Origin of the sequence: Lacibacterium aquatile (assembly GCF_042683105.1) — a bacterium.
GTDB classification, from domain to species: Bacteria; Pseudomonadota; Alphaproteobacteria; order Elsterales; family Elsteraceae; genus Lacibacterium; species Lacibacterium aquatile.
This window is the reverse complement of sequence record NZ_JBHUIP010000001.1, coordinates 56,462-111,599: the sequence shown is the minus strand read 5'-3', so window position 1 is coordinate 111,599 and position 55,138 is coordinate 56,462. Positions and strand designations below refer to the sequence as shown.

The following is a 55,138-nucleotide window of genomic DNA, read 5'->3' as shown; positions in this document are numbered from 1 at the left end:
ACCGCTTGTCGGCAGCAAGCCCATGGGCGGCGATCATGTCGCGCAGGGGAGGAAGGGCGGCGATCGGATCACTCATGTCAGGCAGTCATTTCCCCGGCGAGGCGGATGGCGGCGATCAGGCTGGCGGGATCGGCAATTCCCTGGCCTGCAATATCAAAAGCGGTGCCGTGATCAGGCGACGTGCGGACAAACGGCAGACCGAGGGTTACATTGACGCCGCCAGCAAAGTCCAGTGTCTTCAAAGGGATAAGCGCCTGGTCATGATACATGCAGAGAGCGACGTCATAGCGTTTGCGCGCCTCTGCATGGAACATCGTATCTGCAGATAGCGGCCCGAAGGCAGCGATGCCCTCCGCCTGAAGCTGAGAGATGGCCGGGCCGACGACCTCGATATCCTCGCGGCCCATCCGGCCATTCTCCCCAGCGTGGGGATTGAGTCCTGCGACGGCGATGCGCGGAGTGGGTAAGCCGAAATGACGCCGGAAGTCGGCTGCCACGATCCGGGCCGTTTCGACGATCAGGTCCGCCGTCAGCAGATCCGGCACCTGACGCAGGGCGACGTGGATCGTGACAGGCACCACGCGCAGCAACGGGCTAGCCAGCATCATCACTGGCTGCGCGCCGCCCGCCAGCGCTCCCAAGAACTCCGTATGTCCGGGATAGGGGAAGCCAACGGACTGCAGGACGGATTTGGCGATGGGGTTGGTTACGACGCCCGCCGCCTTGCCGGACTTGGTCAAGGCCACAGCTTGCTCGATCGAGGCAATGACCGCGCGGGCGTTGGCGCCCGTCGGTTGTCCGGGCCGTGATGGTTCGGCGAGGGAGCAGGGAAGAACGGGCAACGCGTCGGGAAAGACCGCAGCGGCCTCGTCGAGATCGTTGATAAGCCGTATCGGCACAGGGAGCCGGAGCGTTTCAGCTAGGGCAGCCAGATGCGACGGATCGTCTACCGCAGTGAAGACCGGTAGTCCGGGCCTATTCAACCAGGCTTTGAGAGTCAACTCGCTGGCAATGCCTGCCGGCTCGCCCATGGTGAGGGCAAGCGGGCGGTCAAGGCTCAAAGCCGGACCTCGATATTCGCCGTTTGGCGCAGGTCGCGGATCGAGCGGCGGCTTTCAGCTTCAATGCGTTGGACAAAAAGATCGGCCCGAACATCGTTTCGGCTAGGGAGGCCCGCGCCGTCGTCCGATCTATCGCAGACATAGAAGAGGTTTACCCCTTCCGTTGTGCGAGTTGCCGGCGACGTCTTTCCTTTGCCGACGCTGGCAACAGCAGTGGCATATTGTTCAGGAAGCTGAGCCAGTGTGCCAACCCCGATCGGACCGCCACCCAGGGGTTTGACCAGATCGTTGAACGTCTGGCAGCTGTCGGATGCTGCTGCTATCTCGTTCGCGAGCGCGACCTGTCCCTCCCAGTCCCGTGCCGACGCATTGGCTGGAACAGGCAGCAGTACGCGACTTAGGGTCAGAGTCGACTTCGTGGGGTCCGCCGTCGCGCTCAGGCGCTTATCACGGAGATAGAGAATATGATAGCCGACGAGAGTCTTGATCGGCGCACTAACCTGTCCCTGGACAAGCGATGCTGCAGCCCGTTCAAGCTCCGGCTCAAGTTGCCCTTGGCGCACCCACCCCAGATCGCCCCCGGTCGACGCCGCAGCGGCGTTGGAGAACTGCCGAGCTACTTGGGTGAAGGTTGCTCCTTTGCCAAGTTCGGTCAGGATGGTGTCTGCAATCTGTTTGGCCTGAGGCTCGCCGCCTGCGCTATCGAAGCTCAGGAAAATATCGGACAGGCGATATTCTGGCTTACCTTGCGTAGCACGAAGTTCAGCCAACTGCTGATCGACCTCTTCTTCGGTCACGCTACGAGTTGCGCGCACCTTCTGAGCCATCAGCCTTTCCCAGCCAGCGCGGGCGCGTAGCTGGTCTGTAAAAGCTTGGGTGGCGATGCCTTGAGTCTCTAGAGACTTCAGTAGAGCTCCCTTGGGCATCCTAATGCTTTGCTCGATAGCGTCGATCTGGGGGGCAATGTCAGCGTCACTGACACTGACACCCCTGCGGCGCCACTCCTGCATCATCAGCTTCTCTTCGATGATCTGACGGAGAATCTGTGGCGCCAGTTGCCTGCGCACTGTGTCGTTAGCCTGCTGACCTGTCGAGAACAGTTGCAGGTCGATCCGCTCTAGCAGGTCGTACATCGAAATGATGTCTTCATTCACCACGGCAGCGATCCGCAGCATCTGTTGTGCACGCGCGGGCGCCACTGGGGCAAGCCCGGACAGGGGAGATGCGACGCTCAGAATAAGCCCAAGGGCTGCAGTGGTCAGAAGGCGCTTCATCGTCTCAATCGGTTTTGTCATACACGCTTTAGCGTGGGACAGTGCGGCATTTAGCGTAACGGAACAAGGAAAACCGTTCACCATCGACAGCAGCCTTGTCCCGATTTAAGGTCTAGCCCCTGGCCGCACCATTGGGCGGTTCTTAAATAATGCCGGGTCGCCTTCGCGACTGAACGGTCATCCTTTCGAGGGAACGCATAATTATGAAGATCTCTTTCGCCGAACTCGACCTCGCCAAAAAAGGCACGCTGGTCGTCGGCATCGCCGCTGATCGCGCCCTGACTGCCAGCGCGGCTGTTCTGGACGCCCGCATCGGCGGGGCAATCTCGCGTGCTGTCGGCGCCAGCCGTTTTGCTGGTAAGGCGGGTGAGACTCTGGAGATTCTGGCGCCTGTCGGTGTCGATGCCAGCCGCATCGTGCTGCTGGGTCTGGGCAAGCTTGCCGAGATTGACGAAGCTAAGGCCGAAACCCTGGGTGCAAGCCTGTTTGCGGCCGTCAAGGGCCATCCGGAGAAGGACCTGGCCATCGCGGTGGATCCGGTCGTTGGCGCCAGCCTCAGCGCCCAGGACATCGCCGCCGAGATCGCCTATGGCTTCCTGCTGCGCTCCTATCGTTTCGACAAGTATCACACCAAGCTGAAGGCCGAAGATAAGGCCGCGGTCGAAAAGCTGACCGTCATGGTTGCCGATGCCGCCGTCGCCAAGAAGCGCTATCAGAACCTGGAAAAGGTCGCCGATGGCGTTGTCTACGCCCGCGACCTCGTGACCGAACCGGGCAATATCCTCAATCCTGAAACCTACGCTGAAAAGCTGAAGGGCCTGGAGAAGGCGGTCGGCCTCGAAATCGAAGTCCTGACCGTCAAGGATATGAAGAAGCTGGGCATGGGCTCGCTTCTGGGTGTTGGCCAGGGCTCGGTCAGCGAGTCGCGCATCGTCATCATGCGCTGGCAGGGCGCCAAGGACACCTCGGCTCCGATCGCTTTTGTGGGCAAGGGCGTCACCTTCGACTCGGGCGGCCTGTCGCTGAAGCCTGCCAAGTCGATGGAAGACATGAAGTGGGACATGGGCGGTTCGGCTGCCGTTGTTGGCACCATGATCGCGCTGGCGGGCCGTAAGGCGAAGGTCAATGCGGTCGGCGTCGTCGGCCTGGTCGAAAACATGCCGTCGGCTGAAGCTCAGCGTCCGGGCGACGTTGTGACTTCCATGTCCGGTCAGACCATCGAAGTGCTGAATACCGATGCCGAAGGCCGCCTCGTGCTTGCCGATGCGCTCTGGTACACCCAGGATCGCTTCAAGCCGGTCGCGATGATCAATCTCGCCACCCTGACCGGCGCGATCATCATCGGTCTTGGCCACGAACATGCGGGTCTGTTCTCGAACAATGACGCGCTGTCCGATGCCATCCTGACCGCAGGCAAGGCAACCGGCGAAACCCTGTGGCGCATGCCGCTGGGCGAGGCCTATGCCAAGTCGCTGAAGTCCCCGATTGCCGACTTCCGCAATATCGGCGACGGCACCGCCGGCTCGGTCGTCGCCGCAGTGTTCCTGGAGAAGTTCGTGAATGAGGTTCCCTGGGCGCACCTCGACATCGCGGGCGTTGCCTGGGGTGGCTCGGATCGCGGCGTCAATCCCAAGGGCGCGACGGGCTGGGGCGTGCGTCTGCTCGACAAGCTCGTCCGCACCAAGTACGAAGCCTAAGAGTTTAGCAGGTTAGGGCAGGGGCCAGGGATCGACCATGGCGGAGGTTCGCTTCTACCACCTTCAGCGCTCGGCGCTGGAGGTGGCCCTGCCCAAGCTGCTGGAACGTATCCACGGCCTGCCTGCGCGCGCCGTTCTGCTGGCCGGATCCGATGCGCGGGTCGAGTTTCTGGCAAGCAAGCTCTGGGAATATTCCCCGGACAGTTTCCTGCCCCATGGCACCCCCCGTGACGGCCATGCGTCCCGCCAGCCGATTTATATGACGACCGAACCCGGCAACCCCAATGGGGCCAAGGCTCTGGTACTGGTGGATGGGGTGGATGCGCCGCTCGATGGGTTCGAGATGATCTTCGATATCTTCGATGGGCGCGACGATATGGCGGTCGAAGCCGCCCGGAATCGCTACCGAAACGCGAAGGCTGCCGGACATATGTTAAAGTATTTCCAGCAGACCGATAAGGGATGGGAGCAAAAGGCGTAGGGGTCTCCTGCATTTTACGCAGTTGCGAGAGCGCCCCGACATCGCTATAACCCCGCCACCCACCGAATTTCTGATTATTTTGGAGTAGAGCCGTCATGGCCCTTGAGCGCACCCTGTCGATCCTGAAGCCCGACGCGACCCGTCGCGACCTCACCGGCAAGATCAACGCCCGGTTCGAGGAAGCGGGCCTCCGCATCGTCGGCCAGAAGCGCGTCTGGCTGTCGAAGGCCCAGGCCGAGAAGTTCTACGAAGTCCATAAGGCTCGTCCGTTCTTCAACGACCTCGTTGGCTTCATGATCTCCGGCCCGGTCGTTCTGCAGGTTCTGGAAGGCGACAACGCCGTTGCCCGTAACCGCGAGATCATGGGCGCGACCGATCCGTCCAAGGCCGAACCGGGCACCATCCGCCGCGACTTCGCCGAATCGATCGAAGCCAATTCGGTCCATGGTTCGGACAGCCTGGAAAATGCCGCTATCGAAATCGGCTATTTCTTCGCCGGTACCGAAATCGTCGCCTAATACCGACGCTTTCGTTTCGAGCTTGGAAAACCCCGGATCGCAAGATCCGGGGTTTTCTTTTTGCTCAGACCTCGACCACCAGCCTCTCGTTGAACTCAGGATTGAGTTCGATCGGCCAATAGCCGCGCGGATTACAGATCACCCGCGTGTCGCCGATCCTGTAGTCCTGGCTGGTGTGAATATGCCCGTGGATCCAGAGCGCCGGGCTTCCCTCCAGGATCAACCACTCCAGATCCGATGCATAAGCAGCAGACGTGTGATCCTCGGCATAAATCTGCGGGATCGAGCGGCGCGAGGGCGCGTGATGGGTGACGACAACAGTCGGGCCATCGAAGGGCTCTTTGAATTTGTCTCGCAGCCAGGTCACCGACTTTGAATGTAGGATGGCAGCATCCTTGGGGCGGAAGCGGCGATAACCGTCACTCGCGATGCGGATCGTACGGAAATCCGTGATCCTTTCGGCGCAGCGCGTTGCGTCCCCGCGAAGGGCACCTTCATTATCGCCCGCGAACAGGCGAAAATCCGTCCAGAGCGTGCAGCCGAGTACCCTGACGCCAGAGATGATCACTTCCTGGTTCTCAAGAATTGTGATGTGTTTCTGGGCGGCGGGAGCAGCGATCTTATCCAGCGTCCGGTCGATCTTGCCGTCGTAATGCTCGTGATTGCCGAGGATCATCACGACCGGCCCCCCCAAAGGCCTGATGCGAATCGGCAATCGCCTCGGGTAGGCAGCGATTCTTGGTGTAGATGTCACCGGCAAGAATCGTGAAGTCGGCATCCGTCCCCGGTGGTTGCCAGGGGCCGAATTCAAGATGGAGATCGGAGTAGACGGCGATACGAGCCATAGCAGCCTTGAACACGAACTTCTGCGGTTCAGTTCACGCTATAGCAGCGGTCTCGCTGACGGCAAGCCGATCAGACGAGCGTCATGCCCATCAGGCCGATGACGACAAATGCCAGTACGGCGACTGTGAAGCCGAACTTGACGGACGAGGCGAAGAATTTCTGGTGATCGCGTTCCATATCCAGGTCGTGCATAGCAGCGCTCCCGCATGAGAAACCTGTCGCTATTCTACGCCTGTTTTCTGCAAAACAAAACCCCGACCGCTGGGGCCGGGGTTTGTTGCTTCTAGGATAGAAGCCGACGCTTAGATCAGGGTCAGTGCCATCAGGCCGATGATGACGATCGACAACGCGCCGACGACGGTCGAAGCCTTCATCACGTTGTTGAACATCTTCTGGTGGCGGATTTCCATTTCCTGATCGTACATCGGTGACTCCCGAAAAGAATGTGATTGGCGTCGTTTCTAACCTAAACCGTGTCGGCTGTTAAGAGGCCTTACGGCGCAGGGGTGCCAAGGCCTTATACGCTTTACGGCGCAGGCGCGCCGCGGGCTGCTTCCCAGAGGCGGTACCAGTTCTGGCGATCCATGACATGTCCCGCCGCCTTCGACAGGGCTTTGAGGCGATCCAGGTTGCCGGTGCCGACCACGGCAACTGGCTTCACCGGATGGCGCAGCACCCAGGCCAGCGCCGTGGAGGCCAGATCCGGTAGGCCTTCATCCTGGGCGACGAACTCCAGAGCCGCACGCATGCGCTTCGTGGCTTCGTCCGTGGCATCGCCCTTGAAGAGGTTACCGCCCGCCAGCGGCGACCAGATCATCGGCGCCACGCGCTCCTGCTGCAACTGATCGAAGGTGCCGTCGAACATCGGATCGTGGTGGGTTAGCGAGAACTCAAGCTGATTGGTGCAGAGCGGCACCGACAGGCGATCCTGCAACAGGGCGAACTGGCTGGTGGAGAAGTTCGACACGCCGATGTGGCGCACCCAGCCCTTGGCCATGACCTCTTCCAGCGCTTCGGCCGTCTCGTCCGCATCCATCAGCGGGTCGGGGCGATGGACCAGCAGCAGGTCGAGATAATCGGTCTTGAGGATACGCAGGGAGTTCGTGACGGAGCGGATGATATGCTCACGCGAACTGTCGTAGTGCTTCACCAGCGTCTCGGGCCGCGCCGGAGCGATCGGGCGGATGCCGCATTTCGTGACCAGCTGGACGGCTGAACGGTCAACGCCATTCTCTGCCAAACCGAGGCCAAAGGCTTCTTCAGAGCCGAACTTGCCGTAGATATCGGCCAGATCGAAGGAGGTGATGCCCAGGTGCAGGCAGTCGTCGATGAAACGCGCCAGATCCTTCGGCGCCTTGATCTCGTCCTGCTGCAAGAGGCGCCAGGTCCCCCAGGTCAGCGGCGACAATCCGGGGCCAGCGGCGGTAAGCGCAATCTTTTCCATCGGTCGAACCTTTTAGAACTGGGGAGAAATCAGAGGGGTGGCTAAGTTTTTGTCGCCCGTGACGGTGATCCGGTTGCCGGTGATGCTGAGGCGCTTTTCGGCAATCAGACGGACGGCGAGGGGGTAGAGCTTATGCTCCTCTGCCAATACACGGGCGCCGAGGCTGGCCGCGTCATCTTCGTCCAGCACCGGCACCACGGCCTGGGCGATGATCGGGCCTTCATCCATCTCGGGCCGGACATAATGCACGGTGCAGCCGGTGAAACGCGCGCCTGCTTCCAGGGCGCGCTCGTGGGTCTTGAGACCCTTGAGGGCGGGGAGGAGCGAGGGGTGGATGTTGATCATCCGGTCCCGCCAGCCCTCGACAAAACCGTCGGTCAGCAGCCGCATGAAGCCCGCAAGGCAGACGAGCTCTACGCCTGCGGCGCGCAGACGGCGGTCAAGCTCCGCATCGAAGCTGTCCCGGTCGGCGTACTCTTTGTGATTGACGACCGAAGTCGCGATCCCGGCGGCCTTGGCCCGCTCCAACCCTTCGGCATCAGCCTTATTGGAGAGAACGAGGGCTATTTCGGCGGGGAAATCGGGCGCGGCGCAGGCGTCGATCAACGCCTGCAGGTTGGAGCCGCGCCCGGAGATCAGGCACCCGAGTTTCAGGACCATGCAGCAGCGAGGTTGGAGTAGCTGACGCGATGTTCGCTGTCAGTGGCCACAACCCGGCCGATAACCGACGCGTTTTCACCGGCCGAAGTCAGGGCGGCGATGGCGCTGTCAGCGTACTTCTGGTCCATGATGACGACCATGCCGATCCCGCAATTGAAGACGCGGGCCATTTCGGCATCGAGCACACCCTGGCTGGCGAGCCAACCCATGACGGCCGGGGCCTTCCAGGTGGTGCCGTCCAGCTCCACGCCCAGGCCCTTCGGCAGGACACGCGGAATATTCTCGGTCAGGCCGCCGCCAGTGATATGGGCAAAGCCCTTCACGCGGGCTGCCTGCATGACGGCAAGGCAGGAGCGCACATAGATGCGGGTCGGGGTCAGCAGGGCTTCGCCCAGCGACTTTTCCGGCATGAAGGGCGCGGGCTTGGTGAGATCCATGCTCTCGACGATCTTGCGGACCAGCGAGAAGCCGTTGGAATGCACACCGGCCGAGCGCAGGCCGATGACGATATCGCCTGCTTCGATCTGGGTCCCGGTGATCACGCCGTTGCGTTCGACCGCACCGACCGAGAAGCCCGCGAGGTCATAATCGCCCTCGGGATACATGCCCGGCATTTCGGCGGTCTCGCCCCCGACGAGCGCGCAGCCCGCCTGACGGCAGCCTTCGGCGATGCCGGAGACGATGGACTTGCCGGTTTCGACGTCGAGCTTGCCGGTCGCGTAATAATCGAGGAACAGCAGCGGCGTCGCGCCCTGAACCACCAGATCATTGACGCACATGGCGACAAGGTCGATGCCGACGGTGTCATGAAGGCCGGTTTCGATGGCCAGCTTCAGCTTCGTGCCGACGCCGTCGGTGGTCGCAACCAGCAACGGATCGGTGAAACCGGCGGCTTTCAGATCGAAAAAAGCGCCAAATCCGCCCAAGGCAGCATCGGCCCCCGGACGTGCGGTGGAACGAGCGAGCGGCTTGATCGCTTCGACAAGGGCATTACCTGCATCGATGTCGACGCCGGCATCCTTATAGGTGCGATGGTTCTGAATGGTGACTTCCCCGTCTTCGATAGGCTAGAAGGAGGGGCCGCGATGGCCCGCTGCGGTAACGCGGGACAATAGCCGATCCGGGATCGAATGCAATGGTGCGACCCTACGCTTTTCGCCTTATGGCGCCAGTTTTGGCGTTGTTCCTCTCCGTAACCGCTGCAAAAGCGGCCGACGAGGCCTTTTCCATCAGTGGTGTGCCGGTCGATAAGACCGCCGCTTCGGCCGCCGTCGCCCGCGATGGCGCGATTGCCGAAGGCCAAACGGTGGCCTGGACCCGGCTGGTGGAGAAGCTTGCGCTCGACCCCAGCGCCGCCCCCCGCCTGACCGGGATGCCGAGCCGCGAGATCGCTGGTCTGGTCGAAGGCTTCCAGGTGGAGCGCGAACAGGCATCGACCGTGCGCTATATCGCCATCATGACCTATCGCTTCCGCCCGGCGGCGGTTCGTCAGGTCTTCCGGGGCGCGGGCATGGCCTTCACCGAAGGTCAGGCGCGCCCTGTGGTGGTTCTTCCCTTGCTGATCGAAGCGAACAGCACCCGCAAGCTCTGGGAAGCGGACAACGACTGGAAGCTGACCTGGAGCCAGCGCCCCCTGCGTGCCGGTCTGGTGCCGCTTGTCCTGCCGCGCGGCGGTGCTGAAGACGCTGCCGTGGTCGATGCCGCCGCCGCCGAACAGGCCAGTGCCAATTCGGCCCAGATGCTGCTGACGCGCTATAGCGCCATCGACGTCGTGGTCGCGATGGCGGCTTTCGAGCCGTCAGGCGTGGTCGGTACCCTGAAGCAGGGGGGTGCCACCATCGCCACTGCCCGCGTTCCCCTGGGCCCGATGGATACAAGGGAAGAGGGGCTCTATAAGCTCGCCGCCGAACTGACCGCTGGCCTCGAACATAAGTGGAAGTCCGAGCGCGGCACTCCGGCCACCTCCGGCATGGTGGGCGGTCCGACCGCCTTCGATGCCCGTGTCCCTCTGTCCGGTCTGGCCGAGTGGCAGGAGATCCGCCGTCGCCTCGCCACCATTCCGCAGATCCGCACCGTCAATGTCCGTGCGGTAGCCCCGCGTGAAGCGATCGTCGGACTTGAGCTTGCGAGCTCGCTGGAGCAGGCGAAGAGCGCCCTGGCCGCCCGTCAGCTTGCCATCGAGGAAGCCGAGGACGGCTGGCGCCTGCGCTTCACCGGCCAGGTGACGGCTCCGGCTCCTGTCCCGGCTGCACCCGCACCGACAACTGCGCCGGTTCCCGCAACCAATCCGCCGGTAACGACCCCCTGATCATGACCGACCGTACCTTTGAAACCAGCGCAGCCGGTGTCGCATCGGCTGCTTCTGCCGCGCGCCAGCATCCGCTGGCGATGCCTTTGGCCCTGGCAGGCGTCTTTGTTTTCGCCAGCCTGACCATGCGGGAGCTGATTCCCGACTGGCTGGCGATGATCGTTGCTCTGCATGCCGCCGCTGTCGGGGCTGCCCGTCGGCGCGAGGTTGCTACCGGGAATATGATCTGGGGGGTGTTCGTCCTTCAGGCTCTGGCTCTGCTTTGGCTCGCCCTGTCGCTGAGGCAGGGGTTGGAATGGCCGGAAGTCGAGCTTGCCATCTTCTCGACAACTGCCATTGCAACCTTGGCCTTCGCCGGATGGCTGATCGTCCGGGTCGTGCGGAAACTGGGGGTCTGATGCTTCACCAACGGCAGGTCATCTGGGCGGTTCTGATCGCGTGTTTTCTTGCGCTGATCTGGCTGCTGTCGCCCATCTTGCTGCCGTTTGTGGCCGGCATGGCCATCGCCTATGTCCTCGATCCCTCGGTCGATTGGCTGGAGCGGCAGCGTGTCCCGCGCACATTAGGCGCGGCGATTATGATCGTCGTGTTCTTCCTGACGATCCTGCTGGTGCTGCTGCTGTTCGTGCCGCTGCTCCAGGGGCAGGTGACGGAGCTTATCCAGCGGCTGCCGACGATGTTGACGGCCCTGCGCGACCGGGCCGACAGCCTGTTGATCGATATTCAGAACGAAATCGGTGTCGCGCCTGAAGAGATGCGGTCGCTGCGCGACCAGATTGGCGATCCAGGGCAGGCGCTCTCCTATGTCGCAGGCCTGCTGGGGAGTGTCGTGGCGCAGGGCGCTGCCTTCGTCAATATCGTCTCCCTCGTCCTGATCACGCCGGTTGTTGCGTTCTATTTCCTGCGGGACTGGGACCGGCTGGTCGACCGTATCGACATGCTGCTGCCGCGTCAGCATCTTGAGGTCGCCCGGGAGCAAGCCCGCGAAGTCGACGAGATCCTGGCAGGCTTTGTGCGCGGGCAGGCGCTTCTTTGCCTGAGCCTTGGGACCTTTTATGCCATCGGCCTGACGGCGGTGGGGCTGGATTTCGGCCTCATCATCGGCATGCTGGCGGGCATCCTGTCCTTCATTCCCTTCGTGGGCGCGATTGTCGGCGGCGTCGCTTCCGTCGGATTGGCGCTCCTGCAGTTCGACAGCTTCGTGAGTGTCGCCATCGTCGCGGGCGTCTTCGTGGTGGGGCAGGTGCTGGAAGGTTATGTCCTTCAGCCCTGGCTGGTGGGCGACCGGGTCAAGCTGCATCCGATGTGGGTGATCTTCGCCCTGCTTGCCGGTGGCGCACTGTTTGGCTTTCTCGGCGTGCTGCTGGCGGTGCCGGTCATGGCGATCATCGGTGTGGCTGCGCGTTTTGCCATCAGCGGTTATATGTCCAGTTCGCTCTACGATCATTCGGTTCAGGATAAGTTGAGCGGCCAGCCTCTGCCTGACGATCAGGCGCCGTAACGTCCCATGGCACAATTGCCGCTGGCCTTTGGGTTTTCTCCGTCATTTGGAGAAGATGACTTCCTGATCGGCGCACCCAATGCCGAGGCGGCTGCATGGGTCGACAATTGGCCGGAGTGGCCCGACCGCATCCTGGCCCTGTCGGGCCCCAGCGGGGCAGGCAAGAGCCATCTGGCCGCCATCTGGGCCGCGCGGGCGGGGGCGGTCACTCTCGACCGCCATATCCTCAGCCGCTCGCCTGCCCGTGACCTTGTGAAGCCGGGCGGGGCGCTGCTGCTGGATCCGGTGCCGACCCCCTATCAGGAAGAGGCGCTGTTCCACCTGATCAATCTGGTGCGTGAGCAGAAAGCGTTCCTGGTCATGACCAGTGTCGAGCCGCCCGCGCGCTGGCCGGTCAAGCTGCGCGACCTTGGATCACGTCTGGCAGCTTTGCCCCATGTTGCCATCGGCGAGCCGGACGATGCCCACCTCAAAGCCCTGCTGGTGAAACTGCTGGTGGATCGTCAGGTCATGGTCGATCCGGCGCTGCCCGACTATCTGGCAAAGCGGATTGAGCGTTCCTATGCCGCCGCCCGCGATGTGATCGCGCAGCTGGATGCAGCGTCGCTGGCTTTGCAGAGGCCCATCACCGCTGCTTTGGCGCGCCAGGTGCTTTAGGCGCCAACCGTAACCGACTTGTCATCCTGAAGCGGCTTCGACCATGGTATAGCGATAGGCAATCCCTGAATTAGCTTATCCAAGGACCGATCCATGCTGTCCGTCGTTCCGACACCCGAAGCTGCCGCCCCGATTGAGATCAACCGCGCGTCGCCGCAGCGGTTCATCAATCGCGAAGTCTCCTGGCTGGCTTTTAATCAGCGGGTGCTGGAAGAGGCGGGCAATGCCCATCATCCGCTGCTGGAACGGGTGCGGTTCCTGTCGATTTCCGAGGCCAACCTCGATGAATTCTTCATGGTGCGCGTGGCAGGCCTCAAGGGGCAGGTGGCCAATGGTGTCGCTGGCGTCTCGCAGGATGGCCTGACCCCGGCACAGCAATTGGACGAAGTGCATCGGGTCGTCGGCAATCTGACCGACCAGCAGGAGAATATCTGGGCGCGCCTGCGTGAATCCCTGGTCGAGGCCGGGATCTCTATCATCGATGATGATGCCGGGATCTCGATGAAGGACGATGGCCATCACACGGCCGAAGAGCTGGCCTGGATGAGCGACTTCTTCGACCAGGAAGTCTTCCCGATCCTGACCCCGCTCGCCATTGATCCGGCGCATCCTTTCCCCTTCATTCCCAATCGTGGCCTCGGGCTTGTGCTGCAACTGGTGCGGCCGAGCGATGGCAAGCAGATGAAGGCGCTGGTTCCCATTCCCGCCCAGACGCGCCGTTTCGTGCGCCTGCCGGGCGAACCGATCCGCTTCGTGACGGTCGAGGATCTGATCGGGCGCTTCCTGGATCGGCTGTTTCCCGGCTTCCAGGTGGCCGCAGGCGGTGTCTTCCGCATTAACCGCGATTCGGAAATGGACATCGACGAGGAGGCCGAAGACCTCGTCCGCCTGTTCGAAAGTGCCCTGAAGCGTCGCCGCCGGGGTCTGACCATCCGTCTGGTGGTCAATCAAGGCATGCCGCAGGAACTGCGCAGTTTCCTGATCGATCAACTGCATGTGAGCGAGGAAGATATCTATGATACCTCCACGCTGGTCGGCCTGACCGATATCAAGCAGATCATCGTCGACGATCGCCCGGACCTGCTCTTCACCCCCTATAACGCGCGTTTCCCCGAACGTATCCGCGATTTTGGCGGCGATTGCCTGGGGGCCATCCGCCAGAAGGATATCGTCGTCCATCACCCGTACGAGAGCTTCGACGTGGTGGTGCAGTTCCTGCGGCAGGCAGCGCGCGATCCGAACGTCATCGCGATCAAACAGACGCTCTATCGCACCTCCGACGACAGCCCCATCGTGCGTGAACTGGTAGCCGCCGCCGAAGCGGGCAAGTCGGTGACGGCGCTGGTTGAGCTGAAGGCGCGTTTCGACGAAGAAGCCAATATCCGCTGGGCGCATGAGTTGGAGCGGGCAGGCGCACAGGTCGTCTATGGCTTCATCGACCTAAAGACCCACGCCAAGATCTCGCTGGTCGTGCGGCGCGAGTCGGGATCCTTGCGTTCTTACGTCCATCTGGGGACCGGCAATTATCATCCGATCACGGCCAAGGTCTATACCGACCTGTCGTTCTTCACCTCCGATCCGGCCCTGTGCCGGGATGCGAGCCGCCTGTTCAACTTCATGACCGGCTATGCGCAGCCTGCCAGCCTGGAGAAGCTCTCCTTCGCGCCGGTGACGCTGCGGGCGACCTTGCTGCGGCATATCCAGCAGGAAATCGTCAATGCGCGTGCGGGCAAGCCCGCGGCGATCTGGGCCAAGATGAATGCGCTGGTCGATCCCGAACTGATCGACGCGCTCTATATGGCGTCCAACGCCGGGGTGCAGATCGATCTCATCATCCGGGGCATCTGTTGCCTGCGCCCGGGCGTGAAGGGCCTGTCGGAGAATATCCGGGTCAAGAGCATCGTCGGCCGTTTCCTGGAACATACGCGCTGCGTCTGCTTTGCCAATGGGCACGAGCTGCCGTCGCGCGAGGCCAAGGTCTTTATCTCTTCCGCCGATTGGATGCCGCGTAATCTCGACTGGCGTGTCGAAACTTTGATCCCCATCGAAAACCCGACGGTGCATCAGCAGATCCTCGATCAGATCATCTCGGCGAACCTGAAGGATCAGGCGCAGAGCTGGCATCTGCAGCCCGATGGAAACTACCTGCGACCCTCGGACGCACTGGCGGGATTCAGCGCTCACACGTTCTTTATGACGAATCCCAGCCTCTCCGGGCGCGGTTCGGCCTTGAAGAAAGGCGCTGGGCGCGGTAAGGGCGGGAAGTAAGCGTCATTACGACGTTTGACGACGCTCCCTGCGGACAGGATCAGCATGCCGACATCGAAACGGGTTGCGATTATCGACATCGGGTCGAATTCGATTCGTCTGGTCGTCTATAAAGACAGTTCCCGCAGCCCGCTGACACTTTTCAATGAAAAGGTCATGTGCGGGTTGGGCCGGGGGCTTGCCGGGTCCGGGCGCCTTAATCCCGAGGGGCGCCGATCGGCTTTGACCAATCTCGCTCGCTTCCGAGTGCTCGCGGACCATATGAACGTCTGCGAGACGATCATCGTCGCGACCTCTGCCGTGCGCGATGCCGCAGATGGCCCGAGTTTCGTGGCTGAGATGGAGCGGATCAGCGGTCTCAAAGTTCGTGTGCTGCCGGGTGGGGAAGAGGCGCGTCTGTCCGCCCTGGGCCTGCTGTCTGCCATTCCCGATGCCGATGGTTTTGTCGGCGATCTGGGCGGCGGCTCGTTGGAGCTGGTGGATGTGCGCAGCGGACAGGTTGGCGAACTGACGTCGTTGCCGCTGGGCGCGCTTCGCATTCTGGATCAGTCCGGCGGATCGTCGCGCAAAGCTGGGAATCTGATCAAGAAAGAGCTGCAGACGCTCCCCTGGCTGGATCGGCTGCAGGGCCGGGATTTCTATGCTGTCGGCGGCGCCTGGCGCGCGCTGGCGCGCATGCTGATGGATCATCGGCATTATCCGCTGCATATCATCCACCATTATGCCGTTCCCGCCGACGAGGCAGCCGCCTTCTTCGCCAAGATCCATCGGATGGATAAGGACGAGCTGAAGAAGCAGCCCTCGATCTCGCGGCGGCGCATGGATGCGCTTCCCTACGCGGCGCTGGTGTTCGAACAATTGGCAGCGGTGGCCCGTCCGCGCCGGATCGTCTTCTCGGCGGCGGGCCTGCGCGAAGGCGTGCTGTTCGATCAGCTCGGCCCCAGCGTCAAGCGACAGGATCCCCTGATGGCGGGCTGCGCCGTGCTGGCTGGTGCGGGACGGTTCGAGTTGGGATTCGAGGAGCTGTTGAGCTTCCTGCGGCCCATGCTCGGCATCAATGCGCGTCTGGCCCGACTGGCGGAGGCGGCTTGCCGTCTGTCGGACGTTGCCTGGATGGAGCATCCGGACTATCGCGCGGCCCAGGCTTATCGCCGGGTGCTGCAGCTGCCCGTCAATGGCATCGACCATGTGGAGCGGGCGTTCCTCGCCTATGCTGTCGCTCTGCGTTATGGCGCCTCCAGGGACGAACTGCCGGACGGCACTGCGCAGCTTCTGCTCTCGGCCGAGGATATGCGGCTGGCGGGGGCGGTGGGCATCGGTCTGCGCTTAGGGTATCTGCTGTCGGGCGGCGCGCCGGGCGAGCTTGGCAACTGCCGCCTGGAGGTTCTGGGCGGTATCCTGACGCTCACCTTGCCGACCGATGGGTCGGTGGTTCTCGGCGACGCCGTCTATCGCCGTCTGGAAAGCCTTGGGAAAACCTTGGACCTGCCGACACGCATTTTGCCGGAGGTGGGCATCTCAGCAAAGTAGGTGCTTAAGCCGCGTTAAAGCTTATTTCTTGCGCTTTATTCTTAATGTGAATAATTTTACTGCGTTGTTTTGCCGCAAGAATGAAAGTGAGACATCTATGTCCGAAGCACCGGCCACACCGTCCTTGGTAGATGATAAGGACGCGAAGTTACCTATGTTGATTTACATCCTGTATCTTGCAGGGATGGTCGTCGGTGTGACGCCGCTGATCGGCATTATCGTTGCCTACGTGAATAAAGGCAGCGGTGCGGAATGGGTCCAGAGCCATTACCGCTTTCAGATTCGGACCTTCTGGATCGGCCTCCTGATTGCCGTTATCGGGCTTGTTACCTCGTTCATTATGATCGGCTTCCTGGTGCTGCTGGCCTATGTGATCTGGTGGATCGTGCGTTGTGTCGTCGGCCTCAAGTATCTGTCGCGTCGCGAAGCGCATCCCAATCCGGGTTCCTGGACCTGGTAGGCGCATAAGCTGCACAGTAAAAAGGGGCGCCGACCGGCGCCCCTTTTTTATGCCCTTATATCGCTGATCAGACGGTTAACTTCGCCCTCCAGGGCTGCCGCATCATTCACCAGCCCTTTGGCCGACCGTTCGACCCCCTGGGCGCTGCCCAGCACGATCTCCGCACCCGAGGCGACATTCTCGATGGTCGAGGAGATTTCCTGGGTTGCCGCAGCGGCCTGGGAGGTGTTGCGGGTGACATCCAGGATCGTTGCCGACTGTTCCTCCACGGCGGCGGCGATGGCGGTGGCGTTGCTGGAGACGGTCTCCACGGTCCGTCCGACGCTCTGGATAGCCTCAACCGCCCGTTCGGCATTGGCGCGTAGATCGGCGACCTGAGCCGCGATCTCGTCGGTTGCCTTGGCGGTCTGGGTCGCAAGATTTTTCACCTCACCTGCGACCACGGCGAAACCCTTGCCGACGTCGCCAGCGCGCGCGGCCTCGATGGTCGCATTCAGGGCGAGCAGATTGGTCTGGCTGGCGATATCGGTGATCAGCTTCACCACGTCGCCGATCCGGTCGGCAGCCTGACTAAGGGTATCGACGACCGACGTAGCCTCCGCCACCTGGGCGACGGCGTTCGTTGAAACCTCGGCGGCGATGGTAACCTGACGGCCGATCTCCTGGCTCGATTCCGACAGTTGCTCCGTGGCGCTGGCGACCGTCTGCACGCTTTCGGTGGTCTGGGCCGTGGCGCTGGCGACGACGCGGCTTTGCCGGTTGGACTGTTCTGCCGTTTCGGCCATTTTATTGGCGGCCTGATGGACGGCGGTAATCTCGCCCGAGATGCGGTCGACCAGGGTCCGCACCCGGCTTTCGACATCTCCTGCCAACTCGTTTGCGACCCGGCGCCGTTCCAGCTCGGACTGTTGGCGGGCCTCGGCGGCTTCACTCTCCAGCGCGACCCTCTCGACCGCATGCTGCTTGAAGACCGCAACGGCCCGGGCCAACTCGCCGATCTCGTCGACACGCTCTGTCGCGGGGACATCCTCGCTCAGGTCGCCATGGGCCAGATGGCCCGTTACTTTGGTCAGACCGTGCAGCGGCCGCACGATGGAGCGGGAAATGAGGTAAAGGCCGCCCAGGATGATAACCATCGCGACCCCATAGATGACGATGGTGGTCGTGCCCGCCAGATTGCTCCCGTCGCGCTGTTCCTGGATCGCGGCTTCGACCTGGGTCGACAGCGTGTTGTAGACGGCCTCCAGCTTCTGATCGATGGCGGAGCCTACGGCATCGATCTGATCATCGATCTCCTCGAAGGTGGCATCGGGCGCGCCGCTGGAGATGGCCTTGGGTAGATCGGTCACGGTTGCGACCCGGAGACGGTCGATATCGCCGATCAGGGCGGTCATGGCGGTCTGATCTAGTGGCAGTTTCGCCGCCGCCTGCTTCAACTCGTCCGAACCCTGGCGCATGATCGTCAGGCGCTCGCCCTGGATGCGGCCGTCGTCCTTATCAACGATGCTGTCCATGGCTGCGAGCACGACATTGAGCGTGTCGCGGCGCATGCTGTCGAGCTGTCTTAAACGCTCGCTCTTGGCCGTGGCGTCATCGGCCTTGGCTTCCAGAATGTCATTGACGATGTAGTTGCCCACGGAAATGACCGTCAGTCCGACGGCGATAACAAACCCAATTCCCGCTAGTTTGGCTTGGATGGTCAAACGCATCTCTTGTGCCTCCTGGGGGTCGCAGGGATAAGCACAGGTATTATCTACTACAGCTTGGGTTTAGTCGCCAGAAGGCCGCTGGCCTGCGTGCAAAAGAAGCCGTCACCCCGCATGGGTGCGGGGTGACAGTGAGCGTTGCGTCTTTTGATCAGATATCGATATCGCGCGCGAACTGGGCGTTTTCCTGGATGAAGGCGAAACGGAGTTCTGGTTTGCGGCCCATCAGCTTTTCGACCAGGGTTTCCGTATCGTCTTCGCCCGGCAGATCGACGATCTGGACCCGTAGCAGCACGCGCTTCTTGGGATCCATCGTGGTGTCGCGCAACTGGGCCGGGGGCATTTCGCCAAGGCCTTTGAAGCGGCTGATCTCGACCTTGCCGCGCCCGTTGAACTCGGTCTTCAGCAGGCGTTCGCGCTCGGCATCGTCGCTGGCATAGATCGACTTGCCGCCCTGGGTGATGCGGTAAAGTGGCGGCTGGGCAAGATAGAGGTTACCCGCCTCGATGATCGGCCGCATCTCGCGATAGAAGAAGGTCATCAGGAGCGAGGCGATATGGGCGCCGTCGACGTCCGCATCGGTCATGATGATGACGCGCTCATAGCGCAGCTTGGTCGCGTCGCAGCGGTCGCCCTGACCGCAGCCCAGCGCCAGCACCAGATCTTTCAGTTCCTGGTTGCCCTTGAGCTTGTCGGTGGAGGCAGAGGCGACGTTCAGGATCTTGCCGCGCAAGGGAAGCACGGCCTGGGTTTCACGGTTGCGGGCCTGTTTGGCAGACCCACCGGCGGAATCGCCTTCGACCAGGAAAACCTCGGTCCCCGCGCTGTCATTGCGCGAGCAGTCGGCCAGCTTGCCCGGAAGGCGCAGGCGACGGGTCGCACTCTGGCGGGCCGTATCCTTCTTTTCCTTGCGCTTCATGCGCTCTTCGGCGCGGTCGATCAGCTTTTCCAGCAGGATCGCCGTCTGTGCCGGGTCGGCTGTCAGGAAGTGGTCGGCGTGATCCTTGATGGCGTTTTCGACCAGTTTCTGCGCTTCGGCTGAAACCAGCTTTTCCTTGGTCTGGCCCTGGAACTGCGGTTCGCGGATGAAGGCCGACAACATGGCGGCGGCACCGCCCATGAGGTCGTCGCCTGTAATCTGGGCGACACGCTTGTTGCCCACCATCTCGCCATAGGCGCGCACCGCCCGCAGGATGGCGGAACGGAAGCCCGCCTCATGCGTCCCGCCCTGGGGCGTCGGGATGGTGTTGCAATAGGTGTTGCAGAAGCCTTCCTCGTCCTCGGGCCAGGCAATCGCCCATTCGACCTTGCCGACAGCGCCCTGGAACTCCGCCAGGCCGGTGAAAGCCTGCGGCATGAGGGTGGGGCGGCCATCCAGGCTGGAGGCCAGATAGTCGGCGATGCCGCCGGGGAAATGCAGGGTTTCTTCCTGCGGGATTTCGGCGGGGCGGGGGACGGTTGCCTCCACGCTCCAGCGGATTTCGACCCCGCGATGGAGGTAGGCCTTGGAGCGGGCGAGACGATAGAGCGTCGCGGCCTTGAAATGCAGCTCGTCCCCGAAGATCTGGGCATCGGGGTGGAAGCGCACGGTGGTGCCACGTCGGTTCTGCGACTGGCCCACCTCGGCCAGCGGACCCTGGGCATGGCCCCGGCTATATTCCTGCGCCACCACGCGGCGGTCGCGCGCGACCTCAACAATCAGGTGATCGGACAGGGCATTGACGACAGAAACACCGACGCCATGCAGACCGCCGGAGGTCTTATAGGCATCGCCACCGAACTTGCCGCCCGAATGCAGCATGGTGAAGATGACTTCGAGCGCGGATTTGTCCGGATATTTCGGATGCGGGTCCGTAGGGATGCCGCGCCCATTGTCGCGGATCTCGACCCAGTCACCGGCCAGGAGATGAAGCTCGATCCGGGTCGCGTGACCCGCGACCGCTTCGTCCATCGCGTTATCGAGGACTTCGGACACAAGGTGATGCAGCGCGCGCTCGTCGGTGCCGCCGATATACATGCCCGGCCGGCGACGAACGGGCTCCAGCCCTTCGAGAACCTCGATGTCTTTTGCGGAATAATCATTGGCAACCGCAGCTGCGGCGGCGCCCTTCTGGAACAGATCGCTCATGGGGCCGGAGTATGACGAAGATCGCGATCAAAGCCAAGATGCGAGGCGGCTATATATGGGTGCTATGGCTTGGTAAAAGCACTTTCAATAGAGCCGCCTCGCTCTTGCAGATCATACAGCCCGCAGGCGCGTGATGAAGTCGTCGACCTCGGCGCGTAGGGTTTCAGCTTCGCTCGACAGGTCGCTCGCCATCGAGAGCGCCATCCCTGCTGCATTGCCCGTGGTCTCTGCCGCCTGGCTGACGCCCTGGATGTGGCTCGACACCTCCTGGGTGCCGACGGAAGCCTGCTGGACATTGCGGGCGATTTCCGAGGTCGCCGCGAACTGCTGTTCGATGGCGTGGCGGATCCCGGCACTGACATCCGACAGGCGGGCAATGGTATTGGCGATGGTGCCGATGGCGGTGACGGCGCGCTGGGTGTCGCCCTGGATGGTCGACACCTGCTCCTGAATCTCTTCCGTTGCCTTGGCGGTCTGACCTGCGAGGTTCTTGACCTCGGAGGCGACGACCGCAAAGCCTTTACCGGCTTCACCGGCGCGGGCAGCCTCGATGGTGGCGTTCAGGGCCAGCAGGTTGGTTTGATTGGCGATATCGGTGATGAGGCGCACGACGTCACCGATCTTGTCGGCAGAGCTTGCCAACTGGTCGATGATGGTGGCGGTGTTCTTGGCGTCCTGAACGGCGCCCTCGGAAACTTCAGAGGCGGTCGTCACCTGGCTTGAGATTTCACGGATCGACGCCGACAGTTCCTCGGCCGCCGACGCGACCGTCTGGACATTGGCGGAGGCCTGTTCAGCCGCAGCGGCGACGATGCTGGTCTGGCGGCCGGTCTGATCCGCCGCGTCGCTCAAGGTCTGAGCGGTGCCGCGCATCTGGGTGGCTTGCCCGGCGACGGCAGCGACGATCTTGTCGATCTGCCCCGCAAACTCCGTGCAGGCATCCGCGAGGTCTTTCTGCTGCTGCAACTGTTCGGTCGCGGTTTCGCGGGCTGCGTCATCCAGGCGGCGGACTTCGGCAAGGCCGGTGCGAAACACCTCCAGACCGCGCGCGATTTCGCCGATTTCGTCTTTTCTTTCGGTTCCCGAAACTTCTAGGTCCAGGTTGCCCTGGGCCAGCTGCTCCAGGTCGCGCAACGACGCGCGCATCGGGCCGACAATCCCCAGGCGGGCAAAGAGGATCGCCAGGATAAGGCTCACGACGATGCCGACACCGGCAAAGCCCAGCAGCAGCAGCGCTGACTGATGGGTGTCGGCAATCGCGGCTTCGGTTTCTGCGGCGGCGCGCTGCTCCATCAGATCGTTGAACTCGCGCAAGGCTGCGATCAATTGGTCCGACGACCAGGCGCTGTCATAGACTGCATCGCCGATGGCGCGGGCAGCCTTATCGCGGGTCAGTTCGGTGCCGACCTTGGGGATTAGGGCAAAGGTCGCCGTCATATCCTTTTGGTAGACAGCATAGGCCTTTTCGACTTTTTCCAGCAGCGCGAGGCTTTCGGGATCTTTGAGCGAGCGAAGATCATCGAAACGGGCCTGAAGCGAATCCTGATAGAGACGGATGGCCGGGCCAAGGACGCGGCCTTCGTCCGGGTCTGCAGCGAACTGGTACTCGGCGCGAGAGATGAACACAAGATCGCGTGCTGCGCGCGCCCCTTGGGCCGCAGCTTTTCCCCAGACACCTACTGACGTAGTTTTCTCGGCAGTCGAAATCAGGCGATTGGCGCCATATCCCGCAATAATCGCAGAGGTTGCGGCAAGTAATGCAACCAATACTAATAGTTTCGACAAAATGCCGATCTGCGCCAGTCTCACCTAAACCTCCGTTCGTCTGCATGCGGAATTTTCGATCCCACTGCATATATCGGCGGCGATTGAACGGCAAATTACAGAAAAACGAAAGATAGAATTTTCGTTTAATTGGTCCGGCACGACGCTTCAATATTTCGTCTGCGGCAGGCAATATATTGATATGGAAATTAAAAATTCCCCGAAAAGGAGTGAAATCTTGATTCGACCCTCGGAGGATTCACAGGTGGCTTCAGATCGGCCGGAGGTGGCTATCAGAGTGCTGGCGATGCCTGCGGATACCAATCCCAACGGCGATATCTTCGGCGGCTGGTTGATGAGCCAGATGGATATTGCCGGAGCTACCGTCGCCATTCGACGCGCCGCTGGTCGTGTTGTCACGGTGGCCGTTGAAGCCATGACTTTCCTTAAGCCCGTCCATGTGGGTGACGTCGTCAGCTTCCATGCGACCATCACGCGCGAAGGTCGGACCTCCATGGTGGTCTGCATCGTGGCCTATGCCCGCCGGAATCGCGGGGCAGAGGAGGAAAAGGTTACCGAAGGTACGTTTACCTATGTTGCGATCGACGAAGACCGCAAGCCTCGCCCTCTGCCGCAGGCCGTTGGCTGAAGCCGTGATCGGCCCCAAAAGCAAAAGGCCGCCCAGAGGGCGGCCTTTTCTTCGTTCGGGAGGGCTGTTCAGCCCTGCACGAATTTCTTGATCGCGCCTTCGAGCATATCGAAAAGCTGATCCGAAAGCTGCGTGAAGGCCAGTGCCAGGATCTGCTTATCTGTGTTGAACTTCACAACACGCGCCTGGAACATACCCGCGCTGTTGGAATGCTCGCCACGGATCATCCCGCGAATCAGGGCGCCGTCTTCATAGACATGGGGGCATTCGCCCACCAGCATGCCAGACAGCGACCAGTTGACGGTCGGGTAGGTCAGGGTGACACGCATCACCGGCGCCTGATTGGGCGGCAGCGAGGTGCGGACGGCCACCATGGTCTCCAGCAGCTTGCGGCCGCTTTCATTGACCCAGGTCATGGTCACGCCACGGAAGAAGCTGTCTTCATCCACGCGGGTGACTTTGCCTTTGAACATGCCAAAGCCGGTGCGGCCGTCAAAAGTGAAGACGCCATGGAATTCGATATCGAGCGGCAGGGTCTTGTCGACATCGTGGGCCAGGAAACCGGTGTCGGTCCATTCAGACGTCTGATAGATGCGATCCATCAGATCGACAGACAAGACGGGGTTCACGTACCGCTTATCCCGAAAGCGTCCGGTCGGTTGTGCCATTTGTTTGCCGGCACCGTAAGGTCGCGTCATTCGTCCGCCGTGTCGCTCAATTGGTGACTCAAGAGTTAATACGCCTCGCACTCAACCAGATTGAGACGTTTGCTGCCAGACATTTCTTAACCTTGTCGCGAAGTTAGCTGTTGTGCAACGAAAAACCCCGCCCGGTTCAACCGGACGGGGTCCTCCGCGACATTATTGCAGCGCTAAGGCTTAGCGGCTGTAATACATTTCGAATTCGACCGGATGCGGGGTCGTTTCGAAGCGCATGACTTCTTCCATCTTCAGCTCGATGTAGCTGTCGATCTGGTCGTCGGTGAAGACGTCGCCGCGCTTCAGGAAGTCACGGTCGGCCGAGAGGCTGTTGAGGGCTTCACGGAGCGAACCGCAGACGGTCGGAACCTGGCTCAGTTCTTCGGGCGGAAGATCGTAGAGGTTCTTGTCCATGGCATCGCCCGGATGGATCTTGTTGGCGATACCATCGAGACCGGCCATCAGCATGGAGGAGTAGGCGAGGTACGGGTTCGCCAGCGGATCCGGGAAGCGCACTTCGACGCGCTTGCCCTTGGGCGAGGCAACGAAGGGGATGCGGCAGGAAGCCGAACGGTTGCGCGAGGAGTAGGCGAGCAGCACGGGGGCTTCATAGCCCGGCACCAGACGCTTGTAGCTGTTGGTGGTCGGGTTGGTGAAGGCGTTCAGCGCCTTGGCGTGCTTAATGATGCCGCCGATGTAGTAGAGGGCCAGATCCGACAGATCGGCATAGCCGTTACCGGCGAACAGCGGCTTGCCGTCCTTCCAGATCGACTGATGCACATGCATGCCCGAGCCATTGTCCTTGAAGATCGGCTTCGGCATGAAGGTGACGGTCTTGCCGTACTGGTGAGCAACGTTCTTCACGCAGTACTTATAGATCTGCATGCCGTCGGCGGACTTGATCAGGGTCGCGAACTTCACGCCCAGTTCGTGCTGCGACGGGGCAACTTCGTGGTGATGCTTTTCGACTTCGACGCCCATGGCAGCGACGGCATCGAGCATCTCGGCGCGGATGTCCTGGGCGCCGTCCACCGGACCGACCGGGAAATAGCCGCCCTTGGGGCCGGGGCGATGGCCCATGTTGCCGTTTTCATATTCGCGGCCGCTGTTGTAGGGGCCTTCTTCGCTGTCGAGATAGTAGTAGGCCTGATGGCCTTCCTGCTTGAAGCGAACGTCGTCGAACAGGAAGAATTCGGCTTCCGGACCGAAGTAGGCGGTATCGCCCACGCCTGCCGACTTCATGAACGAGAGGGCGCGCTTGGCGATCGAGCGCGGATCGCGGCCATAGGCCTGGCCGGTCGAGGGCTCGAGCACGTCGCAGATCAGGATCAGCTGCGGCTGGGCCGAGAAGGGATCCATGACGGCGGTATCGAAGTCCGGCTTCAGCAGCATGTCGGATTCGTTGATGGCCTTCCAGCCAGCGATCGACGAACCGTCGAACATGACGCCTTCGGTCAGAAAGTCTTCGTCAATGGTCGAGATGTGCTGGGCAGTGTGGTGCCACTGGCCATGCGGATCGGTGAAGCGGAAATCGACGTACTTCACGTCGTTTTCCTTAATCATCTCCAAGACTTTTTTGACGTTCGACATCAGTTCATTCCCTAGTTTTTGTGGCGTCCCGACGGGAGAGTGCCGGAAGGCCCTTGCGTTGAATTAGATCGCGTCGTTGCCGCGTTCGCCCGTCCGGATGCGGACCGCATCCTCGATGGGGATCACGAAAATCTTGCCGTCGCCGATGCGGCCAGTCTGGGCCGCCTGCTGGATGGCCTCGACGGCGCGTTCGACCAGATGATCGTCCATGACGATCTCGATCTTCACCTTGGGCAGAAAGTCGACGACATATTCTGCGCCCCGATAAAGCTCGGTATGGCCCTTCTGGCGACCAAAGCCCTTGGCTTCAGTCACGGTGATTCCCTGGATGCCGATCTCGTGAAGGGCTTCCTTAACCTCATCAAGCTTGAATGGCTTGATGATCGCTTCGACTTTCTTCATGCGTTTTCCGTTCCCTTGACCGCATTAAAGGTCGCGCTGGACCTTTTAAAAGGTCGCGCCACACATTTGCACGCACCATGCCAAGTCCCAATTCCAGGCTCGCCGTGAGACTCAAAAACGGCAGGTGAAAAAACGTGCAAATGACAGCCTATTTTTTGATCTCGCAGCACATTTTTTGATCTCTCTCCCGCGACAGTGATTTGTTGCGAGAAACGCTTGACGCGCCGGGGGCGTTGGAATAGACAAGCGCACCTCCTGATGGCGACTGTAGCTCAGTTGGTTAGAGCATCGGATTGTGATTCCGAGGGTCGCCGGTTCGAGCCCGGTCAGTCGCCCCAGGGGGTTCTCATTATATGACTTCTCCGCAAGTCCCGCGCATCGGTGTCCTGGCCGTGGTTCGCCGGGGCGATGCCTTTTTATTGGTCAGACGAAAATTCGCCCCCAATATCGGCGTCTGGGGTTTTCCCGGCGGCAAGCTGGAGTGGGGCGAGCGGCTGGCCGATGCCGCTGCGCGCGAATTGCTGGAAGAAACCGGCCTTGTCGCGACGTTTGACGCCGACCCGCTGATCCCCATCGAAGCGATCAATGACGCCGAAGGCTTTCACTTTATCCTGATTCCCCTGGAGGGGCAGGTGATGGGTGGCACCTTGCAAGCTGGCGATGATGCATCCGAAGCAGCCTGGGTTGCCCGCGCCGATATGGACGCCTTACCCCGCGTGCCGGGTTTGCTGGAACTGGCGGATCAGGTGCTAAGAGAAAACTCTCCGCACCTGCGGTAAGGAGCTTATCGATGCCGTTCCGGAAGGATGCAATGGAGGGATTCGAGAAAATCTTCTTCCATTTAGAAGAAGATCACTGGAGTGGGGCGGGCTCGGAAAGCCTGTGGGGCACAAGAGTTCATGGTGACGCGGACCTATACCAAATCGAGAATTCCCCCTTTTTTATGTATGATGTCAGCTATCTAGATGTCGTCAGTGTCAAGAAAACGGGCGGAGGAAAGCTCGTTTTTGATGCGGTGATCGACCGTGGTGGCCATTCCACTTATGTGCTGGTGATGGAGCCAGAAGACGTAAGATTTTCTAAGTATTGGCAGCGGCTTGAGGCTCTTGGGTGCAGCTACGAGCATGTCAGGTGCCATATCAATCAAAAAGAATGCGACCTCTATGCGGTCGATGTGCCTGCGACTGCAGATCTAAACGAAATATATAAGATATTTGTCGAGGGCGAGGATTGTGATGTCTGGGTGTTTGAGCAAAACCATCTAGGTCATCAGGTGACCTAACCCGCTGATCGGGTGGAAACGGTCATTTGACAGATAAATATGCCACCGGGATCTCCAGCTCCCGCAGGAGCTTGGCGCGGATCGCGCGACGGAAATCCTCGTAATCCTTGGCGTCGATCATGAAGGCGCCCGAACCGCCGATGACGCTTTCCTCGAAATAGGAGCCGAGGTCGGCTTCCTCATTCTGGATGGCGAGGCCGTTGATGGTGACGTTCAGCATGGTGATCGCATCGCGGGCGCCGGTGACGGAGCGTCCCATATTGCTGCGCCCATCGCCGGAGACATCGATGACCCGGCGTGTGGCCGTCGGCGCATTGCCCCGGAACAGCCGGGCCGCCGCTTCCATGGCATTACCGAGGGCGGTGCCGCCGCCGTCCACAAGACGGGGGGCATTCTCTATGTCCTTGGCAAGCTGTTCGAGATCGTCAGGGGAGGTCAGGACCCGCCAGGGGATATTCACCCGCTGCCAGCCGGGGTTCGACCATTCCATGAGGGCGACGGCGATCTTGCGTTTCGGTCCTGCCAGGGCGCCCGCCTGCACCGTCGGATCGCGGAAGGCCTCGGCCAGCCCCTGCATCTGCAGCAGGAATTCATTGGCGTCGACGGAGCTGGAACTGTCGATAGCCAGCACCAGGGCGGTATCGACATCGGGACCTTGGGCGCGCGCGCCGCTGGTGAACAGCAGCGCGCAGGCCAGGACTAGTTTAAAGACAACGCCCGCCATCGACCTCTAACGCAACGCCGGTCAGGAAAGCCGCCTCGTCGGAGGCGAGGAACAGGGCGGAGGCGGCGATATCCTCCGGCGTGCTCATGCGGCCAAGCGGCACGGTGGCCAGGAACTTTGCCTTCTGTTCCGGGCTGTCGGTGCCCAGGAACTCCGCCGTCAGACCCGTCTGGCCCAGCACGGGGCAGAGGGCATGGACACGGATCTTGTCCGGCGCGAACTCCAGCGCCATCGATTTGACGATGGTGACCGTCGCGCCCTTTGAACCATTATAGACAGTCAGGCCGGGGCGGGGTCGCAGGGCCGCCGTCGAGGCGGTGACGATATAGGTGCCGCCGCCACGCTGGCGCATGGCCGGGACGGCCGCCTGGGCGCCCAGGATCACGCCCTTGATATTGACGGCATGGATGCGGTCGATCTCGTCTTCGGTGACTTCCAGCAGCGGCTTGTTGCGATGGGTGATGCCCGCATTGGCGACAAAGCTGTCGAGGCCGCCAAAAGTGTCTACAGCCGCATTCACCAGGGCGACATTGCCGGCCTTGGTCGCGATATCCGCGCCGACTGCTAGGGCTTTGCCGCCGCCTGCACGGATTTCAGCCGCCAGCGTCTCGGCCGCACCGCCGTTCAGATCGCCGATGACGACAGCCGCACCCTCGGCAGCGAACCGCTTGACGATGCCCGCCCCGAAGCCCGAGGCGCCGCCGGTGACGATGGCAACTTTGTTTTCTAACCGCATGGGGAACTCCCTATTCTTTTCTTATGGCTCAATCGTGGCGGATGAGGATGGTTTTGAGGGACGAGAAGCCATAGAGCGCTTCGAAGCCCTTCTCGCGGCCATAACCTGACTTCTTGACGCCGCCGAACGGCAGTTCGACGCCGCCGCCTGCGCCATAGCCATTGACGAAGACCTGGCCGCATTTGAGCTTCTTGGCGACCCGCAGCTGGCGCGCGCCATCGCGCGTCCAGAGCCCGGCGACAAGGCCGTATTCAGTACCGTTGGCGATGCGGATGGCCTCTTCCTCGCTATCGAAGGCGAACAGGCAGAGCACCGGGCCGAACACCTCGTCCTGGGCCAGGGTATGATCCGGCGGAACGGGGCCATAGAGGGTGGGGCGGACATAATAGCCATCGCCGGGGGCATCCTCGGCAATCGCGCCCTGTCCAAGCAGCGGGATGCCGTCCGCCTTGGCGATATCGAGGAACCGTTCGACCCGGCCCTTCTGCCGCAGGGAGATCAGCGGGCCGAGGTCGCGATCCGTCGCGCCTGGACCGGCCACCAGCGTCTTGAAGCGCTGGGCGAGCAGGGCCGAGACTTTGTCAAAGATCGAGCGTTCGATCAGCACTCGGCTCCCGGCAGAGCAGGTCTGCCCGCCATTTTGCAAGATGGCGCCCACCAGCGTCGGCAGGGCTAGGTCAAGGTCCGCATCGGCGAAAACGACCTGCGCCGACTTACCGCCCAGTTCCATGGTGCAGCCGACATTATTCTTCCCCGTGGCCGCCTGGATCGCGGCGCCGGTCTGGGGCGAGCCGGTGAAGGAGAGATGGTCGATATCGGGATGGGCGGAAAGGGCGGCACCCGCTTCGGCGCCCGTGCCGGTGATGATATTCAGCACGCCCGGGGACAATCCAGCCTCCAGCGCCAGCTCGCCAAAGCGCAAGGCGGAGAGGCAAGCTTCCTCGGCCGGTTTCAGCACGCAGGCATTGCCCATCGCCAGGGCGGCGCCGATGGTGCGGCCGATCATCTGCAGCGGATAGTTCCAGGGGATGATATGGGCGGTGACGCCATGGGGCTCGCGCAGGGTCAGGGCCAGGAAGCCCGGCTGGGCGGGCAGGGTCTCGCCATGGATCTTGTCACAGCAGCCCGCATAGAACTCGAAATAGCGGGCGACGAAGGCAGCGTCCGAGCGCGCCTGGGTGATCGGCTTGCCGGTGTCGCGGGATTCGATCTGGGCCAGTTCCTCGCGATGGGCATCCAGCAGGGTCGATAGCTTCATCAGCATCCGGCCACGATCCACCGGCGCCATCCGTCCCCAGGGACCATCGAGGGCAGCGCGGGCTGCGGCTACGGCGGCATCCACTTCGCCAGGACCGGCGGCAGCGATTTCGGCATAGGTCTCGCCCGTAGCGGGGTCGAAGACGGGGAGGGTACGGCCATCGGCGCTGGCTTGCCAGGAACCGCCGATCAGATGCTTAAAGGCTGACATCGCTTGATTATTCCTTTCAGATCACCGGCATGACGATAGGACGATCCGTTAAGGTTCGTCCATGCCGTGGTTGCAGGTCTGTGCTTCCTTCCGGCATGATCTACAGCGATGAACGATAAATATGATTTGGCAATCGTGGGGGGCGGCCTGTCCGGCAGCACCCTTGCTCTCCACCTTAAGCGCCGGGGCTGGCGCGGTCGGCTGGCCATTGTTGAGCCTGGGGCTCTTGGGCTGGGACTGGCCTATAGCACCCGCGATCCCGACCATCTGCTGAATGTCTATGCCGGGCGCATGGGGGTTTACGCCGACGCACCGGGCGACTTCGCCGACTGGATGGCGGCGCGCGATCTGCCCTGGGGGCCGAGCGACTTCGTGCCACGCGCCCTCTATGGCGAGTATGTCGCGGCCCGATTGACTGAGGCTGGCGGTATCGATCACCGTCAGGCCCGTGCGGAAGATCTTTTTCCCGAAGGCGGTGGCTATCGCCTGAAGCTGTCCGATGGCTCGGAGCTGCTGGCCGGGAAAGTCGTGCTGGCACTGGGGAACTTCCGGCCTCGCTGGCCGGGTGTCCTGGCAGCTATCGAGAGTGATCCCCGGCTGATCGCCGATCCCTGGGACCGGATGCGTCAGGCGGATCTGCCGCAGGGCGCGCGGGTGCTGCTGGTTGGTACCGGCCTGACCATGATCGATGTGGCTCTGACCCTGGCGGGTTCGGGCCATACAGCCCCGATGCTCGCCGTCTCCCGTCATGGGCTGTTGCCGCAACCCCATCTGCCGATCCGCGCCGCAGCGCCCCCAGTACAATTTGCCGATCTGCCCGCCAGCCCCCTGGGTATCCTGCGCTGGCTGCGTGCCAAAGCCCGTGAGGGCGGCGACTGGGGTCCCTGGGTCGATGCCCTGCGGCCGGTCACCCAGGCGCTCTGGCGATCCTGGAGCGGGGCGGAGCGCGCACGCTTCCTGCGCCACGCCAAAACCTATTGGGAAGTCCATCGCCATCGCCTCGCCCCCCCGGTGGTGGAGCGGCTGCGCGGCGAGCGGGCCAATGGCTGGCTGCATCTGATGGCCGGGCGGGTGGCGAGTGTCGATGCCTCCGGGCCAACCCTGAAGGTCGAAATCGATCAGCGCGGCGGCGGGCAACGCCGGGTCGAGGTGGATGCCATCGTGAATTGCACCGGCCCCTGCAGCGATCCGCGCCGGGCGGAAGATCCGTTCTTGGACAAGCTGCTGACCCAGGGGCTGGTTCAGCCAGATGCCTTTGGTCTCTTGACCGACGAGGCGGGCGCGCTGATGGCGGCGGACGGCAAGGCGGTCGAGGGGCTTTACGCCCTGGGGCCGCTGACAAAGCCTGCTCTGTGGGAGATCACTGCCGTTCCCGATATCCGGACTCAGGCGTCCCAGCTGGCGACGCTGCTCGCACCATGAATTCGCCCCTGCTGACGCCGTCCGAGATGGCGGAAGCCGACCGGCTGACGATTGCGGCCGGGACACCGGGGGTGGTGCTGATGGAGCGGGCAGGGGCGGCGGTGGCCGAGGCAATCCGCCAGCGCTATCCCCGGCAGGACGTGCTGATTCTCTGCGGGCCGGGGAATAACGGCGGCGATGGCTATGTGGCGGGCCGTCTCTTGAGGCTTGCGGGCTGGCCGGTGCGTCTGGCCGCCCTGGCAGCGCCCAAGCCGGGTAGCGATGCCGCCCATCACGCTGCCCTCTGGCAAGGGCCGGTAGAGCCGGTGGCCGAGGATATGGCGCTGGGGGATGGCATTGTCCTCGATGCCCTGTTCGGTGCAGGTCTTACCCGGCCGCTCGACCCGCCGGTACGTCGGCTGCTGGCGCGAGTGGAAAGCCAGCGCCTGCCCCTGGTGGCGGTCGATGTACCGAGCGGTTTAGATGGCGCAACTGGCGAGCCGCTGGGCTGGGCGCCCCAGGCCGATCTAACCGTCACTTTCTATCGGGCCAAGCCGGGCCATTGGATCATGCCCGGCCGCGCCCTGTGCGGCAGGTTGATCGTCGCGGATATCGGCATCGACGATGCGGTCCTGGCAACGATCCGGCCGACAATCCGTCTGAATGACGAAAGCGACTGGCGGGCGCTCCTGCCGCGTCCTGGGCTCGCCAGCCATAAGTTCACGCGCGGTCATCTTGTGATCCGGGGTGGCGGGACTATGACGGGGGCCGCAAGATTATCCGCGCGGGCCGCTCGCCGGGCTGGGGCGGGGCTGGTCAGTCTGTGCGTTCCAGAAAATGTCGCGGCGATCTACGCCGGCGACTGGCCCGGCACCATGGTCGAAACCACAACTTGGGCCGAGGCGATCGCCGACCGACGGCGGACGGCATTTCTGATCGGCCCCGGCAATGGTGTCGATGGGGGCACGCGGGCTGCAACGCTGGCAGCGCTGGCGACCGGGCGCCCCGTGGTGCTGGATGCTGATGCTTTGAGTTGCTTCTCTGGTGACGTGAAGATTCTTGTAGAAGCTATTGCAGGGCCAGTGATTTTGACTCCGCATGTTGGGGAGTTCGCGCGCCTGTTCAAAGGGACGGGAGTAGTAGCTCTCGCTGGGCGTCTGGCCCAGGCGCGGGCAGCCGCGGCCTGGCTGGGCGCGACCGTGGTTCTCAAGGGGGCGGACACAATCATTGCCCATCCCAGCGGGCAGGCCGCAGTAGAGGGAACGGCCCCGCCCACGCTGGCTACAGCAGGCTCGGGCGATGTGCTGGCGGGGATCCTCGCAGCGCTTCTGGCCCAGGGAATGCCTGCATTTGAGGCAGCCCGTGCTGCAGTCGGTCTGCATGCGGCCGCCGGGCGTCAGGCAGGGCGGGGTGCGATAGCTGAAGATTTAATCGAATTTTTGAGATCTGTTATTTAGCACAGTTTCGTCACGAAGGTTAATTTTGTGTCTGGGAAGTGTTTGAAATCAGTGCTATCAAGGATGTTATTAAAGCGTCTCACGGCGTAATGAGTTGCCGTGAATTGTAGGGAGGCAGTCGATGTTTGGTCGTCTTCGTCAAAGCCCTCTAGCACCCGGTCTGCGTTTCTGCCAGAAGCGCGACGATCAGGTCGGTCGTGTGGCCGAGGTTCTGTTCATCGATGAGGATGCGCGCGGCATCGCCCACGTGCATTTCCGCCTGACGGTGTCGCCCTATGGGGCAGGTCCGGCAGGGCGCATCGCCGAAAACCGCATTCTGGCCCTGGCGGAATTCCGGCACTCCTATCCCGTCGCGATGTGATCCGGCTTTAGTCGTTTTGTTTGATGCCCGCCGTTTTGCTTGACGACTGACCCAAGGCCGCGCTACCCCCTTGCGCCATCAAGGACACATCGTGCGGATGTGGCGGAATTGGTAGACGCAACGGTTTTAGGTACCGTCGCCGCAAGGCGTGGGGGTTCGAGTCCCTTCATCCGCACCATTTTTTCTAAGTTGATCGGAAGTCTAACGCCGTCGGTGGTCCCAACGATGGTCCAAAATTGCTGCCTGTATCCACGGCGTTCAGAATTTTATAGAGCGACCACTGGAGTTCATCCTGGGCGCAATAATATTCCTCGATGGTGCCGTAGCGCTGGTAGGAGGAGAGGTTGAAACCTTCCTCAATGTCATTGTACCAGAGGACTGTTCGGCCCCAGATGGCGACGACCCAGAAGCCTTGGCCTTCGTTCCCCCCGAGATGCTGCTGCCACTTCTCTGGAACGATTCGTATGTTTTCCCACAGGTTTTTCTGACGGGGGGACATCTTGGCCTCAGCGGCATTCATCTCGCCCCAGATCGCTTCTTCCGAAATTGGCTCCCAGTCCATCTGATCCCATCTTTTCAATCTTGGGCAGTATCTCGCCGCGAGAGTTCTACCAGATGAAGGCTCTGAACAGAAACAGCTCGCCACGATCTGACCGGCTTTGCCTGCATGCTGGGGCTTTGCTTTTCCCCGGAACTTGCGCGTAAATGGAGCGATGCAGGCGGCTTTTACACGCTCTCAAAGATTTTCCTTTTGGTTTCGATCCCGTTGCTTCGTCGGCAAGCGGACCCTGAAAAATCTGCTCGCGCCGGTGCCGCGTCATCGGCGCTCGGCGCGTTCAGCGGCGGGAGTGGTGTTGGCCGAAGTGCGGTCGCCGCTCTATGGCTCGGCCGATCCGGCGGAGATCGAGCTGCAACTGGGTAAGGTCGAAAACCTGCGGGTGGCGGCGCGGCATCTGGACGGCTTGCGCATTCCGACAGGAGAGGTTTTCAGCTTCTGGCGGCAGGTGGGGCGCCCGGTCCGCTCGCGTGGTTTCGTCGAAGGGCGAGAACTGCGCCAGGGCTGCCTCGTTCCCACGGTAGCGGGCGGCATTTGCCAGCTCAGCAACAGCCTGTTCCAGGTCGCACGACAGGCCGGGCAGGAGATCGTCGAGCGGCACGGTCATAGCCAACAAATTCCGGATGCGGCTTTTGGGCCGGGCGAGGATGCGACCGTCTTCTGGAGCTATGTCGATTTCCGCTTCCGGGCAAAGGGCGATGTCGTGCTGCGGGTATCGCTGAGTGCCGACGACCTGATCGTGCGCCTGGAGGCGGCGGCATGAGTGGTGACCATTCCCCGCAAAGCTGCGCCTCCTGCGCGCAGGCCGATTGCTCCATGAGTTATCTGCGGCAGGGGAAAAGCCCGCAAGCGACCGGCAGAACCGCCTGGATCCTGGACGAGGTCTGGCCGGAATATCGCGCCTATCTGGCGGTGGAGAAGCAGGTGGGCGATCAGATTCTGGCGCCAGGATTTCTGGGGCGCGCCGGAGTTCGGCGTTATGGCTGGGGCCAGCCTGTCTCTCATGTCGGCAGCCTTGCCACCCTGCGTCGGCATCTGACGTTGCATCGGGTGCGAGGCAAAAAGGGGCGCGAGCGGCAGGCGGCTTATCTGGCCGAGGATAATCGAATGGCGGCGGCGCTGGCGCCGCATCTCGATTATCGCGCCGATCATCTGGTGATCGATCAGAAGTTCCTGCCCTGGTTTGCGCGCTCCGGCCTTTTAGGGGGTCGCAGCTATGACGTGCTGATGGTCCGCTATCCGTTGGCCGAACTGCACCGGCTGCTCGACGGCCTGGCGGACGCTCAGGAGGCGAGCGCGACCATCGGCGATTTTCGGGCAGACGATGATCTTGCCGCTCAGGAGACGGCTGCACTGGCGGCAGCCCGGCAGATTGTAACGCCGCATCATGGTGTTGCTGGATTATTCGGCTCCCAGGTCCGGTTGCTCGATTGGCAGGCACCCTCCGCCAGTCCTGCACGGACAAGCGGGCGGGTTGCGTTTCTAGGCCCAACGATTGCCCGCCAGGGCGCCCACCGTGTGCGGGCGATTGCACGGCAGCTACCGGAGCCGCTGGTTCTCTTCGGCACCGACTTGGAGGGCGCGGATTTCTGGGATGGCGTGGTGGTGGAGCGGCGTCAGATGGGGCAGGACTGGCTGGCCGATATCGGCGCCATCCTGCATCCCGCCGCGATGACCAATCAGCCGCGCCGTCTGCTCGAAGCCTGGGGGCAGGGGATTGGGATCTATGCGACATCGGGCTGTGGCTTGCCGCCCTCGCATTATCGCCCGTTCGATAGTTTTAGTCCTGCCTGAGCTTGTCCCAGCTTTTTCCCTGCGGAACCGCGCCTCTGTCAGGGGTATATTGGCCCCCGCGCTTTCTTTCCCGGAGTCAGCTTTTCATGCGTTTCGTCCTTGGTCTGCTTCCTGCCGTCCTGCTTATGACGGCAGAACCGTCGCTGGCTCAGCGGAAGAACGAGCAGGCCCTGTTCGATGCGCCGCAGGAAACGCTGATCGTCAAACTTCCGGCCTCTGCCCAGACACAAAATTTGCCCGCGTCGGTCACCTGCGTCTATTATCCGGGCTTCCTGGTGAAGCAGGTGGATATCGGGGAGAAGGGGGCCGAAAGCCTCGCCATTGTTCCCGTGGCCGCACAAAAGCCGCCCTGCGAGTTGAGCTTGCCCGGTGAAGTGCATATGCAGGACTGGCGCGGATATTTCCTGGGGGTGAAGGGCAGCTTCGTCTTTTTCGATGCCGATGACGGGTTCAATGGCGGTGTGCCGTTTGCTGTCTTTCCGGCGCAAGGGGCAACCGGCGGGAACAAGCTGATCGAAGATTCCCGCAAGTCTTTTGAAGCCGTGGAATTGGAGGGAACGGATCTCGTTCTGCGCTATGACCGGGTGCTTTCGCTCGATTGTTCACTGCAGATGGAGAAGACCTGCTGGATCAAGGCTCAGGCGGTGACAGGATTGCCGGAGGATCGCAAGCCCGATTGCGGCGATGCCTATGCCAAGAACGCTCCCGATTCGCCCGATGTCCCAAGTGTTCTCTCTTATCCGGCCGAGCTGCGGCTCACGGCTTCGGAATGGAAGATTTCGGTTCGCCGGGGTGACGTCGCTTGTTACCCGGCAAATTGAGTGCAATTTAAGATTGCATTAACCTAGTTGTGGTTTTACCGTCGGTCACTGCCGTCGTCGCCTTCGATGACGGCGGACCGGAGATGGATATGGGCTTTTCTTCTTTCGCGGCCAGTCTGCGGAAACTAGGGCGACGGACTGCCCACAAGGATCCGGTCGGGATTGAGGGTCACGCCGCTTCGTTTGATCAGCATCTTTTGGCGGGGCCAGCAACGCGTGGGTTGATCACGGGGCTGTTCGCTTCCTTGCTGCTGGCGATTGTCGGGGCAGGCGGGCTTCTGGCAATAGGCGAGCCATTGCTGGCAATCTTCTCGGCATCATTTTTTCTATGCGCGGCAATCGGTTGGGGCTTTGTGCTCTATCGCAGGCTCGACGTCATGAAGCGCGTCGGTTAGGCGGGCCGCAAGCTTTCATCGCTTCTCACCGCCTCTACCCTTGACGCCAGCGACGAATAGCGTTACCTCCGGTCCCCTTGAATTCCCTGTCCGGTGATCGGGTAGGGAACCCGTGATTTTGAGTGATGGATCCAGCATGCAGGTTACAGAGACCCTGGCCGAAGGCCTGAAGCGTCAATTCAAGGTTGCCGTTCCGGCCGCCGACGTGGCTGGCCACGTCGAAGCCAAGTTGGCGGACGTGCAGAAGACCGTGAAGCTGCCCGGCTTCCGTCCCGGTAAGGTTCCCTTGAGCCTGGTGCGTCAGCGCTTCCTGCCGTCGATCATGGGCGAAGTGCTTGAAGCCGCCGTCAACGATGCTTCGACCAAGCTGCTGGCCGAAAAGGCCCTGCGCCCGGCCCTGCAGCCGAAGGTCGAAGTGAAGAACTTCGGTGCCGAGGAAGGCCTCGAGTTCGAAATGACCGTCGAGCTTCTGCCGGAAATCACCCCGGTCGATATGAGCAAGCTGGAACTCGAGCGTCCGACCGCCACCGTTGGCGATGCGGAAGTCGAGAAGGCCCTCGATCGTCTGAAGGAAGGCTACAAGCAGACCAAGCCGGTTGCTAAGGCCCGTGCCGCCAAGAAGGGCGACACCGCCGTGATCAACTTCCTCGGCAAGGTTGATGGCGTTGCCTTCGAAGGCGGCGCTGGCGAAGGCTTCCACCTGGAACTGGGTTCGGGCACCTTCATCCCCGGTTTCGAAGAAGGCGTGATCGGCATGAAGCCGGGCGCTGAAAAGGACGTCGACGTCACCTTCCCGGAAAACTACGGCGCCGCCAATCTGGCCGGCAAGGCTGCGGTCTTCACCGTGACCCTGACCGAACTGCGCGAAAAGGCCCCGGTGGAAGTCGACGAGACCTTCCTGAAGGCCTTTGGCATGGAAACCGAAGAAGCGCTGCGCGAAGCCCTTAAGGGTCAGGTCGAGCGTGAATTCGCCGTTGCCGCTCGCCAGAAGGTGAAGCGCGTCCTCCTCGACAAGCTCGACGAAGCCCACAGCTTCGACGTTCCGCCGACCCTGGCGGAAGCCGAGTTCAAGTCGATCTGGGCTCAGTACGAAGCCTCCAAGCAGGCTGGCGAGGAAGATCCCGCCCTGGCAGGCAAGTCGGAAGACGAAGTGAAGGCCGAATACCAGCGCATTGCTGATCGTCGCGTTCGCCTGGGTCTGCTGCTCGCCGAAGTTGGCCGCGCTCAGACCGTCGAAGTGACCGAGCAGGAAGTCCGCATGGCCGTGTTCGACGTCGCCCGTCGTTATCCGGGCCAGGAACGTCAGGTTATCGAGTTCTACTCGAAGAACCCGGACGCCATGGCTTCGCTGCGCGCGCCGATCTTCGAAGACAAGGTCGTGGATTACATCCTCGGCGTTGCCAAGATCACCGACAAGCAGGTCTCGGCTGAAGAGCTTTTCGAAGCCGAAGCCGCTTAAGGCTTGGGTTTCAGGAATGCGAGAGGGCGGTCCCACGGGGCCGCCCTTTTTCGTTTTGGATGGTTCACCGAGGGCGCAAAAACACAAAGGGTGGGGTATTGCCCACCCTTTTTGCATCTAAAGCCTTTGCGAGTCGCAATTGGGTCGCTATCTATGTCTACAGACTTTTTGCTGAGATCCGAGGAGCGGACACAAGGCATGCGCGATCACGCCGACTTCACCATGAATACCCTCGTTCCCATGGTCGTCGAACAGACGGCCCGCGGCGAGCGAGCTTTCGATATCTATTCGCGTCTCCTGAAGGAGCGGATCATCTTCCTGGTCGGCCCCATCAATGATGCGGTTGCCAGTCTCGTCTGCGCGCAGCTCCTCTTCCTTGAGGCGGAAAACCCCACCAAGGAAATCGCGCTCTACATCAATTCGCCCGGTGGCTACATCACTGCGGGCATGTCGATCTACGACACGATGCAATATATCCGCCCCGAAGTGTCGACCCTCTGCATCGGCCAGGCGGCCAGCATGGGCTCGTTGCTGCTGGCGGCCGGGCAGCCGGGCAAGCGTTTCTCGCTGCCTAATTCCCGTATCATGGTCCATCAGCCGTCGGGCGGTGCCCAGGGCGCGGCCACGGATATCGATATCCAGGCCCGCGAGATCCTGTTCCTGCGCCAGCGTCTGAATGACATCTATGTGAAGCACACCGGCCAGCCGCTCGATAAGATCGAAGCGGTGATGGAACGCGACACCTTCATGACTCCGACGGCGGCCAAGGATTTCGGCCTGATCGACACGGTTGTCGCTGCCCGTCCGGGCGGCGAGGAGAAGGCCGCCTGAGCCCGCTTCGGGATCATTGGTGCGCATCTGACCCTCGGCATCTTGCCAGGGGAGCGACGGCACATGTTGATTGTGCCGTCCCGCTCTCTATTATTGACAATATAAGACATGCGCACCGCCCTGTTGGCGGGGTGTCGTCCGTTGGCTCTATGGGCCAGTCAGGGCAGTGGAAAGCGAGTAAGGCATGACCAGGGCAACTAGCGGCGGCGGCAGCGGCGGCAGCGACAGTAAAAACACCCTCTATTGCTCTTTCTGCGGGAAGAGCCAGCATGAGGTGCGCAAGCTGATCGCCGGACCGACGGTCTTCATCTGCGACGAATGCGTCGAGCTTTGCATGGATATCATCCGCGAGGAGCATAAGACGACCCTGGTCAAGAGCCGGGAAGGCGTCCCGACCCCGCGTGAGATCCGCACTGTCCTCGACGATTATGTCATCGGCCAGGATCACGCCAAGCGCGTGCTCTCGGTTGCGGTGCATAACCACTACAAGCGCCTTGCCCACGCGACGAAGAACAACGACGTCGAACTGGCGAAGTCGAATATTCTGCTGGTCGGCCCGACCGGCTCGGGCAAGACGCTGCTGGCCCAGACACTGGCCCGCATCCTTGATGTGCCCTTCACCATGGCGGACGCCACGACCCTGACCGAAGCCGGTTATGTGGGTGAAGACGTCGAAAACATCATCCTGAAGCTGCTGCAGGCTGCCGACTATAATGTCGAGCGGGCGCAGCGCGGCATCGTCTATATCGACGAAGTGGATAAGATCTCCCGCAAGTCCGACAACCCGTCGATCACCCGCGACGTGTCGGGCGAAGGCGTGCAGCAGGCCTTGCTGAAGATCATGGAAGGCACCGTTGCCTCCGTGCCGCCGCAGGGTGGCCGCAAGCATCCGCAGCAGGAATTCCTGCAGGTCGATACCACGAACATCCTCTTCATCTGCGGCGGCGCTTTCGCAGGCCTCGAAAAGATCATCGGCCAGCGCTCCAAGGGCACGGCCATGGGCTTTGGTGCCGACGTGCGCTCGGACGACGAGCGTCGCACCGGCGCTATCCTGCGCGAAGTTGAGCCTGAAGATCTGCTGAAGTTCGGTCTGATCCCGGAATTTATCGGCCGTCTGCCGGTCGTCGCTACCCTCGACGATCTGGACGAGGATGCGCTGATCGAAATCCTGTCGCGTCCGAAGAACGCCATCGCCAAGCAGTATCAGCGTCTGTTCGAGATGGAAGACGTGCGTCTCGACTTCACCGACGATGCGCTGCGCGGTGTGGCCCATAAGGCGCTGGAACGCAAAACCGGCGCCCGTGGTCTGCGCTCGATCATGGAATCGATCCTGCTCGAGCCGATGTACGATCTGCCCGGCCTGGAGGGCGTCGAAAGCATCGTCGTCAACCGTGAAGTGGTCGAAGGCAAGGCAAAGCCGCTCTACGTCCATTCTGAACGTAAGAGCGATGCAAGCAGCTCCGCTTAAGATTTTGCGGCTGTGATAAGACGGATCGGCCGATTTTCAAGGCCTTGTGAAGATCCCCGATCCGTCTAACTTCTCAAAATGTAGGTCCGTGCTCATTGTGAGGCGGCCAAACAGGCGAAAGATCCATCCATGTACGAAACCACCAGCGGCGCCCTGTACCCTGTTCTGCCCCTGCGTGACATCGTGGTCTTCCCGCACATGATCGTGCCGCTCTTCGTAGGGCGCGAGAAGTCGGTGAAGGCACTGGAAGACGTCATGAAGGACGACAAGCAGATCCTGCTTGTCACCCAGAAGAATGCAGGCCAGGACGATCCCAATCCGGACGACCTTTATCAGGTTGGTACCGTTGCGACGGTGCTTCAGCTGCTGAAGCTGCCCGACAATACCGTGAAGGTATTGGTCGAAGGGTCGAGCCGTGCCCGCGTCGAAAAATATGCCGAGAACCCGAATTTCTTCCAGGCCCATGCCGTCGCTCTCGACGACAAGGATGTCGAAACCGAAGAAATCGAAGCGCTTGCCCGCGCGGTTGTCTCGCAGTTCGAGCAGTATCTGAAGCTCAATAAGAAGATCCCGCCCGAGGTTCTGGTGTCGGTCCAGCAGATCGACGACCCCTCGCGTCTGGCGGATACCATCGCCGCCAACCTGGGTCTGAAGATTCAGGAAAAGCAGGAACTGCTCGATCTGGTTTCCGTGCCGGAGCGCCTGGAGCGCATCTATGGCTATATGGAAGGCGAGATCGGCGTTCTGCAGGTCGAAAAGCGCATCCGCAACCGCGTGAAGCGCCAGATGGAGAAGACCCAGCGCGAGTACTATCTGAATGAGCAGCTGAAGGCCATTCAAAAGGAACTGGGCGAGGGCGAGGACGGCCGCGACGAGTCGGCTGAAATCGAAGAACGCATCAACAAGACCAAGCTGTCGAAGGAAGCCCACGACAAGGCGATGCAGGAGTTGAAGAAGCTCCGCTCCATGTCGCCGATGTCGGCCGAGGCGACCGTGGTCCGCAATTATCTCGACTGGATCCTGTCTATCCCCTGGAAGACCCGTTCCAAGGTGAAGCGCGACCTGAAGCTGGCCGAGAAGGTGCTGAACACCGACCATTACGGCCTCGACAAGGTCAAGGAACGTATCCTCGAGTATTTGGCCGTGCAGCTGCGCATGACCAAGCTCAAGGGGCCGATCCTCTGCCTCGTCGGCCCGCCCGGTGTCGGTAAGACCTCGCTCGGCAAGTCGATCGCCAAGGCCACAGGCCGCAATTTCGTCCGCGTTTCGCTGGGCGGCGTGCGGGACGAAGCCGAAGTGCGCGGCCATCGCCGCACCTACATCGGCTCGATGCCCGGCAAGGTCATCCAGGGCATGAAGAAGGCAAAGACCTCGAACCCCTTCTTCCTGCTCGACGAAATCGACAAGCTGGGCGCCGACTGGCGCGGCGATCCGTCGTCGGCGCTGCTCGAAGTGCTCGACCCGGAACAGAACTCGACCTTCAACGACCATTACCTCGAGGTCGATTATGACCTGTCGGACGTGATGTTCGTGACGACCGCCAACAGCCTGCGTATGCCGCAGCCGCTGCTGGACCGTATGGAAGTCATCCGCATCCCTGGGTACACCGAGGATGAAAAGGTCGAAATCTCGAAGCGCCATCTGATCCAGAAGGCGGTGAAGGACCATGGCCTGAAGAAGGGCGAATGGTCGGTGTCGGATGACGCGCTGCGCGATCTGATCCGCCATTACACCCGCGAGGCCGGTGTCCGTAACCTTGAGCGTGAAATCTCCAACCTCGCCCGCAAGGCGGTGAAGGAGATCATGCTCGGCAAGGTGAAGGCCGTGAACGTCACGCGCCGGAACATCGAGAAGTTCGCCGGTGTGAAGCGTTATCGTTACGGCGAGGCGGAAGGCGAAGATATGGTCGGTGTTGTGACAGGTCTGGCCTGGACGGAAGTGGGCGGCGAACTGCTGACCATCGAAGCCGTCAGCCTGCCGGGCAAGGGCAAGGTCACCGCAACCGGCAAGCTTGGCGATGTCATGAAGGAATCGGTCCAGGCGGCCGAGAGCTTCGTGAAGTCGCGGGCTGCTGCTTTCGGGATCAAGCCGTCGCTTCTCGATAAGCGCGACATCCATGTGCACGTCCCGGAAGGGGCAACGCCCAAGGACGGTCCGTCGGCTGGTGTCGCCATGACCACGGCCATCGTGTCGGTGCTGACCGGCATTCCCATCCGCAAGGATGTCGCCATGACCGGCGAAATCACGCTGCGGGGTAGGGTGCTACCGATCGGCGGGTTGAAGGAGAAGCTTCTGGCTGCTTTGCGCGGCGGTTTGAAGACTGTGATGATCCCGGCCGAGAACGAGAAAGATCTCGCCGAGATTCCGGACAATGTTAAGAAAGGTTTGGAAATCATCCCGGTCACGACCGCTGAACAACTGCTCGGTCATGCTCTTGCCGGGCCGCTGAACCCCTTGGATTCTGCCGAGGAAGCGGAAGCTCCGACTGCGCAGAAGCCCGAGGCAGATGGTCAATCCGGAGTCGTAACTCATTAACCTCTGGTCTTGACAAGTCAAATTGTTGGAATAATGCCGTCAAGAACCCTCTTGGCGGCATTATTTTTGGCTATTTTGCTGGGGATTGGCGCTTTCCAGGCATTGACTGTGTCGTCAACTGCGGTCTAAAGTCCGCGCACAGAACATCATGAAGGCGCGTTAACTTGTCATATGCCTTCATGAACAACACAACTCCAAAGGGGGCCCAGACGTGAACAAGAACGATCTCGTTGCTAAGGTCGCTGAGCTGACCGGCCTGTCGAAGCTCGATTCGGGCAAGGCCATTGATGCCGTTTTCGACGCCGTCACCGAAGCTCTGAAGGGTGGCGACGAAGTCCGCCTGGTCGGTTTTGGTACTTTCGCCGTTTCGCAGCGCGCTGCGAGCGAAGGTCGCAATCCGCGTACCGGTGAGACCATCAAGATTGCTGCTTCCAAGCAGCCGAAGTTCAAGGCCGGTAAGGGCCTGCGCGACGCCGTCAACGGCTAACGCATTCTTGCCCTAGAAGGGCGAGGCGGGGGCCGATCCAGTGGATCGGCCCTTTGCTTTTTTAGCCCTTCCGGGCTTGCATTTTAAGGTGGGGTGGTTATTGTGCCGCCGCATCGACCTGCGGGTGGTTAGCTCAGCGGTAGAGCGTCTCGCTTACACCGAGAATGTCGGGGGTTCAATCCCCTCACCACCCACCAGATTTAAAACGGCCCGTCTTGAAAAAGGCGGGCCGTTTTGTTTACGGGAAATTTTTTGTTCCTGTTCAATTTTTGATAAGTTGCGGGGCTGCTGAACCAGGAGTGTAAACATGCGGGTGTCATACAGGCTCGAGCTGGATGAATATTTGGAATGTACCCAGAAGTTTTTAGGATTGCGGCTGCTCGCCATTTCACTCGTCACCGGGGCGGTTTTCGGCGCGGTGATGGGATATGTCACTCGCCTGCAAGCCCCCGTTGAGGACATCTGCGAATATAGCCATTCGTTCCTTCGGTGCGGCCCAGGGGGACCTGAGGGCCGGTTGGCCCTGGTCTGTATCTTTGCGTTTGGACTGCCATTCTTTTTCCTGTTCCGCTCTCGCATGCGGAAGGCCCTGAAAGGCCAATATCTGTCTTCGCCGCTGTTGCAGGAGCAGCAGGAACTTTTCTGGTCGGATGATGGGATTGAGGTCTCGTCGCGTAGCGCATCTGTCCGATACCAATGGTCAGATCTGCGCAGATTGTCGGAAACGAAGCGTATGCTGATCATTGATGCCCGACCGCTTCCCGGCATCATCATGCCCAAGAGAGCCTTCCTTCTGCCTGAGACCCTCGTCGATCTGAAACAACGCCTTAGAGATAAAGGTGTGAGGGTACGGGACGGTGGCTGAACCCATGACCATCTCGTTCGGCGTCAGGGCGGGCGATTTCTGGCGCGCCATTTTCGTGATGGCCTTTGCCAGAAAGCATCTGCTGAGATGGCTCATCATTGCATTTCTGGGCGTTATTCTTTTTGCCACCCCCCTGTCATCGGCTGAGGCAAGATATTTCATCGCCGCGATGGTGAGTGTGGTAACGCTGGCGATCTGTATTTTTCTCTGGTACGGCGGCCGAAGTTATCTCCGGCTCCATCGTGAACCAATTCGAGTGTCTTGGACGGAGAGCGGTATAGAGGTTGTTACCGCCAAGACAAGGCGGCAATCTGGCTGGGAGTCAGTTAAGCGTTGGCAGGAGGGGGCGGGAGTGATTTTGCTCTACTTCTCCGATTTGGATTGTCTCATTATACCGCGTCGGAGTTTTGAACTTGAGGAAACTCTGATCGAATTCCGCAGGCACTTGGCCCGCTGCGGGTGACGACAGCGGAATTGTGGCCGTCTTATCGAGAGTATCTGTGTCTATTACCTTCCGCCTGACCAAAGACGATTTCATCGCCAGTGGTGCCTTCAAGACGCAAAGGGGTGGGGAGCGGCGGCGTGTGTTCATGTTGCTCCTGGGTGGCTTCGGCGCCCTGGCGGCGGGCTACATGCTGCGCCCGCATGGGGTGCTCTATTCCGTCCTGGGGGCTGGGGCCTTCGTGCCGTTGATGATCCTGGCGGCGCGCGGGCCGGAATTGACGCGCCGATTGGCGGCTGGGAAGCTCTATGAACAGAACCGCAAGCGGATCGAGGATCTGACGGTTTCCTGGTCTGCTGAAGGGCTGACGGTGGCGGCGCCCACGGGCAGCACCGACTATGGCTGGGATCGCTTCCGGGGTTGGGCAGAAAATGACTCGCTGATCGTCCTCTATCTGGGCGGCAAGATGTCTGTGCTGCTGCCCAAGCGCGCATTTCCGGATAGTGAGATGTTGGAGGATCTACGCAATAGGTTGGAACAACAAGGCGTGGCGCGGAGCGTTTAAGCGATGATTGTCTTTCGATTGACAGCTGAAGAACTGGCCGCTGCTCAAAAAGCCTCAATGTCGAAGGCTTGGCGCTGGTCCGGGGTTTTTACGGTCTTATTCCTTCTTCTCGGAGGGCGGGCGTGGCAGCTCGATCATGGTTTCGGCGGCGCGTTTTTCGTGGTCTTGGGCACCTCCTTTCTTTTCAATTCCCTGATCTCAAGACGGGAGAAGCGTCGCTATATCGACAGCGAATGGCTTTTGCGTAATGAAGCTAAGGTGAAATGGTCAGAGGAATGGCTCGACTTCGGTGGCACGGATTCCCGCTCTCAGGTTATGTGGACTCGACTTTACGCTTGGCGAGAGACCGATGATCTCTTGCTGTTGTATCTGTCGACGCAGATGTTTTTTATCCTCCCCAAACGCGCATTTCCGAATGTTGAAACGCTGGAGGATCTGCGCCGCCATCTGAGTGATCACGGCGTGAAGCGGCACTTTTGAAACTCCGCAACATACTGTTCGTCATATTTGCGTGAAACATGCTTGACACCAGAGGGGCGGGGCCCTAAAAACCCGCCCACACGACTGGTGAGCGGGTGTAGCTCAGTTGGTTAGAGTGCCGGCCTGTCACGCCGGAGGTCGCGGGTTCGAGCCCCGTCACTCGCGCCAGTCGTGTCTTTCGAAAAGCCGCCCTCCGGGGCGGCTTTTTCGTTTCCGGAATCGCGCGTCAAAGCGCTGATTTATCCCTTCCGAGCAAAGACTTGGCAGATTTTACGATTTCTTGTTGACGCTGGTCGGGCGGGGCCGCTATACACCCGCTCACCGAAGCCAGCGCGGGTGTAGCTCAGTTGGTTAGAGTGCCGGCCTGTCACGCCGGAGGTCGCGGGTTCGAGCCCCGTCACTCGCGCCACTTCGGTAAAATGCAGGCCGCCCTTCGGGGCGGCTTTCGCATTTCTGCGCCACGGTTTGGCTGGTAAAGCTCCCACATTGCTTAACCGCCGCTAAAACGTTAAAAAGTGCAGGTGCGACATCGTAACGGGCTTTCATCTCGCAGCGGGGGTGCCTATAGTGCGCGCTCGTGGGAGGCCGGTGCGGTCGATCACGCGTTTAGGTCGTGTGCAGGCGGACGATTAAGATCCGCGCCTTGGCGGATAAAGCCGTCGCCGACCGATGGAAGGGGTTAGGGCATGAGTGGATTGCTCAAGGAATATCTGCCGATTCTGATTTTCCTCGGGATCGCAGTGGGTGTCGCCGGGGCGGCTGTGGCTGCCTCCTATATCGTCGCCAAACAGAATCCGGACGCGGAAAAGGTCTCGGCCTACGAGTGCGGTTTCGAGGCGTTCGAGGATGCCCGCACCAAATTCGACGTGCGCTTCTATCTCGTCGCTATCCTCTTCATCATTTTCGATCTGGAAGTCGCCTTCCTGTTTCCGTGGTCCGTCTCGCTGGGCGAGATCGGTCTGTTCGGTTTCTGGTCGATGATGTGTTTCCTGGGCGTGCTGACCATCGGCTTCGTCTATGAATGGAAGAAGGGGGCGCTCGAATGGGAGTGACCGGAACCGGCGTGCTGCCCGTACCTCCCGGTGCGGTTCAGGACGATATCCTCAAGAATGTGACCGACGAGATTTCGGAGCGCGGCTTTGTTGTCGCTCAGCTCGATAATTTGGTGAACTGGGCGCGTACAGGTTCGCTCTGGCCCATGACCTTCGGTCTGGCCTGCTGCGCGGTCGAGATGATCCACGCTTACATGCCGCGCTACGATCTGGACCGCCTGGGTGTCGTCCCGCGTCCCAGCCCCCGTCAATCGGACGTGATGATCGTCGCGGGTACCCTGACCAACAAGATGGCTCCGGCTCTGCGCAAGGTCTATGACCAGATGGCCGAGCCGCGGTGGGTGATTTCGATGGGGTCGTGCGCCAATGGCGGCGGCTACTATCACTATTCCTACTCGGTCGTTCGCGGCTGCGATCGCATCGTTCCGGTCGACATCTATGTCCCGGGCTGCCCGCCGACCGCCGAAGCTCTCGTCTACGGCATCATCCAGCTTCAGAAGAAGATCAAGCGGACGCGCAATTTCTCGCGCTGATCCGCTGCTGCCTTCTCCTGGCCGGATGGCCGCTTTTGTCTAATTGTCCTGCCTCGCGGGGTTCCGCACCGTCATGATCGAAACCATTGAGCAATTGGGCGCCTACCTGGCCGAGAAGCAAAGCTCGGCCGTGGTGTCGACGGCCCTGGAGCGCGACGAGCTTACCGTGACGGTAAATCGTGGCGACATCGCGACGTTTTTGACGTTTCTGCGCGATGATCCGGAATGCCTCTTCAAGCTGCTGATGGATGTCTGCGGCGCCGATTATCCCGAACGCCTGCAGCGTTTCGACGTCGTCTATCACCTGCTGTCGCTGAAGTTTAACCGTCGCGTGCGCGTACGGCTGGAGACCGATGAGGTTTCGCCGGTGCCGTCCGTGGTGGATGTCTTCCCGTCGGCCGGTTGGTTCGAGCGCGAGACCTGGGACATGTACGGTGTGTTCTTCGAGAATCACCCCGACCTGCGCCGCATCCTCACCGACTATGGGTTCGAGGGTCATCCGCTGCGCAAGGACTTCCCGATGACGGGCTATGTCGAGGTCCGCTACGACGACGAACAGAAGCGCGTGGTCTATGAACCCGTCAGCCTCGTTCAGGATTTCCGTTCCTTCGACTTCATGAGCCCCTGGGAAGGGATCACCAGTCAGGTAGCGCTGCCCGGCGACGAAAAGGCGCCGATCATGCCGACCAAGCCGCGCGCCTGAGGAGACCGATATGCCTGAAGCCGATATCAAGAATTACACGATCAACTTCGGTCCCCAGCATCCGGCGGCCCACGGCGTGCTGCGCCTCGTCCTGGAGATGGACGGTGAAATCGTCGAACGCGCGGATCCGCATATCGGTCTGCTGCATCGTGGCACCGAAAAGCTGATCGAATATAAGACCTATATCCAGGCCCTGCCGTACTTCGACCGCCTCGACTATGTGGCGCCGATGAACCAGGAGCATGCGTTTGCGCTGGCCATCGAGAATCTGATGGGCCTGAAGGTGCCCAAGCGCGGCCAATATATCCGCGTGCTCTATTGCGAGCTGGGCCGCATTGCGAACCACATTCTGAACCTCACCACCTACGCACTCGACGTCGGCGCCATGACGCCCGCCCTTTGGGGCTTCGAAGAGCGCGAGATGCTGATGGAGTTCTATGAGCGGGCCTGCGGCGCGCGTCTGCACGCGAATTACTTCCGTGCCGGTGGCGTGCATCAGGATCTGCCGCCGGGCCTGCTGGAGGATATCGGCAAATGGGCCGATAACTTCCCGAAGTTCCTGGTCGACCTCGAAGGCCTGTTGACCAACAACCGCATCTTCAAGCAGCGCACCGTCGATATCGGCAAGTTCAATGCCGAAGAGGCGATGGCCTGGGGCTTCTCCGGTCCGGTGCTGCGTTCGGCCGGTGTGCCGTGGGATCTGCGCAAGTCGCAGCCCTATGACGCCTATGCCGAGATGGATTTCGACGTTGTCATCGGCAAGAACGGCGACTGCTACGACCGTTACCTCTGCCGCGTCGACGAGATGTATCAGTCGCTGCGGATCATCAAGCAGTGCATCGAGAAGATGCCGGACGGCCCGGTCATGGCGACCGACGGCAAGGCGGTTCCGCCCAAGCGCGCCGACATGAAGCGCTCGATGGAAGCGCTGATCCAGCACTTCAAGCTCTATACCGAGGGCTATCACGTCCCGGCAGGGCATACCTATGCCGCCGTCGAAGCCCCCAAGGGCGAATTCGGCGTCTATCTCGTCTCGGACGGCTCCAACAAGCCGTACCGTTGTAAAATTCGCGCCCCGGGCTATGCCTTCCTTCAGGCAATGGACTTCCTGTCCAAGGGTCACATGCTCGCGGACGCCGTGGCGATCATCGGGTCGCTCGATATCGTGTTTGGTGAGATCGATCGATGACCAGGCTGGCTATTCAGACGGGGCAACCCGACAGCTTCGAGTTCAACGCCGAGTATATGGCGCGCGCGAAGACCCATATCGCGAAATACCCCGAAGGCCGTCAGGCCAGCGCGGTCATTCCGCTGCTCGATCTGGCCCAGCGTCAGTTCGGCGGCTGGTTGCCCAAGGCGGCGATGGATTACATCGCGGTGCTGCTCGATATGCCGGCGATCCGCGTCTATGAAGTCGCCAGCTTCTATACGATGTTCAACCTGAAGCCGGTCGGCCGCCACTTCGTACAGGTCTGCACGACGACGCCATGCTGGCTGCGCGGGTCGGATGACGTGCTGTCGGCTTGCAAAAAGACGCTCGGCATCGATGTGGGCGAAACCACCCCCGATGGCGAGTTCACGCTGGTCGAGGTCGAGTGCCTGGGCGCTTGCGTCAATGCCCCGATGATCCAGGTGACCGCGCCCTATACCGGCCGCGAAGAAGCCTTCTACGAGGATCTGACGGCCGAAAACACCGTGCAGATCCTCGAAGCCCTGAAGCGCGGCGAACTGCCCGCCGATGGTCCGCAGAACGGCCGCGTGCGCGCGGCGCCGGTCGGTGGCATCACCACCTTGACCGAAATGAAGGAGTAGACCTGATGCTGAAGGATCAGGATCGCATCTTCACCAACCTTTACGGCCTTCAGGACTTCGGTCTGCCCGGCGCCCAAAAACGCGGCGACTGGGATGGCACCAAGGCTATCATCGAAAAAGGCCGCGACTGGATCATCGACGAGATGAAGAAGTCGGGTCTGCGCGGCCGTGGTGGCGCGGGCTTCTCGACCGGTATGAAGTGGTCCTTCATGCCCAAGGCGTCCGAGCGTCCGCACTACCTCGTCGTCAATGCCGACGAAGGCGAGCCCGGCACCTGCAAAGACCGCGAAATCATGCGCCACGATCCGCACAAGCTGATCGAAGGCTGCCTGCTCGCGTCGTTCGCCATCGGTGCGCACGCCTGCTACATCTACATCCGCGGCGAATTCTGGATGGAAGGTAACAACCTCGAAACCGCGATCCAGCAGGCTTATGACGCCGGTCTGGTGGGCAAGAATGCCTGCGGTTCGGGCTGGGACTTCGACATCTATCTGCATCGTGGCGCGGGCGCCTACATCTGCGGCGAAGAAACCGCGCTGATCGAAAGCCTCGAAGGCCGCAAGGGCCAGCCGCGCCTGAAGCCGCCGTTCCCCGCCGGTGCCGGTCTCTATGGCTGCCCGACCACGGTGAACAACGTCGAATCCATCGCCGTCGCCCCGACCATCCTGCGTCGCGGTGCCGAATGGTTCGCCGGTCTCGGCAAGCCGAACAACACGGGTACCAAGCTCTTCTGCATCTCCGGGCATGTGAATGAGCCCTGCACGGTGGAAGAGGAGATGGGCATCCCCCTGAAGGAACTGATCGAGAAGCATTGCGGCGGCGTGCGCGGCGGCTGGGACAACCTGCTGGCCGTCATCCCCGGTGGCTCCTCCGTGCCGGTTCTGCCCAAAGACATCTGCGACACCGTCACGATGGATTTCGACACGCTGCGCGGTCTGCGCTCGGGCCTGGGTACTGCTGCCGTCATCGTCATGGACAAGTCGACCGACATCGTCCGGGCGATCACCCGCCTGTCGAAGTTCTACATGCATGAGAGCTGCGGCCAGTGCACGCCGTGCCGTGAAGGCACCGGCTGGATGTGGCGCGTCATGGAGCGTCTTGCCAAGGGCGAGGCCGAGATCGAAGAGATCGACATGCTCGAAGACGTCACCAAGCAGATCGAAGGTCACACCATCTGCGCGCTGGGCGATGCTGCTGCCTGGCCGATCCAGGGTCTGATCCGTCATTTCCGTCCGGAGATCGAAAGCCGCATTCTTGCGCGCCGTTCGTCCTCCGTGATGGCCGCCGAGTAAGGGGAACCCGAGATGCCGAAACTTACGGTCGACGGGATCGAAGTCGAAGTCCAACCCGGCGCCACTGTCATGCAGGCGTGCGAAGTGGCAGGCGTGGAAATTCCGCGCTTCTGCTATCACGAACGTCTGTCCATCGCCGGTAACTGCCGCATGTGCCTGGTCGAGATGGAAAAGGCTCCCAAGCCTATCGCATCCTGCGCCATGCCCGCCGCTGACAATATGGTGATCAAGACCGACACCAACACGGTGCGTAAGGCCCGCCGCGGCGTCATGGAATTCCTGCTGATCAACCATCCGCTCGATTGCCCGATCTGCGATCAGGGCGGCGAGTGCGATCTGCAGGATCAGGCCATGGGTTATGGCTATGACCGCTCGCGCTATGCCGAAAACAAGCGCGCAGTGCCGGACAAGAATTTCGGTCCGCTAATCAAGACCTTCATGAACCGCTGCATCCATTGCACCCGCTGCGTCCGCTTTATCGCGGAAGTCGCCGGTGCGCCGGATCTGGGCGCGACGGGTCGTGGCGAGCATACCGAGATCGGCACCTATATCGAGAAGGCGATCTCCTCCGAACTGTCGGGCAATATCGTCGACCTCTGCCCGGTCGGTGCGCTGACCTCCAAGCCCTACGCCTATACGGCGCGGCCCTGGGAGCTGCGCAAGACCGAATCCATCGACGTGCTGGATGCCGTCGGCGCCAATATCCGCGTCGATGCCCGTGGCGGCGAAGTGCTGCGCGTGTTGCCGCGCCTCAATGAAGACGTCAATGAAGAGTGGCTGTCGGATAAGTCGCGCTACTCGGTCGATGGTCTGAAGAAGAAGCGCCTGGACCGTCCCTATGTCCGTCGCCTCGGCAAGCTGACCGAAGCGTCCTGGGAAGAGGCGCTGTCGATTGTCGCCGACCGTCTGACCGGCACCGATCCGCGCAAGATGGCGGCTCTGGTCGGCGATCTGGTCGATGCGGAATCGATCTTCGCGCTGAAGGGCCTGATGGAAAGCCTGGGCGTGTCGAACCTCGACAGCCGTCTCGATGGGGCGAAGATCGGGGAGGGCGCTCGCGCCGGTTACCTCTTCAATTCGACCATCGCCGGGATCGACGAAGCCGATGCCATCCTGATCGTGGGCTCCAACCCGCGCTGGGAAGCGCCGCTGGTCAATGCCCGCATCCGCAAGCGCTACCTGACCGGCAAGGCCAAGATCGCCGTCATCGGTGAAAAGCTCGATCTGACCTACAAGTTCGACCATCTGGGCGACGATACCGGCCTGCTGCAGAATATCGCTGACGGCCGTCATCCCTTCGCCGAGGTGCTGAAGGGCGCCCAGCGTCCGATGATCATCATTGGTTCGGGTGTCGCAGCCCGTGCCGATGGGGCCGCGCAGATGGCAGCCGCCCGTGCGGTCGCCGATAATCTGGGCCTGATCAAGGACGGCTGGAACGGCTTCAACGTGCTTCACACGGCGGCCAGCCGCGTTGGCGCTCTGGATCTCGGCTTCCTGCCGAAGTCGGGCGCTCGCGATACCGCCGCGATCCTCGATGGCGCGTCCAAGGGCGAGATCGAGCTGGTCTTCCTGCTGGGTGCCGATGGGATCGACACCTCCAAGCTGGGCGAAAAGACTCTGGTGATCTATCAGGGCCATCACGGCGATGCCGGTGCCGCGCGTGCCGACATCATCCTGCCGGGCGCAGCCTATACCGAGAAGAACGGCACCTACGTCAATCTCGAAGGCCGTGCCCAGCGCGCCAAGATGGCCGTCTTCCCGCCGGGTCAGGCGCGTGAAGATTGGAAGATCCTGCGTGCACTGTCCGGCACCATCGCCCGTCCGCTGCCGTTCGACACGCTCGAACAACTGCGCGGCAAGATGGCCGAGGCTTCGGCGACCTTCCGCACCATCGGCGCTGTGACGCCGGGTGCCTGGGGCTCGTTCGGCACCACCGGCCCGCTCAATCCGGGCGGTTACAGCTCGCCGGTTTCCGACTTCTATCTGACCTGCGTCGTCAGCCGTGCGTCCGAGACCATGGCGAAATGCTCGACCTTGTTCATCCATGGGCAGCAGCCCGACGACCTTCTGGAACGGACCGGCACCTATGGTTGATTTTTGGCAAGACTACGCGCTGCCGGGCGTCATCATCGTTCTGCAGATCCTGGCGATCGTGCTGCCGCTGCTGGTGTGCGTCGCCTATCTGACCTATGCCGAGCGCAAGGTGATCGCGGCCATGCAGATGCGCCGTGGCCCGAACGTCGTCGGTCCTTTCGGTCTGCTGCAGCCGCTGGCCGATGGCGCCAAGCTGTTCCTGAAGGAAACCATCATCCCGGCAGGGGCCAGCCGCGTGCTGTTCATCCTGGCGCCGATGCTGACCTTCATCCTGGCGCTGATCGCCTGGGCCGTTATCCCGGTCGATAAGGGCTGGGTGCTGTCCGACATCAACGTCGGCATCCTTTATCTCTTCGCGATCTCGTCGCTGGGTGTCTATGGCATCATCATCGCGGGCTGGTCGTCGAACTCGAAGTATTCCTTCCTTGGCGCCCTGCGTTCGGCAGCGCAGATGGTCTCCTACGAAGTCTCCATCGGCTTCGTGATCGTGACTGTGCTGCTGTGTGTCGGTTCGCTGAACCTCTCGAAGATCGTCGAAGCGCAGAAGACGGTGTGGTTCGCCATTCCGCTGCTGCCGATGTTCGTCATCTATTTCATCTCGGCCCTGGCTGAAACCAACCGCTCGCCCTTCGATCTTCCCGAAGGTGAATCGGAACTGGTCGGCGGCTATTTCACCGAATATAGCGCGATGACCTTCGCGCTCTTCTTCCTCGGCGAATATGCCAACATGATCATGATGAGCGGGATGGCGACTATCCTGTTCCTCGGGGGCTGGCTGCCGCCGCTCGATATCGCGCCGTTCAACTGGATCCCGGGCATCATCTGGTTTGCCCTCAAGACCAGCGCGATCCTGTTCTGCTTCCTGTGGGTTCGTGCGACCTTCCCGCGCTTCCGCTATGACCAGCTGATGCGCCTGGGTTGGAAAGTGTTCCTGCCGTTCAGCCTCTTCTATGTGGTGCTGGTGGCGGGTGTGCTGGTGGCGTTCGACTGGCTGCCGAAGGCGAGCTGAGTTTACTGATTTGATCCTGGGCGGGTAGGGGAACCTGCCGCCCCAGCGATGGAGTAAGGGTTATGGCGTTCCTGGATCGCACAGCGCGGAGCTTTCTGCTGGCAGAGCTTCTGTCGGGCATGAAGTTGACCTTCAGCTATATGTTCAAGCCGAAGGTCACGCTGAACTATCCGTATGAAAAGGGTCCGCTGTCGCCGCGGTTCCGCGGTGAACACGTGCTGCGCCGCTACCCGAACGGCGAAGAACGCTGCATTGCCTGCAAGCTGTGCGAAGCGGTCTGCCCGGCGCTGGCCATCACCATCGAGGCCGAGCCGCGTGAAGACGGTTCGCGCCGCACGACCCGCTACGACATCGATATGACGAAGTGCATCTACTGCGGCCTCTGCCAGGAAGCCTGCCCGGTCGATGCCATCGTCGAGGGTCCGAATTTCGAATTCGCCACCGAAACCCGCGAGGAGCTTTTCTATAACAAGGAAAAGCTGCTGGCGAACGGCGACCGCTGGGAAGTCGAGATCGCGCAGAATCTCGCGGCCGACTCGCCCTACCGGTAAGCCATTATGGAATTTATCCCACTTATCACTTCAGTTCTGATCGGCTTCGCGATCTTGGGAATCCCTTTTGTGCGGATTCTGGGACGGGTTGGTCTAAGTAAAGTTTGGGTGGTAGTTCTATTGATACCCTACGTCGGCTTAATGATTGCGCTTGGAGTGATTGCTCATTCCAAATGGCCGAAGTTGGAGGCGTAGATGGGCAGCTTCTCTCTCTGGCATTGGCTTATCTTTTTACCTTTTCTCGTTTTCTTTTTTCTTTGCTTTTGGTGGTCTGCCAAAATCTTGAAGAGAGCGGGATATAGGGGGTGGTGGGCGCTCCTGAT

Annotated in this window: 57 protein-coding genes and 5 tRNA genes (1 of these 62 only partly in view); 43 read left to right on the top strand and 19 right to left on the bottom strand. The window is 61.3% G+C overall.

Going from position 1 to position 55,138, the window contains the following annotated elements; translation table 11 throughout:
• The 3 genes in view from rsmA to ACFSM5_RS00565 are tightly spaced (at most 1 nt apart) and all read right to left on the bottom strand, a layout consistent with a single transcriptional unit that may run on beyond the window.
• Positions 1 to 76, bottom strand: the 5' end (the start) of a protein-coding gene (gene rsmA, locus ACFSM5_RS00575) for a 16S rRNA (adenine(1518)-N(6)/adenine(1519)-N(6))-dimethyltransferase RsmA (RefSeq protein WP_379874011.1). Its footprint begins 761 nt before the window's first position; the window shows 76 of its 837 coding nt (coding positions 1–76); it begins with the start codon at positions 74 to 76; its stop codon lies off the left edge, out of view.
• Between the two features lies 1 nt (position 77).
• Positions 78 to 1,061, bottom strand: a complete 984-nt coding sequence (pdxA, locus tag ACFSM5_RS00570; protein ID WP_379874009.1) for a 4-hydroxythreonine-4-phosphate dehydrogenase PdxA — start codon at positions 1,059 to 1,061, stop codon at positions 78 to 80.
• A complete protein-coding gene (locus tag ACFSM5_RS00565; RefSeq protein WP_379874006.1) occupies positions 1,058 to 2,335 on the bottom strand; it encodes a foldase protein PrsA in 1,278 nt (425 codons plus the stop codon). Before ACFSM5_RS00565 ends, pdxA begins: the two co-directional genes overlap by 4 nt.
• Before the next feature lie 203 nt (positions 2,336 to 2,538).
• Here ACFSM5_RS00565 and ACFSM5_RS00560 point away from each other — a divergent pair, with 203 nt between their 5' ends.
• The 3 genes from ACFSM5_RS00560 to ndk all read left to right on the top strand — a co-directional run bounded on the left by ACFSM5_RS00560 (position 2,539) and on the right by ndk (position 5,031).
• A complete protein-coding gene (locus ACFSM5_RS00560) occupies positions 2,539 to 4,032 on the top strand; it encodes a leucyl aminopeptidase (protein WP_379874004.1) in 1,494 nt (497 codons plus the stop codon).
• 37 nt (positions 4,033 to 4,069) lie between these two features.
• Positions 4,070 to 4,513, top strand: coding sequence for a DNA polymerase III subunit chi (locus ACFSM5_RS00555; protein WP_379874002.1), 444 nt, complete (start codon positions 4,070 to 4,072; stop codon positions 4,511 to 4,513).
• A gap of 95 nt (positions 4,514 to 4,608) precedes the next feature.
• Positions 4,609 to 5,031, top strand: coding sequence for a nucleoside-diphosphate kinase (gene ndk / locus ACFSM5_RS00550; RefSeq protein WP_379873999.1), 423 nt, complete (start codon positions 4,609 to 4,611; stop codon positions 5,029 to 5,031).
• A gap of 64 nt (positions 5,032 to 5,095) precedes the next feature.
• On the opposite strand, the gene ACFSM5_RS00545 is transcribed toward ndk, so the two are convergent.
• From ACFSM5_RS00545 to purM, 6 genes are all read right to left on the bottom strand, one after another.
• Positions 5,096 to 5,809: a metallophosphoesterase gene (locus ACFSM5_RS00545; RefSeq protein WP_379874494.1), complete on the bottom strand. Its 714-nt coding sequence runs from the start codon at positions 5,807 to 5,809 to the stop codon at positions 5,096 to 5,098.
• A 137-nt stretch (positions 5,810 to 5,946) separates the two neighbouring features.
• Positions 5,947 to 6,069 (bottom strand): hypothetical protein, encoded by a 123-nt coding sequence (locus ACFSM5_RS00540; protein ID WP_379873997.1) that lies wholly within the window; start codon positions 6,067 to 6,069, stop codon positions 5,947 to 5,949.
• Between the two features lie 110 nt (positions 6,070 to 6,179).
• Complete coding sequence (locus tag ACFSM5_RS00535; protein WP_379873995.1) at positions 6,180 to 6,302, bottom strand: aa3-type cytochrome c oxidase subunit IV; 123 nt, start codon at positions 6,300 to 6,302, stop codon at positions 6,180 to 6,182.
• A 101-nt stretch (positions 6,303 to 6,403) separates the two neighbouring features.
• Complete coding sequence (locus ACFSM5_RS00530) at positions 6,404 to 7,321, bottom strand: aldo/keto reductase (protein ID WP_379873992.1); 918 nt, start codon at positions 7,319 to 7,321, stop codon at positions 6,404 to 6,406.
• A 12-nt stretch (positions 7,322 to 7,333) separates the two neighbouring features.
• Positions 7,334 to 7,981, bottom strand: coding sequence for a phosphoribosylglycinamide formyltransferase (purN, locus tag ACFSM5_RS00525; RefSeq protein WP_379873990.1), 648 nt, complete (start codon positions 7,979 to 7,981; stop codon positions 7,334 to 7,336).
• A complete protein-coding gene (gene purM, locus ACFSM5_RS00520; protein WP_379874493.1) occupies positions 7,972 to 9,045 on the bottom strand; it encodes a phosphoribosylformylglycinamidine cyclo-ligase in 1,074 nt (357 codons plus the stop codon). Before purM ends, purN begins: the two co-directional genes overlap by 10 nt.
• A gap of 110 nt (positions 9,046 to 9,155) precedes the next feature.
• Here purM and ACFSM5_RS00515 point away from each other — a divergent pair, with 110 nt between their 5' ends.
• From ACFSM5_RS00515 to ACFSM5_RS00485, 7 genes are all read left to right on the top strand, one after another.
• Positions 9,156 to 10,289, top strand: a complete 1,134-nt coding sequence (locus tag ACFSM5_RS00515) for a DUF2066 domain-containing protein (RefSeq protein ID WP_379873987.1) — start codon at positions 9,156 to 9,158, stop codon at positions 10,287 to 10,289.
• A 2-nt stretch (positions 10,290 to 10,291) separates the two neighbouring features.
• Complete coding sequence (locus ACFSM5_RS00510; protein WP_379873984.1) at positions 10,292 to 10,687, top strand: hypothetical protein; 396 nt, start codon at positions 10,292 to 10,294, stop codon at positions 10,685 to 10,687.
• Positions 10,687 to 11,790 carry an AI-2E family transporter gene (locus ACFSM5_RS00505; protein WP_379873982.1) on the top strand — a complete coding sequence of 368 codons (1,104 nt, stop codon included), beginning with the start codon at positions 10,687 to 10,689 and terminating at the stop codon, positions 11,788 to 11,790. The genes ACFSM5_RS00510 and ACFSM5_RS00505 overlap by 1 nt, the downstream gene beginning before the upstream one ends.
• 6 nt (positions 11,791 to 11,796) lie before the next feature.
• Complete coding sequence (locus ACFSM5_RS00500) at positions 11,797 to 12,447, top strand: HdaA/DnaA family protein (protein WP_379873980.1); 651 nt, start codon at positions 11,797 to 11,799, stop codon at positions 12,445 to 12,447.
• 93 nt (positions 12,448 to 12,540) lie between these two features.
• Positions 12,541 to 14,715: an RNA degradosome polyphosphate kinase gene (locus ACFSM5_RS00495; protein ID WP_379873978.1), complete on the top strand. Its 2,175-nt coding sequence runs from the start codon at positions 12,541 to 12,543 to the stop codon at positions 14,713 to 14,715.
• A gap of 45 nt (positions 14,716 to 14,760) precedes the next feature.
• Positions 14,761 to 16,245, top strand: coding sequence for a Ppx/GppA phosphatase family protein (locus ACFSM5_RS00490; protein WP_379873976.1), 1,485 nt, complete (start codon positions 14,761 to 14,763; stop codon positions 16,243 to 16,245).
• A gap of 154 nt (positions 16,246 to 16,399) precedes the next feature.
• Positions 16,400 to 16,705, top strand: coding sequence for a DUF4870 family protein (locus ACFSM5_RS00485; RefSeq protein ID WP_379873974.1), 306 nt, complete (start codon positions 16,400 to 16,402; stop codon positions 16,703 to 16,705).
• Between the two features lie 47 nt (positions 16,706 to 16,752).
• On the opposite strand, the gene ACFSM5_RS00480 is transcribed toward ACFSM5_RS00485, so the two are convergent.
• From ACFSM5_RS00480 to ACFSM5_RS00470, 3 genes are all read right to left on the bottom strand, one after another.
• Positions 16,753 to 18,414, bottom strand: a complete 1,662-nt coding sequence (locus ACFSM5_RS00480; protein ID WP_379873971.1) for a methyl-accepting chemotaxis protein — start codon at positions 18,412 to 18,414, stop codon at positions 16,753 to 16,755.
• A gap of 148 nt (positions 18,415 to 18,562) precedes the next feature.
• Positions 18,563 to 20,539: a DNA topoisomerase IV subunit B gene (parE, locus tag ACFSM5_RS00475; protein WP_379873968.1), complete on the bottom strand. Its 1,977-nt coding sequence runs from the start codon at positions 20,537 to 20,539 to the stop codon at positions 18,563 to 18,565.
• 111 nt (positions 20,540 to 20,650) lie between these two features.
• On the bottom strand, positions 20,651 to 22,348 hold the full coding sequence (locus ACFSM5_RS00470; RefSeq protein WP_379873965.1) for a methyl-accepting chemotaxis protein: 1,698 nt from the start codon (positions 22,346 to 22,348) through the stop codon (positions 20,651 to 20,653).
• A 262-nt stretch (positions 22,349 to 22,610) separates the two neighbouring features.
• On the opposite strand from ACFSM5_RS00470, the gene ACFSM5_RS00465 reads away from it, so the two are divergent.
• Complete coding sequence (locus ACFSM5_RS00465; protein ID WP_379874492.1) at positions 22,611 to 22,952, top strand: acyl-CoA thioesterase; 342 nt, start codon at positions 22,611 to 22,613, stop codon at positions 22,950 to 22,952.
• A gap of 68 nt (positions 22,953 to 23,020) precedes the next feature.
• Here the strand turns inward: ACFSM5_RS00465 and ACFSM5_RS00460 are convergent, their stop codons facing one another.
• From ACFSM5_RS00460 to ACFSM5_RS00450, 3 genes are all read right to left on the bottom strand, one after another.
• Positions 23,021 to 23,581, bottom strand: coding sequence for a hypothetical protein (locus tag ACFSM5_RS00460; protein WP_379873963.1), 561 nt, complete (start codon positions 23,579 to 23,581; stop codon positions 23,021 to 23,023).
• Positions 23,582 to 23,830: 249 nt separating this feature from the next.
• On the bottom strand, positions 23,831 to 25,240 hold the full coding sequence (gene glnA / locus ACFSM5_RS00455) for a type I glutamate--ammonia ligase (RefSeq protein WP_379873960.1): 1,410 nt from the start codon (positions 25,238 to 25,240) through the stop codon (positions 23,831 to 23,833).
• Positions 25,241 to 25,303: 63 nt separating this feature from the next.
• Complete coding sequence (locus tag ACFSM5_RS00450) at positions 25,304 to 25,642, bottom strand: P-II family nitrogen regulator (protein ID WP_379873958.1); 339 nt, start codon at positions 25,640 to 25,642, stop codon at positions 25,304 to 25,306.
• A 261-nt stretch (positions 25,643 to 25,903) separates the two neighbouring features.
• Here ACFSM5_RS00450 and ACFSM5_RS00445 point away from each other — a divergent pair.
• From ACFSM5_RS00445 to ACFSM5_RS00435, 3 genes are all read left to right on the top strand, one after another.
• Positions 25,904 to 25,980, top strand: a tRNA-His gene (locus tag ACFSM5_RS00445).
• A 15-nt stretch (positions 25,981 to 25,995) separates the two neighbouring features.
• Positions 25,996 to 26,421: an NUDIX hydrolase gene (locus ACFSM5_RS00440; RefSeq protein WP_379873955.1), complete on the top strand. Its 426-nt coding sequence runs from the start codon at positions 25,996 to 25,998 to the stop codon at positions 26,419 to 26,421.
• Positions 26,422 to 26,432: 11 nt separating this feature from the next.
• Positions 26,433 to 26,924, top strand: a complete 492-nt coding sequence (locus ACFSM5_RS00435) for a DUF4265 domain-containing protein (RefSeq protein ID WP_379873952.1) — start codon at positions 26,433 to 26,435, stop codon at positions 26,922 to 26,924.
• Positions 26,925 to 26,946: 22 nt separating this feature from the next.
• Here ACFSM5_RS00435 and ACFSM5_RS00430 read toward each other — a convergent pair whose 3' ends face one another.
• From ACFSM5_RS00430 to ACFSM5_RS00420, 3 genes are read right to left on the bottom strand one after another with little or no spacing between them, the layout of a single operon-like run.
• Positions 26,947 to 27,648 (bottom strand): DUF1194 domain-containing protein, encoded by a 702-nt coding sequence (locus ACFSM5_RS00430; protein WP_379873949.1) that lies wholly within the window; start codon positions 27,646 to 27,648, stop codon positions 26,947 to 26,949.
• Positions 27,629 to 28,384: a glucose 1-dehydrogenase gene (locus ACFSM5_RS00425; protein ID WP_379873947.1), complete on the bottom strand. Its 756-nt coding sequence runs from the start codon at positions 28,382 to 28,384 to the stop codon at positions 27,629 to 27,631. The genes ACFSM5_RS00430 and ACFSM5_RS00425 overlap by 20 nt, the downstream gene beginning before the upstream one ends.
• Positions 28,385 to 28,412: 28 nt before the next feature.
• Positions 28,413 to 29,852 carry an aldehyde dehydrogenase family protein gene (locus ACFSM5_RS00420; protein ID WP_379873944.1) on the bottom strand — a complete coding sequence of 480 codons (1,440 nt, stop codon included), beginning with the start codon at positions 29,850 to 29,852 and terminating at the stop codon, positions 28,413 to 28,415.
• 108 nt (positions 29,853 to 29,960) lie between these two features.
• Between ACFSM5_RS00420 and ACFSM5_RS00415 the strand changes: the two genes are divergently transcribed.
• From ACFSM5_RS00415 to ACFSM5_RS00400, 4 genes are all read left to right on the top strand, one after another.
• Positions 29,961 to 31,274, top strand: coding sequence for an FAD/NAD(P)-binding protein (locus ACFSM5_RS00415; protein ID WP_379873941.1), 1,314 nt, complete (start codon positions 29,961 to 29,963; stop codon positions 31,272 to 31,274).
• Positions 31,271 to 32,710, top strand: coding sequence for an NAD(P)H-hydrate dehydratase (locus ACFSM5_RS00410; RefSeq protein ID WP_379873939.1), 1,440 nt, complete (start codon positions 31,271 to 31,273; stop codon positions 32,708 to 32,710). The genes ACFSM5_RS00415 and ACFSM5_RS00410 overlap by 4 nt, the downstream gene beginning before the upstream one ends.
• Positions 32,711 to 32,831: 121 nt before the next feature.
• Positions 32,832 to 33,071, top strand: coding sequence for a hypothetical protein (locus ACFSM5_RS00405; RefSeq protein WP_379873937.1), 240 nt, complete (start codon positions 32,832 to 32,834; stop codon positions 33,069 to 33,071).
• Between the two features lie 93 nt (positions 33,072 to 33,164).
• Positions 33,165 to 33,249: transfer RNA gene (locus ACFSM5_RS00400), tRNA-Leu, on the top strand.
• A gap of 6 nt (positions 33,250 to 33,255) precedes the next feature.
• Here the strand turns inward: ACFSM5_RS00400 and ACFSM5_RS00395 are convergent.
• Entirely contained in the window at positions 33,256 to 33,633 is a 378-nt protein-coding gene (locus tag ACFSM5_RS00395) for a hypothetical protein (protein WP_379873935.1), read from the bottom strand.
• Between the two features lie 301 nt (positions 33,634 to 33,934).
• Between ACFSM5_RS00395 and ACFSM5_RS00390 the strand changes: the two genes are divergently transcribed.
• The 25 genes from ACFSM5_RS00390 to nuoI all read left to right on the top strand — a co-directional run bounded on the left by ACFSM5_RS00390 (position 33,935) and on the right by nuoI (position 54,815).
• Complete coding sequence (locus ACFSM5_RS00390) at positions 33,935 to 34,390, top strand: VanW family protein (RefSeq protein WP_379874491.1); 456 nt, start codon at positions 33,935 to 33,937, stop codon at positions 34,388 to 34,390.
• On the top strand, positions 34,387 to 35,421 hold the full coding sequence (locus ACFSM5_RS00385) for a hypothetical protein (RefSeq protein WP_379873933.1): 1,035 nt from the start codon (positions 34,387 to 34,389) through the stop codon (positions 35,419 to 35,421). Before ACFSM5_RS00390 ends, ACFSM5_RS00385 begins: the two co-directional genes overlap by 4 nt.
• A gap of 86 nt (positions 35,422 to 35,507) precedes the next feature.
• The gene (locus ACFSM5_RS00380; RefSeq protein WP_379873930.1) at positions 35,508 to 36,242 is read left to right on the top strand and encodes a hypothetical protein; all 735 of its coding nucleotides are present in this window, start codon (positions 35,508 to 35,510) and stop codon (positions 36,240 to 36,242) included.
• 89 nt (positions 36,243 to 36,331) lie between these two features.
• A complete protein-coding gene (locus tag ACFSM5_RS00375) occupies positions 36,332 to 36,637 on the top strand; it encodes a hypothetical protein (protein WP_379873927.1) in 306 nt (101 codons plus the stop codon).
• Between the two features lie 136 nt (positions 36,638 to 36,773).
• Positions 36,774 to 38,096, top strand: a complete 1,323-nt coding sequence (gene tig, locus ACFSM5_RS00370) for a trigger factor (RefSeq protein WP_379873924.1) — start codon at positions 36,774 to 36,776, stop codon at positions 38,094 to 38,096.
• A 198-nt stretch (positions 38,097 to 38,294) separates the two neighbouring features.
• Positions 38,295 to 38,927 carry an ATP-dependent Clp endopeptidase proteolytic subunit ClpP gene (gene clpP / locus ACFSM5_RS00365; protein WP_379873922.1) on the top strand — a complete coding sequence of 211 codons (633 nt, stop codon included), beginning with the start codon at positions 38,295 to 38,297 and terminating at the stop codon, positions 38,925 to 38,927.
• 184 nt (positions 38,928 to 39,111) lie between these two features.
• Complete coding sequence (gene clpX / locus ACFSM5_RS00360; RefSeq protein ID WP_379873919.1) at positions 39,112 to 40,395, top strand: ATP-dependent Clp protease ATP-binding subunit ClpX; 1,284 nt, start codon at positions 39,112 to 39,114, stop codon at positions 40,393 to 40,395.
• A gap of 129 nt (positions 40,396 to 40,524) precedes the next feature.
• Positions 40,525 to 42,930, top strand: a complete 2,406-nt coding sequence (lon, locus tag ACFSM5_RS00355) for an endopeptidase La (protein WP_379873916.1) — start codon at positions 40,525 to 40,527, stop codon at positions 42,928 to 42,930.
• 211 nt (positions 42,931 to 43,141) lie between these two features.
• Entirely contained in the window at positions 43,142 to 43,417 is a 276-nt protein-coding gene (locus ACFSM5_RS00350; protein WP_379873913.1) for an HU family DNA-binding protein, read from the top strand.
• A 122-nt stretch (positions 43,418 to 43,539) separates the two neighbouring features.
• Positions 43,540 to 43,614: transfer RNA gene (locus ACFSM5_RS00345), tRNA-Val, on the top strand.
• A gap of 110 nt (positions 43,615 to 43,724) precedes the next feature.
• On the top strand, positions 43,725 to 44,282 hold the full coding sequence (locus ACFSM5_RS00340) for a YcxB family protein (RefSeq protein WP_379873910.1): 558 nt from the start codon (positions 43,725 to 43,727) through the stop codon (positions 44,280 to 44,282).
• A 4-nt stretch (positions 44,283 to 44,286) separates the two neighbouring features.
• Entirely contained in the window at positions 44,287 to 44,745 is a 459-nt protein-coding gene (locus ACFSM5_RS00335; RefSeq protein ID WP_379873908.1) for a YcxB family protein, read from the top strand.
• Between the two features lie 37 nt (positions 44,746 to 44,782).
• A complete protein-coding gene (locus ACFSM5_RS00330; RefSeq protein ID WP_379873905.1) occupies positions 44,783 to 45,289 on the top strand; it encodes a YcxB family protein in 507 nt (168 codons plus the stop codon).
• 3 nt (positions 45,290 to 45,292) lie between these two features.
• Positions 45,293 to 45,769: a YcxB family protein gene (locus ACFSM5_RS00325; RefSeq protein ID WP_379873902.1), complete on the top strand. Its 477-nt coding sequence runs from the start codon at positions 45,293 to 45,295 to the stop codon at positions 45,767 to 45,769.
• Positions 45,770 to 45,860: 91 nt separating this feature from the next.
• Positions 45,861 to 45,937 (top strand) — tRNA-Asp (locus ACFSM5_RS00320).
• A 164-nt stretch (positions 45,938 to 46,101) separates the two neighbouring features.
• A tRNA-Asp gene (locus tag ACFSM5_RS00315) sits at positions 46,102 to 46,178 on the top strand.
• Between the two features lie 277 nt (positions 46,179 to 46,455).
• Positions 46,456 to 46,821, top strand: a complete 366-nt coding sequence (locus tag ACFSM5_RS00310) for an NADH-quinone oxidoreductase subunit A (RefSeq protein WP_379873900.1) — start codon at positions 46,456 to 46,458, stop codon at positions 46,819 to 46,821.
• A complete protein-coding gene (locus tag ACFSM5_RS00305) occupies positions 46,812 to 47,354 on the top strand; it encodes a NuoB/complex I 20 kDa subunit family protein (protein WP_417498508.1) in 543 nt (180 codons plus the stop codon). The genes ACFSM5_RS00310 and ACFSM5_RS00305 overlap by 10 nt, the downstream gene beginning before the upstream one ends.
• A 73-nt stretch (positions 47,355 to 47,427) precedes the next feature.
• Entirely contained in the window at positions 47,428 to 48,057 is a 630-nt protein-coding gene (locus ACFSM5_RS00300; protein WP_379873895.1) for an NADH-quinone oxidoreductase subunit C, read from the top strand.
• A gap of 10 nt (positions 48,058 to 48,067) precedes the next feature.
• Positions 48,068 to 49,246: an NADH-quinone oxidoreductase subunit D gene (locus ACFSM5_RS00295; RefSeq protein WP_379873892.1), complete on the top strand. Its 1,179-nt coding sequence runs from the start codon at positions 48,068 to 48,070 to the stop codon at positions 49,244 to 49,246.
• Positions 49,243 to 49,869: an NADH-quinone oxidoreductase subunit NuoE gene (gene nuoE, locus ACFSM5_RS00290; protein WP_379873890.1), complete on the top strand. Its 627-nt coding sequence runs from the start codon at positions 49,243 to 49,245 to the stop codon at positions 49,867 to 49,869. Before ACFSM5_RS00295 ends, nuoE begins: the two co-directional genes overlap by 4 nt.
• A gap of 5 nt (positions 49,870 to 49,874) precedes the next feature.
• A complete protein-coding gene (gene nuoF, locus ACFSM5_RS00285) occupies positions 49,875 to 51,161 on the top strand; it encodes an NADH-quinone oxidoreductase subunit NuoF (RefSeq protein ID WP_379873888.1) in 1,287 nt (428 codons plus the stop codon).
• 12 nt (positions 51,162 to 51,173) lie between these two features.
• Positions 51,174 to 53,255, top strand: a complete 2,082-nt coding sequence (nuoG, locus tag ACFSM5_RS00280; RefSeq protein WP_379873885.1) for an NADH-quinone oxidoreductase subunit NuoG — start codon at positions 51,174 to 51,176, stop codon at positions 53,253 to 53,255.
• Positions 53,248 to 54,264, top strand: a complete 1,017-nt coding sequence (nuoH, locus tag ACFSM5_RS00275) for an NADH-quinone oxidoreductase subunit NuoH (protein WP_379873883.1) — start codon at positions 53,248 to 53,250, stop codon at positions 54,262 to 54,264. The genes nuoG and nuoH overlap by 8 nt, the downstream gene beginning before the upstream one ends.
• A gap of 62 nt (positions 54,265 to 54,326) precedes the next feature.
• Complete coding sequence (gene nuoI / locus ACFSM5_RS00270) at positions 54,327 to 54,815, top strand: NADH-quinone oxidoreductase subunit NuoI (protein WP_379873881.1); 489 nt, start codon at positions 54,327 to 54,329, stop codon at positions 54,813 to 54,815.
• Positions 54,816 to 55,138: the final 323 nt, after the last annotated feature.

Bases quoted from the DNA above. Each gene is read 5' to 3' on its own strand.
- ACFSM5_RS00565 (WP_379874006.1), bottom strand. From the start codon at position 2,335: ATGAAGCGCCTTCTGACCACTGCAGCCCTTGGGCTTATTCTGAGCGTC.
- ACFSM5_RS00560 (WP_379874004.1), top strand. From the start codon at position 2,539: ATGAAGATCTCTTTCGCCGAACTCGACCTCGCCAAAAAAGGCACGCTG.
- ACFSM5_RS00555 (WP_379874002.1), top strand. From the start codon at position 4,070: ATGGCGGAGGTTCGCTTCTACCACCTTCAGCGCTCGGCGCTGGAGGTG.
- ndk (WP_379873999.1), top strand. From the start codon at position 4,609: ATGGCCCTTGAGCGCACCCTGTCGATCCTGAAGCCCGACGCGACCCGT.
- ACFSM5_RS00545 (WP_379874494.1), bottom strand. From the start codon at position 5,809: ATGCCGACTTCACGATTCTTGCCGGTGACATCTACACCAAGAATCGCT.
- ACFSM5_RS00540 (WP_379873997.1), bottom strand. From the start codon at position 6,069: ATGCACGACCTGGATATGGAACGCGATCACCAGAAATTCTTCGCCTCG.
- ACFSM5_RS00535 (WP_379873995.1), bottom strand. From the start codon at position 6,302: ATGTACGATCAGGAAATGGAAATCCGCCACCAGAAGATGTTCAACAAC.
- ACFSM5_RS00530 (WP_379873992.1), bottom strand. From the start codon at position 7,321: ATGGAAAAGATTGCGCTTACCGCCGCTGGCCCCGGATTGTCGCCGCTG.
- purN (WP_379873990.1), bottom strand. From the start codon at position 7,981: ATGGTCCTGAAACTCGGGTGCCTGATCTCCGGGCGCGGCTCCAACCTG.
- ACFSM5_RS00510 (WP_379873984.1), top strand. From the start codon at position 10,292: ATGACCGACCGTACCTTTGAAACCAGCGCAGCCGGTGTCGCATCGGCT.
- ACFSM5_RS00505 (WP_379873982.1), top strand. From the start codon at position 10,687: ATGCTTCACCAACGGCAGGTCATCTGGGCGGTTCTGATCGCGTGTTTT.
- ACFSM5_RS00500 (WP_379873980.1), top strand. From the start codon at position 11,797: ATGGCACAATTGCCGCTGGCCTTTGGGTTTTCTCCGTCATTTGGAGAA.
- ACFSM5_RS00495 (WP_379873978.1), top strand. From the start codon at position 12,541: ATGCTGTCCGTCGTTCCGACACCCGAAGCTGCCGCCCCGATTGAGATC.
- ACFSM5_RS00490 (WP_379873976.1), top strand. From the start codon at position 14,761: ATGCCGACATCGAAACGGGTTGCGATTATCGACATCGGGTCGAATTCG.
- ACFSM5_RS00485 (WP_379873974.1), top strand. From the start codon at position 16,400: ATGTTGATTTACATCCTGTATCTTGCAGGGATGGTCGTCGGTGTGACG.
- ACFSM5_RS00480 (WP_379873971.1), bottom strand. From the start codon at position 18,414: ATGCGTTTGACCATCCAAGCCAAACTAGCGGGAATTGGGTTTGTTATC.
- parE (WP_379873968.1), bottom strand. From the start codon at position 20,539: ATGAGCGATCTGTTCCAGAAGGGCGCCGCCGCAGCTGCGGTTGCCAAT.
- ACFSM5_RS00465 (WP_379874492.1), top strand. From the start codon at position 22,611: ATGCCTGCGGATACCAATCCCAACGGCGATATCTTCGGCGGCTGGTTG.
- glnA (WP_379873960.1), bottom strand. From the start codon at position 25,240: ATGTCGAACGTCAAAAAAGTCTTGGAGATGATTAAGGAAAACGACGTG.
- ACFSM5_RS00450 (WP_379873958.1), bottom strand. From the start codon at position 25,642: ATGAAGAAAGTCGAAGCGATCATCAAGCCATTCAAGCTTGATGAGGTT.
- ACFSM5_RS00440 (WP_379873955.1), top strand. From the start codon at position 25,996: ATGACTTCTCCGCAAGTCCCGCGCATCGGTGTCCTGGCCGTGGTTCGC.
- ACFSM5_RS00435 (WP_379873952.1), top strand. From the start codon at position 26,433: ATGCCGTTCCGGAAGGATGCAATGGAGGGATTCGAGAAAATCTTCTTC.
- ACFSM5_RS00430 (WP_379873949.1), bottom strand. From the start codon at position 27,648: ATGGCGGGCGTTGTCTTTAAACTAGTCCTGGCCTGCGCGCTGCTGTTC.
- ACFSM5_RS00425 (WP_379873947.1), bottom strand. From the start codon at position 28,384: ATGCGGTTAGAAAACAAAGTTGCCATCGTCACCGGCGGCGCCTCGGGC.
- ACFSM5_RS00420 (WP_379873944.1), bottom strand. From the start codon at position 29,852: ATGTCAGCCTTTAAGCATCTGATCGGCGGTTCCTGGCAAGCCAGCGCC.
- ACFSM5_RS00415 (WP_379873941.1), top strand. From the start codon at position 29,961: ATGAACGATAAATATGATTTGGCAATCGTGGGGGGCGGCCTGTCCGGC.
- ACFSM5_RS00410 (WP_379873939.1), top strand. From the start codon at position 31,271: ATGAATTCGCCCCTGCTGACGCCGTCCGAGATGGCGGAAGCCGACCGG.
- ACFSM5_RS00405 (WP_379873937.1), top strand. From the start codon at position 32,832: ATGTTTGGTCGTCTTCGTCAAAGCCCTCTAGCACCCGGTCTGCGTTTC.
- ACFSM5_RS00395 (WP_379873935.1), bottom strand. From the start codon at position 33,633: ATGGACTGGGAGCCAATTTCGGAAGAAGCGATCTGGGGCGAGATGAAT.
- ACFSM5_RS00385 (WP_379873933.1), top strand. From the start codon at position 34,387: ATGAGTGGTGACCATTCCCCGCAAAGCTGCGCCTCCTGCGCGCAGGCC.
- ACFSM5_RS00380 (WP_379873930.1), top strand. From the start codon at position 35,508: ATGCGTTTCGTCCTTGGTCTGCTTCCTGCCGTCCTGCTTATGACGGCA.
- ACFSM5_RS00375 (WP_379873927.1), top strand. From the start codon at position 36,332: ATGGGCTTTTCTTCTTTCGCGGCCAGTCTGCGGAAACTAGGGCGACGG.
- tig (WP_379873924.1), top strand. From the start codon at position 36,774: ATGCAGGTTACAGAGACCCTGGCCGAAGGCCTGAAGCGTCAATTCAAG.
- clpP (WP_379873922.1), top strand. From the start codon at position 38,295: ATGCGCGATCACGCCGACTTCACCATGAATACCCTCGTTCCCATGGTC.
- clpX (WP_379873919.1), top strand. From the start codon at position 39,112: ATGACCAGGGCAACTAGCGGCGGCGGCAGCGGCGGCAGCGACAGTAAA.
- lon (WP_379873916.1), top strand. From the start codon at position 40,525: ATGTACGAAACCACCAGCGGCGCCCTGTACCCTGTTCTGCCCCTGCGT.
- ACFSM5_RS00340 (WP_379873910.1), top strand. From the start codon at position 43,725: ATGCGGGTGTCATACAGGCTCGAGCTGGATGAATATTTGGAATGTACC.
- ACFSM5_RS00335 (WP_379873908.1), top strand. From the start codon at position 44,287: ATGACCATCTCGTTCGGCGTCAGGGCGGGCGATTTCTGGCGCGCCATT.
- ACFSM5_RS00325 (WP_379873902.1), top strand. From the start codon at position 45,293: ATGATTGTCTTTCGATTGACAGCTGAAGAACTGGCCGCTGCTCAAAAA.
- ACFSM5_RS00310 (WP_379873900.1), top strand. From the start codon at position 46,456: ATGAGTGGATTGCTCAAGGAATATCTGCCGATTCTGATTTTCCTCGGG.
- ACFSM5_RS00305 (WP_417498508.1), top strand. From the start codon at position 46,812: ATGGGAGTGACCGGAACCGGCGTGCTGCCCGTACCTCCCGGTGCGGTT.
- ACFSM5_RS00300 (WP_379873895.1), top strand. From the start codon at position 47,428: ATGATCGAAACCATTGAGCAATTGGGCGCCTACCTGGCCGAGAAGCAA.
- ACFSM5_RS00295 (WP_379873892.1), top strand. From the start codon at position 48,068: ATGCCTGAAGCCGATATCAAGAATTACACGATCAACTTCGGTCCCCAG.
- nuoE (WP_379873890.1), top strand. From the start codon at position 49,243: ATGACCAGGCTGGCTATTCAGACGGGGCAACCCGACAGCTTCGAGTTC.
- nuoF (WP_379873888.1), top strand. From the start codon at position 49,875: ATGCTGAAGGATCAGGATCGCATCTTCACCAACCTTTACGGCCTTCAG.
- nuoG (WP_379873885.1), top strand. From the start codon at position 51,174: ATGCCGAAACTTACGGTCGACGGGATCGAAGTCGAAGTCCAACCCGGC.
- nuoH (WP_379873883.1), top strand. From the start codon at position 53,248: ATGGTTGATTTTTGGCAAGACTACGCGCTGCCGGGCGTCATCATCGTT.
- nuoI (WP_379873881.1), top strand. From the start codon at position 54,327: ATGGCGTTCCTGGATCGCACAGCGCGGAGCTTTCTGCTGGCAGAGCTT.